The following is a 54,564-nucleotide window of genomic DNA, read 5'->3' on the forward strand; positions in this document are numbered from 1 at the left end:
ATCGCCACCGTCAACAACCTCGCCTCCCCGCTGCAGTCCCGCGATGTGCTCGATCAGATGCCCACCGACACCGCCGAGGACTGGCAGGTGATCGCCCAGCGTCTAGACGCGATGCCCCGATCCCTGTCCAGCTGGGCGCAGTCGCTCCGAGAGGCGGCGGACCACGGCGTGGTCTCGGCTCGCCGCCAGCTCCTGCTCGGCGCGGAGCAGGCCCGCGGCTTCGCCGCGAAGGACGGCTTCTTCGCCGAGTTCGCCGCGCAGGCCCAGGGGGACGACGCCCAGCGCACCCGGGTAGCCGAGGCTGCGCGCACCGCGGCCGACGGCTATCTCGCGCTCGCCGAGGAGCTGACCGCCCTGGTCCCGCACGCCCCGGAGGCCGACGCGGTGGGCCGCGACGCCTACCTGCTGTCCTCGCGCACCTTCCTGGGCACCGAGATCGATCTCGACGAGACCTACGCCTGGGGCATCGAGGGGCTCCGCTCGGTGGTCGCCGAGCAGGAGGAGGTCGCCCGCCGGATCAACGACCGCCACGGCAACGGCGGCGGGAGCTCGGTCGAGGCGGCGAAGGCGAGCCTGAACAGCGATCCGGCCCGGATCCTGCACGGCACCGAGGCGCTTCGCAGCTGGATGCAGGACCTCAGCGATCGCGCCATCGAGGAGCTCGCCGGCACCCACTTCGACATCCCCGATCCGCTGCGGCGCCTGGAGTGCCGCATCGCCCGGACCGGGTCCGGCGGCATCTACTACACCGGCCCCAGCGAGGACCTCACCCGGCCCGGCCGCATGTGGTGGGACGTCCCGGCGTCCACCACCGAGTTCCACACCTGGCTGGAGACCACCACGGTCTACCACGAGGGCGTCCCCGGCCATCATCTGCAGGTCGGCACCCAGACCATGCAGGCCTCCACCCTGAACCGCTGGCGCGCGATGATGTGCTGGGTCTCGGGGCACGGCGAGGGCTGGGCCCTGTACGCCGAGCGCCTGATGGACCAGCTCGGATACCTCTCCGACGACGGGGACCGGCTCGGCATGCTCGACGCGCAGCGCCTGCGAGCCGGTCGCGTCGTGCTCGACATCGGTCTCCACGTCGGCCTGTCGATGCCGGAGGATCTCGCCGGATCCGCCGGCGGCGACTGGACCTACGACACGGCCTGGGACTTCATGAGCGCCCATTGGGGAGTCACCGAGGCGGAGCAGCGTTTCGAGCTGAACCGCTACCTGGGCTGGCCCGGACAGGCGCCGTCCTACAAGATCGGCCAGCGGGTCTGGGAGCAGCTGCGCGCGCAGTCCGCCCTGCCCGCCCGCGATTTCCACCGTCAGGCCCTCGAGCTGGGGAGCCTGCCGCTGTCCGTCCTCGAAGGAGCCCTGTCATGACGACCCCGGATCAGACCACCCCAGAGCAGGCGTCCCCGGAGCAGTTGACCCCCGACCATGATCCGTTGCTCCTGCTCGCCTCCGCCTCGGCCGGGCGCCGCGCCACGCTGCGCGCCGCCCGGATCGAGCACGGCACCCTGCCTGTGGACCTCGACGAGGAGGCGATCCTCGAGGCCGCGCGTGAGCGGGCCGCCGCGACCGGGGAGCCGGAGGACGCGCTGACCCCGGCGGACGAGGTGCTGCTGCTGGCCCGTGAGAAGGCCGTGGCGGCGACCTCCCGCAGCGATGGCGGCTATGTGGTGCTCGGCTGCGACTCGATGCTCGAGCTCGACGGCGAGGTCATCGGCAAGCCGCGCACGGCCGAGCGGGCCACCGCCCGCTGGCAGGCGATGCGCGGGCGCACCGGCATCCTGCACTCCGGTCACTGGCTGGTCGACGACCGCGATGAGGAGGACGGCGGCACCGGGGCCACCTTCGGCGCCACGGCGAGCTGCGAGGTCACCTTCGCCCAGCTGTCCGACGAGGAGATCGAGGCGTACGTCGCCACCGGCGAACCGCTCGGCGTGGCCGGCGGATTCACGATCGACGGCCTGGGCGGCCCCTTCCTCGAGGGCGTCTCCGGGGACCCCCATGCGGTGGTCGGGCTGTCCCTGCCGCTGCTGCGCCGTCTGCTCGCGGAGATCGGGATCGGCATCCACGAGCTGTGGGACTCCGCACTGCCCGCACCGGCGACGGCCGATTCACCAGGCACCACGCCCCGCCCTGCGTCCGCCTGAGCGCTCTCGGTACTAGACTCGGCCACTGCTGACTCCCGGAAGGAACCCTCCCCCATGCCCGCACGCTCTTCCAAGCCCCGCCCGCTGTCCACGGTGCTGATCGCCAACCGTGGAGAGATCGCGGTGCGGATCGCGCGGGCCTGCCGGGACGCCGGGCTGCGCACCGTCGCCGTGTACGCCGACCCCGATCGCGACGCCCTGCACACGCAGATCGCCGATGAGGCCTACGCCCTCGGCGGCACCACCGCCGCGAGCTCCTACCTGGTCGTCGACAAGATCCTGGACATCGCGAAGCGCTCCGGCGCCGACGCCATCCACCCCGGCTACGGCTTCCTCTCCGAGCGCTCCGACTTCGCCCAGGCCGTCACCGACGCCGGGCTCACCTGGATCGGGCCGCCGCCGTCGGCCATCGAGAAGCTCGGCGACAAGGTCTCGGCACGTCACATCGCCCAGAAGGCCGGCGCTCCGCTGGTGGCCGGCACCAAGGACCCCGTCCAGAACTCCGACGAGGTCGTCGACTTCGCGCGGGAGCACGGCCTGCCGATCGCCATCAAGGCGGCCTTCGGCGGCGGCGGCCGCGGCCTGAAGGTCGCCCGCGAGGAGTCCGAGGTGCGCGAGCTGTTCGACTCCGCGGTGCGCGAGGCGGTCTCCGCCTTCGGTCGCGGCGAGTGCTTCGTGGAGCGCTACCTCGACTCGCCCCGGCACGTCGAGACCCAGTGCCTGGCCGACATGCACGGCAACGTCCAGGTGGTCTCCACCCGTGACTGCTCGCTCCAGCGCCGCCACCAGAAGCTCGTCGAGGAGGCGCCCGCCCCCTTCCTCACCGCCCAGCAGAACGCGCAGCTGGTGTCATCCTCCAAGGCGATCCTGCGCGAGGCCGGATATGTCGGCGCCGGCACCTGCGAGTTCCTGGTGGGGATCGACGGCACCATCTCGTTCCTCGAGGTCAACACCCGTCTCCAGGTCGAGCACACGGTCACCGAGGAGGTCGCCGGCGTGGACCTGGTGCGCGAGCAGCTGCGCATCGCCGCCGGCGGCACCATCAGCTCCGAGGATCCGACGTCGCGCGGACACTCCTTCGAGTTCCGCATCAACGGCGAGGACCCGGGCCGCGGCTTCATGCCCGCACCAGGGCGCATCCACCGGTACGAGATGCCCTCCGGCCCTGGCGTGCGCGTCGACACCGGCGTGCGCGCGGGTGACGAGATCTCCGGCGCCTTCGACTCGATGCTCGCCAAGCTCATCGTCACCGGCGCCACGCGCCAGGAGGCGCTCGAGCGCTCCCGTCGGGCCCTCGCCGAGTTCCACGTCGAGGGGATCCCCACGGTGATGCCCTTCCACCGCGCGGTCGTCGAGGATCCTGCCTTCGCGCCGCAGGACCCGGAGGAGCCGTTCACGGTCCACACCCGCTGGATCGAGACCGAGTTCCACAACGAGCTGCCCGCGGCCCCGCTGCCGTCGCAGCCCGAGGAGGCGGAGGACCGCGAGGCCGTCGTGGTCGAGGTCGACGGTCGCCGGGTCGAGATCAGCCTCCCCGCCTCGCTGCGTGCGCCGCAGGCCGCCGTGCGCTCGCGCCGCAAGCGCCAGCACAAGTCCGTCGGCGAGTCCGCGGCCAACGGCAACTCGGTCACAGCCCCCATGCAGGGGACCATCGTGAAGGTGGTCGCCGAAGAGGGCCAGAGCGTCTCTGACGGGGACCTCCTCGTCGTGCTCGAGGCCATGAAGATGGAGCAGCCCATCACCGCGCACCGCTCCGGGGTCATCAAAAGCCTCGGCGCCGAGATCGGGGCGACCGTCTCCGCGGGCGCCGTGCTCTGCTCCATCGAGGACTGACGGGCGACGCCTCAGTCGGTGCCGGCCTGGCTCGCCCGTCGCGCCACCTCGGCCAGGGACCCCGTGAGCGAGGGGTACACCGTGAACGTCCCGGAGACCTGCTCCGCGGTGAGCCGGTGGGCGACCGCGAGCGTGTACGGCAGGATCAGCTCGCTCGCCCGTGGGGCCACCACCACGGCCCCCATCACGGTGTGCGACCCGGAGCGCACGATCAGCTTCACGAAGCCCTCGCTCAGTCCCTGCATCTTGGCGCGCGGGTTCGTGTCCAGGCCCAGCACGAGCACCTCGCCGGCGAGGACCCCGTCGGCGACGTCCTGCTCGCTCACGCCCACCACCGCGATCTCCGGGCTGGTGAAGATCGCTGAGGACACCTGCGTGGAGATCAGCGGGGAGACCGCATCGCCCAGGGCGTGATGCATGGCGATGCGTCCCTGCATCGCGGCCACCGAGGCGAGCGGGTACACCCCGGTGCAGTCGCCGGCGGCGTAGATGCCCCGCACGCTGGTGCGGGAGACGCGGTCGGTGTCGATATGGCCGCTGTCCTTCACGCGCACCCCGGCCTGCTCGAGGCCGAGCTCGCCCGTCCAGGGGATTCCGCCGAGTGCCATCAGCACGTGGCTGCCGGCGATCTCCTCCCCCGAGGTGAGCGTGACCACCACCCCGTTCTCGGTGCGGTGCGCGGACGCGGCACGGGTTCGTGAGCGCACGGTGACACCGCGGCGGGCGAAGGCGTCCTCGAGCACGTCGGCGGCGTCCCCGTCGGTGCCGGGCAGCACCTTCTCCCGGGAGGAGACCAGGGTGACCTCGCTGCCGAGGGCGCGATAGGCGCTCGCGAACTCGGCGCCGGTGACCCCGGAGCCGACGACGATCAGGTGCTCGGGCAGCTCCTCGAGGGTGTACAGCTGGGTCCAGTTCAGGATCCGCTCGCCGTCGCAGGGGGCGGAGTCCAGCTCGCGGGGACGGGCACCGACGGCGAGCAGGATCACGTCCGCCTCGCAGGCGGGCTCGAGCACCGCGGCGTCCTCCCCCGCGCCGTCCCGGATCTCGACGGTGGCCGGTCCCAGCAGCCGGCCGCGGCCCTCGATCACGCGGACCCCGGCCTCGCGCAGGGAGATGCGGACGTCCTCGGACTGCGCGGTCGCGAGCCGCTGGACGCGAGCGTTCACCGCCGCGAGGTCCACGGTCAGGGCCCCGGTCCCCGGGGCGGAGCCGTCGTCGGCCTGGCGGATGCCGAGCTCCTGGGAGGTGGCCACCTGGTCGAGCACGTCGGCGGTGGCGATGAGGGTCTTGGAGGGGACCACATCGGTGATCACTGCGGCCCCGCCGAGCCCACGGTCCTCGATGAGCACCGTATCGGCGCCGTGCCGGGCGGCGGTGAGCGCGGCCTCGTAGCCGCCCGGTCCGCCGCCGATGATCACGACCCGCGTGCGGTCACCGGAACGGGTCACTCGATGGGGGTCGGACGGAAGGGCAGTGCTGGGATCGCTCACGTCTCCATTGTGTCTCAGAAGGCTCGACAGGGGCCCGGTTCCGGTGTTGTGCGGGGCGTGGCTGCGTTACCTTCGATCCATGACTGAAACCGCCTCTGACCCGTACCTGCTCGCCCGCGACGCCGCTGCCGCGATCGCCGAGGCCAGCGGGGTGGCCTCCCATGATCTCGCCCTGGTCCTGGGGTCCGGCTGGGCCGGTGCCGCGGACCTGCTCGGGGAGACCGTGTGGCAGGCCGACGCCACCACCATCCCGGGCTTCCGCCCGCCGGCCGTCGCCGGCCACATCGGGACACTCCGCTCGATCCGTGTCGAGGGCAGCGATGCCCGTGCACTGGTGCTCGGTGCCCGCACCCACTTCTACGAAGGGGCCGGGGTCGGCGCCGTGGTGCACGGCGTGCGCACCGCCGCGGCCACGGGGGCCCGCACGATGGTGCTGACCAACGGCTGCGGCGGCATCGACCCGTCCTGGACCCCGGGCACTCCGGTGCTGATCAGCGACCAGATCAACTTCACGGGTGCCACTCCCCTGTCCGGGGCGAACTTCGTGGACCTCACTGATCTGTACACCCCGGCGCTGCGCGACATCGCCCGGGAGGTCGATTCCTCGCTCGACGAGGGCGTCTACATGCAGTTCCAGGGGCCGACGTACGAGACCCCCGCCGAGGTGCAGATGGCCCGGACCATCGGAGCGCACCTGGTGGGCATGTCCACCGCGCTCGAGGCGATCGCCGCCCGCGAGGCCGGGATGGACGTGCTCGGGATCTCCCTGGTCACGAACCTCGCCGCGGGCATCAGCGCCCAGGCGCTCAGCCACGAGGAGGTGCTCGAGGCGGGGCGGGACGCCGGTCCGCGGATCTCGGCGCTGCTCGCCGAGACGGTCCGTCGCATCACCGGGGGCGCACCGTCCTCGGCCGCTTCCACCTCCACCTCCACCTCCGGGGAGCAGTCGTGATGACCGCGCTGGACCAGGCCCTGCGCAGGCGCTCCGAGGCCTGGCTCGCGGACGATCCCGATCCGGCCACGCGCTCCGCTCTCAGCTCGCTGCTCGAGCAGGCCGTCTCCGGCGGAGAGGCCGCGATCGACGAGATCGCCGATGCCTTCTCCGGTGACCTCGAGTTCGGCACGGCCGGTCTGCGGGGCCGGATGGGTCCCGGCCCGAACCGGATGAACCTCGCGGTGGTCTCCCGCGCCGCCCGTGGTCTCGCCGACCATCTGCTGGGCGATCTCGAGCTCGCGGCGCCCCTGGTGGTGATCGGGTACGACGCCCGCTACAACTCGCAGGACTTCGCGCTGCGCTCCGCCGCGATCATGACGGCGGCCGGCTGCCGCGTGCAGCTGCTGGAGCGCTTCGGCCCCACACCGCTGGTCGCCTTCGGCGTGCGCCAGCTGGGCGCCGACGCGGGCATCGTGGTCACGGCGAGCCACAACCCGCCGGCCGACAACGGCTACAAGGTGTATCTCGGAGGCCGGGCCCAGGAGTCCGACGGACAGGGCGTCCAGATCGTGCCACCCTCGGACGGGCAGATCGCCGCTCGCATCGCCGCCGTCGGCCCCGTGCTGGACATCCCGGTGGCCGACGCCGGCTGGGAGCTGCTGGGGGAGCAGCTGCGCGAGGACTATCTCGCGGCTATCTGCGCCCTTCCCGATCTCCAGGGGCCCCGCGACGTGCGGATCGTGCACACGGCGATGCATGGCGTGGGCACCGAGACGGCGCTCGCGGCGCTGCACCGCAGCGGCTTCGCCGAGGTGCACACGGTCGCCAAGCAGGCCGACCCTGATCCGGACTTCCCCACGGTCGCCTTCCCCAACCCCGAGGAGCCCGGAGCGATCGATCTGGCGCTCGAGCTGGCCCGCACGGTCGAGGCCGACGTCGTGATCGCGAACGACCCCGACGCCGATCGCTGTGCCGCAGCCGTGCTCGACCCGCATCTGGGCGACTGGCGGATGCTCACCGGTGACGAGCTGGGAGTTCTGCTCGGCGACCATCTGATCCGTCGGCACGGCTATCGCGGGGCCTTCGCCCGCTCGATCGTCTCCAGCCGCTGGCTGGGAAAGATCGCCGAGGCCGTCGGGGTGGACTCCCCCACCACGCTGACGGGCTTCAAGTGGATCGCCCGTGCCCCCGGCATCGTCTTCGGCTACGAGGAGGCGATCGGCTACTGCGTGCTGCCCGAGGTGGTGCGGGACAAGGACGGCCTCTCCGCAGGGCTGATGGTCGCGGAGATGGCGGCTCTCGCGAAGGCGGAGGGCACCACGCTGATCGGCCGGCTCGATGAGCTCGCCGCGGCGCACGGTCTGTTCGCCACCTCGCAGCTGTCCATCCGGGTGGAGGACCTCGCGCAGATCCCCGCCATGATGCAGCAGCTGCGCTCCGCCCCGCCCACCGCGCTGCTGGGCTCCGAGGTGGTCACCACCCAGGACCTGTCCCAGGGCTCGGTCGAGTCGACGGGCCTGCCGCCCACCGAGGGGATGCTGCTGCTCAGCGCCGAGGACACCCGCGTGGTGGTGCGCCCCTCGGGCACCGAGCCGAAGCTCAAGTGCTATCTGGAGGTCGTCCAGGACGTTCCCGCGGGAACGTCCGCGCCGGAGATGGCAACGATCCGCCAGCATGCCGGCGAGCGCCTGGCGCAGCTGAAGGACGAGCTGCGCGGGGTGCTCGGTCAGGCCTGAGGGCGCTCGCGCAGGTCTGAGGGCACAGACTCGGCACCGAGGTCGCCTCCGGAGCGCTCCTGACGCTGAGCGCTCCGGGGACGAGACCTGACGGGGAGCCTGTCCGCACTGCGCTGACGGGCTCCCCGGGGCACTCGGGCTCCCGGAGATCAGTACCCGGTGCCGGTGCCGCCGTCGAGGATGGCCTTCGAGGAGGACAGGCCCAGGCGGCTCGCACCGGCGGCGACCATCGCCTCGGCTGCCTCGCGGGTTCGGATACCGCCGGAGGCCTTCACGCCGAGTCGGTCGCCCACGGTGGCGCGCATCAGCTGCACGGCGTGCTCGCTCGCGCCCCCGGCGGGGTGGAAGCCCGTGGAGGTCTTCACGAAGTCGGCGCCGGCGCGCTCCGCGGCCTCGCACACGCCGACGATCTGCTCGTCCTCCAGCGCGGCGGATTCGATGATCACCTTCAGCACGACGGGCGTCGGAGCGGCGTCGCGCACGGCGCGGATCTCGGCCTCGACGGCGGCGAAGTCCCCGGAGCGGGCGAGGCCCACGTTGAGGACCATGTCGACCTCGTCGGCGCCCTTGGCCACGGAGTCCGCGGCCTCGGCGGCCTTGATCGCCGGGGCGTGCTGGCCGGACGGGAAGCCACACACGGTGGCGACCTTGACCGTGGTCTCCACGGGCAGCATCGACGGGGAGACGCAGATCGAGTAGGTGCCGAGCTGCTCGGCCTCGCGGGCGAGCGCGTCGACATCCGCGCGGGTCGCCTCGGGCTTCAGGAGGGTGTGATCGATGAGGGGTGCGAGCTGTGCGCGATCGAGAGTGGTCATAGGGAGATCTTCCCATGAGCGACGCTCTGAGGAGGCCATCACAGGTGCGCCCCGATGCCCGTGAGGCCGCCCTCCGCGCTCCCCCGAGCGCCTAGAATCGGCGGTCGTGACCACTGCTCCCGCCCCCTCCCGCGCGCCCCGCCGCATCGTCCTGCTCGCCGGCCCGTCAGGGAGCGGCAAGGGTGTCATGTCACGACGATCCGGGCTTCCGGTCCTGGGGCTCGACGACTTCTATCGCGAGCACGACGATCCCGGCCTCCCCCGCCGCTTCGGCATCGTCGACTGGGACGATCCCGCCTCATGGAACGCCGGCGCCGCTCTCGAGGCGCTGACGGCTCTCGCCCATGACGGCGCCGCCGAAGTCCCGGAGTACTCGATCTCCGCCTCGCGCCGCACCGGGACCACGCAGGTCGTGGCCGGGGACGCGCCGCTGATCATCGCCGAGGGAATCTTCGCCGCCGAGCTGATCGCCCCGCTCGCGGCGGCCGGCCTCCTGGCCGACGCCATCGTGCTGCACCGCCCCACCCCCGTCGTGTTCGCTCTGCGGCTCGTGAGGGATCTGCGCCAGAACCGCAAGCCTCCCCTGACCCTGCTGCGCCGGGGATGGGGCCTGGCTCGGGACCAGCGCGCCGATCTCGAGGGCTGGAGCCGAGCCGGGATGCGTCCCGAAGGACTGCACGCCGGGACCCGCTGGCTGCATCGGCTCACCGGCGTCGCGGACTGCGAGCAGCGGCACGCGCACGCCGCACGCGCCGGGGACGTCCTGCGGATCACGGCGGTGTGCTTCCTGCGCGAGGGGACGCACGGCACCGAGGTGCTGGCGGTGCGCAAGCGCGGCACCGGCTCCTATATGCAGGTCGGCGGCAAGCTCGAGGCCGACGAGAGCGCTCAGGAGGCGGCGATCCGCGAGGTCGCCGAGGAGATCGGCGTGACGCTGGCTCCCGAGGACCTCGCGCCGCTGGGCGACTTCGAGGCGGTCGCCGCGAACGAGCCGAACACGATGGTGTGCTCGACGGTGTTCATCTGTCGCACGCCGCTGCCGGAGCCGATCATCGTGCAGGCCGAGCTCGCCGATCACCGCTGGGTGCAGATCGGCGAGCCCGGCACCGGCGCCCGGCTGGCGCCGCTCATGGTCGAGCACATCCTGCCGGCGCTGCGGGCGCTGTAGGCCCCGGGACCCAGGGCTCAGGATCCAGGACCCGGGCCCAGTTCCCGGCGCTCAGCACTCAGCACTCAGCACTCAGGCAATGCGGTCAGACGGATGCGGTCAGGCGATGCGGTCCATCACGATCTTCCGCGCGCGGACCGTGGTGCCGGGGGCGGCGAGGGTCCAGGACCCGTCGATCGACTCGAGCGCCCGGGGCATCCGCTCCGGGGTGTCGGTGTGCAGGCGGGCCAGGACGTCGCCGGCCTTCACCTCGTCGCCGATGTGCGCTTCGATCTCCACGCCGGCGGCGGCCTGCACGGCCTCCCCCGGGCGGGAGCGGCCGGCCCCCAGACGCCAGGCGGCCACGCCCACGCCCATCGCGTCGAGACCGGTGACGACACCGTCCTCGGTGGCCCGGAGATCCTCGACGTGCTTCGCGACCGGCAGCGGGGCGTCGACGTCCCCGCCCTGGGCGGAGATCATCGCGCGCCAGGAGTCCATCGCCCGACCGTCGGCCAGTGCGGCCTCCACGTCGGCATCGTGCACCCCGGCCGCATCCAGCATCTCGCGGGCCAGTGCGCAGGTGAGCTCCACGATGTCCGCCGGGCCGCCGCCGGCGAGCACCTCGAGGGATTCGCGCACCTCGAGGCCGTTGCCCGCGGTGCGTCCCAGCGGTGCGGACATGTCGGTCAGCAGCGCGACGGTGTGCACCCCGGCGTCGGTGCCGAGCTCCACCATGGTGCGGGCGAGCTCGCGCGCATCCGCCTCGTCCTTCATGAAGGCACCGGCTCCGGTCTTCACGTCCAGAGTCAGCGCGGCTGTGCCCTCGGCGATCTTCTTGGACATGATGGAGCTGGCGATCAGCGGGATCGCCTCGACGGTCCCGGTGATGTCGCGCAGGGCGTAGAGCTTCTTGTCGGCCGGGGCGAGGCCCGAGCCGGCGGCGCAGATCACGGCGCCGGCGCTCTCGAGCTGAGCCATCATCTCGGCGTTGCTGAGGTCCGCGCGCCACCCGGGGATCGCCTCGAGCTTGTCGAGCGTGCCGCCGGTGTGGCCCAGCCCGCGCCCGGACAGCTGCGGCACGGCCACCCCGAAGCTCGCCACCAGGGGCGCCAGCGGCAGGGTGATCTTGTCGCCCACGCCGCCGGTGGAGTGCTTGTCCGTCGTCGGCTTCGAGAGCGCCTGGAAGTCCATCCGCTCGCCGCTGGCGATCATCGCGTTAGTCCAGCGGGCGATCTCCGACCGCTCCATCCCGCGCAGGAAGATCGCCATCGCGAGCGCCGCCATCTGCTGCTCGGCGACCACGCCGCGGGTGTAGGCGTCGATCACCCAGTCGATCTGGCCGTCGGCGAGCGCCTGGCCGTCGCGCTTGGTGCGGATGACGTCGACGACGTCGAAGGGCTCGACGGCGGGAGAGGTTCCGGTCGAGCCGGCAGATGCAGTGGTCATGGAAGGTCTCCTGGAATCGCGGGGAGGTCGGATCGTCGTGTCGTAGTGGTCTGTGAGGTCAGGTCCCGGCGGGGTTCTGCTGGGTCTCGCTGGGACCTGCTGGGTCTCGCCGGGTTCTGCTGGGTGCTGGGCTGGAATCGGTTCTGGCCGGCGCTGCCTCCTGCTGACGCGTGCTGCCGCCGGCTCACACCTGGAGGTCGGAGGGGCCGAAGGCCTGGGGCAGCACCTGCGCCATGGTCCGCGGACCCTCGGGGGTGAGGACCACGAGATCCTCGGCGGCGTGCTCGGACAGCAGCTGGCGACAGCGCCCGCAGGGCATCACCACGGCGCGCTCCTCGCGGGAGAGGTGCTCGTCCCCGCCCACGCAGACGAAGCGCGAGAGCCGCCCGCCGCCCCCGGCGACGAGATCGCTGATCATGCCGCACTCGGCGCAGAGGGTGACGCCGTAGCCGGCGTTCTCCACGTTGCAGCCCCGCACCAGGCGACCATCGGTCGTCAGGCCCGCCGCGCCCACCCGGAAGCGGGAGTACGGCGCGTAGGCGTTCTCAGCGACCTCTCGGGCCGCGGCGAGCAGCTCCGTGAAGTCGACGTCACCGTCCACCTCGACGTCGTGTTCGGTCCCGGCGGGATCGGTGCCTGCGGTCTGTGAGGTGCTCATAGGTCGATGGTCCCACTGCTCGCCGAAGTTCTCATGGCGCGACGTCCTCACTGCGTGACGTCCTCACTGAAGCTCCCACTGAAGTTCCCACTGTGCGACGACCTCACTGCTTGACGTACGGGACGCCGTTGGCCGCCGGGACCCGCACCCGGCCCACGACGCCGGCGACGGCGAACAGCGCCACGACGTACGGGAGCATGAGGAGGAAGTCGCCCGGGATGGAGACGCCCCCTTCCGCGGCGGACATCGTCCCCAGACGCAGCTGCAGGGAATCCGCGAAGGCGAAGGTGAGCGCGGCCAGCAGAGCGCCCACGGGGTGGTATCGGCCCAGGATCATCGCGGCGAGGGCGATGTACCCCTTGCCGGCGGACATCTCCTCGCCGAAGGCGACCCCGGTGCCGATGGTGAGCGTGGCGCCGCCGAGTCCGGCGACGGCGGAGCCGAGCATCACGTTGATCCACCGGGTGCGGTTCACGGGGATGCCGACGGTGTCCGCGGCGCGCGGGTGCTCGCCCACGGCGCGCACGCGCAGGCCCCAGCGGGTGCGGAACAGAGCGATCGTGAGGCCGGCGACGATGATCCACATCAGGTACACGAGGATGTTCTGCTCGAACAGCACGCGGCCGATCACGGGGATGTCCGCCAGGACCGGGATGCGCAGGGTCGGCAGGCGCAGGGGCGAGTTGAACTGACCCGGGTTCTGCCGCATCACGGTGCCGAAGAAGAACGAGGTGACGCCGATGGCGAGCACGTTCAGCACCACGCCCACGATGATCTGCTGCACCCGGTAGCCGACGGCGAACATGGCCAGCAGGGCACCCATCACGAGGGCCATGATCGGTGCGGCGATCAGACCCACCCAGGCGCTTCCGGCGAGGGAGCCCACGAGCGCCGCGCCGAACGCCCCGAAGAGCAGCTGCCCCTCGATCGCGATGTTGATGACTCCCGCACGCTCGGAGAGCACACCGGACAGGGCGCCGAAGGCAAGGGGGACCGCAAGGGCGAGCGTGCCCTGGAGGAGAGTGGCCACGTCCAGTGCGCGCTCGGAGATCACCCAGGTCATGAAGGCGAGGATCCAGCTCACGGCGAAGACGGCGATGAGGCCGAGGCGTGCGGCGGGCCGGGGACGGGCCGCGCGGGCGTGGAGCACCCACAGCGCCGCCGATGCCGCCAGCGCGATCACGGCCAGGGCCACGGCCCCGCCGATCGAGGGCACGGTGATCCGCTCCGGGATCAGACCGAGGGGGTTGAGGTCGCCCTCACGGGCCAGGGCGAAGGACGACTCCGCGCCGGGGACCCCGCGCAGGCCGAAGAACACCAGCGCGATGAGGCCGAGCACGGTGGTGGTGAGCGGGAGGTGCCACCAGCTGTCGGGGCGCTCGTCGGTGACCTTCTTCTGGACCTCGGAGTCGTCCGGGGCCACGGTGGGCGTGGCGGTCATCGCTGATCTCCCGTCGCGTCGGTGGGATCTTCGACGTCACCGGCGGGAGGTGCTGTCCGCGGCGAGGAGTCGGAGGAGGGGGCATCGGGAGATGGGGCACTGGGGTCTCGGTGAGCTCCTTCGTGACGTCCCGCCGGGTCCGGTGAGCGACCGGGCGATCCCTCCGGTGTGCTGCCCGGCGGGAGATCACCGGCCGCACTCGTGCCGGGATCCGCCGACGACGCCGAGGGCGGGGACGTCGTCGAGGTCGACATCGAGTCCGAGATCGACGTCGAGTCTGAGTTCGACGCCGAGGTCGACGTGCTGCCGGCCATCGTCCGTCGGGCGGTGCGCCCCCGGGCTCCGGTGGAGGGGTGGTCGACACGGCGCAGGCCGATGAGGGTGCGCACGAGGGGCGGTGCCGCGATGAACAGCACCACGAGGACCTGGATGACCTGCACGAGGTCCAGCGGGACGCCCTGGCTGCTCTCCATGAAGCGGCCACCGGTGGACAGACCGGCGAACAGCAGCCCGGCCAGGACCACACCGACCGGGCCGGAGCGCCCGAGCAGAGCGACCGTGATGGCATCGAAGCCGATGCTGCCGGCGACGCCCTCGGTGAGTCGCTTCTCGGTGCCCAGCACGTGCACGGCGCCGGCGAGGCCGACGAGGCCACCGGCCACGGTCAGCACCAGGAAGGCGGTGCGGGACGGGGAGATGCCGGCGACCCGCGACGCGCGAGGGTTCGAGCCGACGGCCCGGAACTGGAAGCCGAGCGTGGAGCGGCTCATCAGCCACCACAGCAGCACGGCGGCGCCGGCGGCGAGGAACAGTCCGGCGTGCAGCCGGAAGCCGGAGCCGAGCAGCTGCGGGAGGACGGCAGAGTCGGAGATCGAGGGTGAGGTCGGCTGGGACTGGTTGGCCCCGGTGAAGGCCGCGGTCTTCAGTGCGAAGAACAGCAGATAGGTGGCGATCCAGTTCAGCATGATCGTGCTGATGACCTCGTTGGCGCCGAAGCGCGCCTTGAGGAAGCCGGCGATGCCGCCCCAGACCGCGCCGGCGAGCAGGCCGCCGAGCAGGGCGATCAGCAGGTGCACGACGATGGGCAGATCCCAGGTGAAGCCGATGTATCCGGCGGCCATCGCGCCCACGATGAGCTGGCCGGTGCCGCCGATGTTGAACAGCCCGGCGCGGAAGCTGACCGCCATGCCGGCGGCCGCGATGATCAGCGGCGTGGCGACGGTCAGGGTCTCGGTGAGCGGCCGCAGGCCGGCGGCGAGCGCGGGGAGGAGGACGTAGGTTCCGCTCCCGCCCGCTGCGCGGAGGTCATCGGCGACCCGGGAGTATCCGACGCCGTCGAACACCGCCCCGCGGAACATGGCCCCGTACGCCTGGGTCACCGACTGCCAGATCGCGGTGAAGGCGTCGGACGGGCGATCCAGGAAGTAGCTGAACGTCTCCCGCACCTCCGTGTCGGCGATGACGATGAGCACGGATCCGATGAGGAAGGCGAAGATGAAGCTCATGACCACCACGAGCAGGTCCCCGCGGGCGATCTTCTGCAGGGTCCCGCGGAGGCGGTCCTCGGCCTGCTGCTCGGGGGGCGGCGGCGCGTCGTTGCTCCCGGCCCCTACCCCCGGGGCGGAGCTGGTGTTCTCGGGGTCGACGACGGCGGTCATACGATCTCTCCTTCGTCGGCGAGCTGCGAGTCGGTGGTGCGCGCACCGGCGGCGACGGCCTCACGGGCGGCGTCGACCGTGTAGCCGGCCATCATCAGGCCGAGCACGTCGCGGTCCTCGTCCCCGGGGACGATCCCGAGGATCTGGCCGCGGTACATCACGGCGATGCGGTCCGCCAGCTGGGTGACCTCGTCCAGCTCGGTGGAGACGATGATGACGGGGGTGCCCTTGTCACGCTCGTCGAGGATCCGGCGGTGGAGGAACTCGATCGAGCCGACGTCGACGCCGCGCGTGGGCTGGGAGGCGATCAGCAGGGCGAGCTCGCGGTGCAGGGCGCGGGCCATCACGACCTTCTGCTGGTTGCCTCCGGACAGCGCGGAGACGGCGGAGTCGGCGGACTGGGTGCGCACGTCGAACTCGGGGATCAGGCGCTCCGCGTTCTCCCGCACGGCCCGCAGGGACATGGCGACTGCGCTGCCGAAGGGCCGGCGGTCGTGCTGGTCCAGCACGAGGTTCTCGGCGACCGAGAAGTCCGGGATCAGGGCGTCATGGGTGCGGTCCTCGGGGACGAAGCCGACCCCGGCATCGAGCACCTGCTTGGTGCTGCGGCCCACGAGCTCGCGGCCCTCCAGGGTCGCCGAGCCGTGCACGGTGTCCTCGAGCCCCAGGAGTGCCTCGGCGAGCTCCGTCTGCCCATTGCCCTGGACACCGGCGATGGCGAGCACCTCGCCATGGCGGACGTCGAAGGTGACGCCGTCCAGGGTGCGCACGCCGGCGCTGTCCGTCACCCGCAGATCGGTGACCTGCAGGGCGATCTCGCCCGGGGTCGCCTCGATCTTGTCCTGGGCGAGGGAGACCTGACGGCCGACCATGAGGGAGGCGAGCTCCGCCTGGTCCGCGGAGGGGTCCGCCTCGCCGACGACCTTGCCGCGGCGGATCACGGTGATGCGGTCGGAGACCGCCTTGACCTCACGAAGCTTGTGGGTGATGAAGACGATCGAGGTGCCCTCGTCCCGCAGCTGGCGCATGATCGCCATCAGCTCGTCCGTCTCCTGCGGGGTCAGCACGGCGGTGGGCTCGTCCAGCACGAGCACCTCGGCCCGACGGCTGAGAGCCTTGATGATCTCGACGCGCTGCTGTGCGCCGACGGGGAGGTTCTCGACGAGGGCGTCGGGATCGATCTCGAAGCCGAACCGCGCGGAGATCTCACGCACGAGCGTGCGGGCCGCACCCAGGTCGAGCAGGCCGCCCTTGGTCGGCTCGTGGCCGAGCACCATGTTCTCGGCCACCGTGAAGACGGGGACCAGCATGAAGTGCTGGTGGACCATCCCGATGCCGGCCGCCATGGCGTCACCGGGATCGGAGAAGGAGACGGGCTTCCCGTCGATGACGATCTGGCCGCCGTCGGGTCGGTACAGCCCGTACAGCACGTTCATCAGGGTGGACTTCCCGGCGCCGTTCTCCCCCAGCAGGGAGTGGATCTCCCCGGGTTCGACGACCAGGTCGATCGCGTCATTGGCCACGAAGGACCCGAAGGTCTTCGTGATCCCGCGCAGTTCGAGCTTCACATCTCTCGCTTCCGTCGGCGACGGCCGAGATCATCGGCCGAGCGATCAGGAGGAGGCGGTCCCGGCCCGGGTGGGGCCGGGACCGCCGTTCTCCGGAGGGGTCAGGCAGCCTTGGGCGAGGCCTCGGACTCGACAGTCACCGTGCCGTCGATGATGTCCTGCTTGAGGGTCTCGAGCTCGGCGGAGAGCTCCTCGGGGACGTCGTCCTCGAACTCATGGAACGGGGCCAGGCCCACGCCGCCGTTCTCGAGGGTGCCCACGTACGAGGTCGCGTCGAACTTGCCGTCGGCAGAGGTGGTGATGACGTCCTCGACCGCGGTGTCCATCTCCTTCATCACGGAGGTGAGGATGACGTCCTGGGCGTCCTTGTCGCTCGCGTTCGTCTCGAAGCCGTCGGAGTCGACCCAGATCACGGTGCGATCCTCGCCCTCCTTGGCGGAGGCGAGGGTGCCTGCACCGACCGGTCCGGCGACCGGCATGATGATGTCCGCGCCGGCGTTGTAGAACTCGTCGGAGACGGCCTTGCCCTTGGACTGGTCGTCGAAGGAGCCCACGATGGAGCCCTTCTGGGTCTCCTTGTTCCAGCCGAGGACCTCGACGTCGGTGCCCTTGGACTCGTTGTGGTAGGCGACGCCATCGGCGTAGCCGTCCATGAAGATCGTGACGGTCGGAAGATCCATGCCGCCGTAGGTGGCGACCTTCCCGGTCTCGGTCATGCCCGCGGCGAGGTAGCCGGCCAGGAACGCGGCCTCAGCCGTGTTGAACTCGAGCGGCTTGACGTTGTCGAGCTCGACCGGGTTGCCGTCGGCGTCCTGTGCGGTGGAGTCGACGATCGCGAAGTCGGTGTCCGCGTTGGCCTCGGCGGCGGCGCCGGTGGCCGGGGCCAGCAGGAAGCCGACCGTGACGATCAGGTCGCAGCCCTGCGTGACCATGTTGTTGATGTTCGGGGCGAAATCGGAGTCAGTGGTGGATTCCGCCTCAGCCTGGTCGATGCCGAGGTTCTCGACAGCGGCCTTGAGACCGTTGTGGCTCGACTCGTTGAAGGACTTGTCGTCCCAGCCGCCCGAGTCCGAGACCATGCAGGCCTTGTAGTCGCTCGAGGCGCCGCCGGCATCGCTGCCGCCGCTGCCGCCGCCCTCCTCGGGCGCTGTGCCGCACGATGCGAGGGTGAGGACGCCGGCCCCGGTGAGGGCGAGCGCACGCGTAATGCTCTTCATGGGGGTTCCTCCGCTGGAGAGTCGGGGCCGATCGGGCCCCGGTAGGTCTCGGGCGACAGCATTGTCGCGTTCCGCCTCGGACCATAGCCGTGCGCGGAGGCTCCAGGAGGCCCTCATCGACGCTGAGTATGAACCGTTATGAAATCGACGCGGATGCCACGCCCTGCTGAACGAACGGTGACATCGCGGAGAGTCCGTCGACCGGAAGAGCACGCGACCGGACGATCAGCGGGTCGGGACCCCAACGGGCTGGCAGGTCAGCGGTCCGACCCTCGATGGGGCCGCACCGATGACGGGTCGACAGATCAGCTGACGGCGAGGTCCCGCTGCACGCACGCGCTCGCGAGCACCGAGGCACCGATGCCGATGGCGCGCTCGTCGATCATCAGGTCCCCCATGTGGAGGTCGTACGTGCGCCCGCCCGGGGTCCTGGTCCCCAGACGCGCCAGAGCACCGGGAACCTTCTCGAGATACCAGGCGAAATCCTCCCCGCCCAGGGACTGCGCGGTGGGATCGAGGTTCTCGTGGCCCAGCACGCTGGTGACGGCGGCCGTGAGCACATCGACGCTGGTGGTCGAGTTGGAGACCGGCGGCACTCCACGAGCATGGTCCACCCGGGCCTCGACGCCCCAGGGACGCACGAGGTCCGCGAGGACCGACTCCAGCAGCTCCTCGGCCCTGTCCCAGGCGTCGTGGTCCAGGCACCGCAGAGTTCCTTCGAGGGTGCCGTTGCTGGGGATCGCGTTGAACGCGGACCCTGCATGGATGCTCCCCCAGGTGAGGTTCACCCCGGAGCGAGGATCCATCCGGCGGGTCAGTGCCGCGGGGAGCTGGGTCGCGATCGAGCCGAGCGCGTACACGAGGTCCTGGGTCAGGTGCGGACGCGAGGTGTGGCCGCCCGCTCCGCGCACGTGGATCGACACCGGGTCGGTGGCCGAGGTGATCGGCCCGGACTTGAGCCCGATGTGGCCGACGTCCACGCCCGGGTCGCAGTGCAGCGCGAGGATCGAGTCGACACCGTCCACGACGCCCTGGCCGATGAGGTCCAGCGCCCCGCAGGGATGCATCTCCTCCGACGGCTGGAACACCAGGCGCACCCCGCGCCGCAGCGCACCGGCGTCGGCGACGCGCACGAGGGCCGTCGCCGCGCCGAGCACGGCACTCATGTGCACGTCATGGCCACAGGCGTGGGAGACGCCCTCGACCGTGGAGCGGTAGGACACGGTGGACAGCTCCGGGATGCCGAGGGCGTCCATGTCCGCGCGCAGGGCGATCGGCGCGAGATCCGGTTCGCTGCCGGGGATGTCGCAGATCGCCCCGGTGCTCGCGAGCCGCTGCGGGGACAGCCCGAGCGCGGAGAGCCGGTCCACGACGTAGTCGGTCGTGGCGTGCTCCTCGTGAGAGAGCTCGGGATGACGGTGGAGGTGACGGCGCACGTCGCGCAGCTCGTCGGCCTTCTCGGCGATCGTGCGCGCGATGAGACCCTCGGGTCCCAGCATCGACCGCTGCTCCGCGGTTCCCAGCAGGACCTGCTGCGGCTGCTCCACCTGTCCACTCCCTCGTGCCACTGATCCTCGATGCCTTCTCTGCCGTGTCCAGCTGTGCGATGTCCCGCCGCGATCAGCGCAGGCGTCCACGACCATGCTCGTCGAGCAGGTCGACGAGCCGGGTGAGGTCCTGTGCATGATCGTCGGCGAGCACCAGCAGGGCGTCCTCGGTGTCCACGATGCTGATGCCCTGCAGCCCGACCAGGGCGATGTGACGATCGGTGGAACCGTACACCGTGGCCGCAGAGCCGATGGCATCGACCGTCGAGGTGCCCAGCACCCGGACATCCGAGCCGTCTGCGTCGGGCCCCCACTCGCGCAGCTGGCGGGCGAGCGCGGCGAAATCGCCGACGTCGTCCCAGCCGAAGGAGGCCGGCACCACGGCGACCCGTCCCGCCGCTGCGAGAGGCTCGGCGAGGGCATGGTCGATCGCGATCGAGGTCAGGGTGGGCCAGTTCCGTGCCAGCACCTCGTCATACTTCTCGGTGCCGGAGGCCGCGGCGATCTCCCGCACGCCCCGGGCGAGGCCGGGGATCTGCACAGCGAGCTCGTCGAGCAGCACCCGGGCACGCACGACGAACATCCCGGCGTTCCAGAAGAAGGTCCCGGCCGCGACGAACCGCTCGGCCGTGTCCAGATCCGGCTTCTCCACGAACCGCGAGACGGGGAGGGCGCCGAGCGCACGACATGCCGCAGGATCCGTGCCGGGTCCTGCCGGATGCTGTTCTGCCGGGGCCTGCTCGATATAGCCGAAGCCGGTCGCCGGTGACGTCGGCCGGATCCCGAGGGTGACGAGGTAGCCGAGCTCCGCGACCTGGCGCGCGGCCGCGACGTCTCGGGCGAAGTCCTCCGGCGCGGAGATCAGATGGTCCGCAGCGAAGGAGCCGATCACCGCGTCGGGCTCCTCGTGCTCCACGAGCGCGGCCGCGAGCGCGATCGCCGGCATCGAGCTGCGCGGGGAGGGCTCGGTGATGATTCGGGCCCGCACGCCGGACCCCGGGGAGCCCATCTCGTCCAGCTGCACCCGCACCGCCCCGGCTTGCGCGCCCCCTGTGACGATGATCGGTGGGCTGTCGGCCAACGGCGCCAGGCGCTGCACCGTCTGCTGCAGGAGCGAGGTGCCGCTCCCGGTGAGATCCAGGAGGAACTTCGGTCGGGCACGGCGTGAGAGCGGCCACAATCGGGTGCCGGCACCGCCGGCCGGGATCACGGGGATGAACGGAGCCTCAGGCATCTGCCCAGGGTATCCGGGCCCGGAACCCGCCAGCGGCAGGGGCATCGGGACGTGTCGTCGGGCCCCGCAGGGTGCCCCCGACCTGCACATCACGGTGCTACGCTGGCTCTGCCCCTGTCGGGGGCGATGATGATGTCGCCGTGTCGTGAACCAGGTGCCCACGGGGTGCCTCGAGCGCCGCGAAGGCCGTCCGGGCACGCCCCGGGGGTCCGCGCGCCCCACCACTTCGGTGATGCATCCCGTTCCCGGCGTTCACCCGTCGCTTCTGGAGGAACTCCGTGGCATCAGCCAAATCCGGGACGCTGTATCGCGGTCGCGAAGGCATGTGGTCCTGGGTCGCTCACCGCATCTCGGGAATGCTCATCTTCCTGTTCCTGCTCGTGCATGTCCTCGATACCGCATTGGTGCGGGTCTCCCCTGAGGCATACAACGAGGTGATCGGCCACTACAAGACCATCGTGTTCGGTCTCGGCGAGATCGGACTCGTCGCCGCGATCGTGTTCCACGCCCTCAACGGCCTGCGCATCATCCTCGTGGACTTCTGGTCCAAGGGCACCACGCATCAGCGGGCCCTGTTCTGGGGCGTCGTGATCGTCTGGGCCGTCCTGATGGTCGGCTTCGTCCCCCGTCAGCTCATGCACATGTTCGGAGCCTGATGATGAGTGCACAGTCTGCAACCTCGATTCCTGATCCCACCACGCGCTACCGCCGCACCGGCCAGCGCGGTCTCAACACCGAGATGATGTCGTGGCTGTTCATGCGCATCTCCGGTGTCCTGCTCGTGATCCTCGTCTTCGGCCACCTCTTCGTGAACCTGTGGCTCGGCGAGGGCGTCAAGGGCATCGACTTCGCCTTCGTCGGCGGCAAATGGGCCAACCCGTTCTGGCAGGTCTGGGACCTCCTGATGCTCTGGCTCGGCCTCATCCACGGCGGCAACGGCGTGCGCACGATCATCAACGACTACGCGCGCAGCTCCACGCTGCGGCTGACCCTCAAGGGCCTGCTGTACTTCGCGGTCGTCGTGACGGTCGTCCTGGGCACCCTGGTGATCTTCACCTTCAACCCGTGCCCCGTCGGCGCCGAGCCGAGCCTGCTGCCCTCCTTCTGCGAAGGCTGACGGCCTCCCCCCGGGAGCCGGCAGGTCCGGCTCCCGACCCAGTTCTCACCGGTCGACCCCGAAACGGAGCAGTCACCAGACATGCAGACCCATAACTACGACGTGGTCATCGTCGGTGCCGGCGGCGCCGGCATGCGCGCCGCCCTGGAATCCTCCAAGGACTCCCGCACCGCGGTCGTCACCAAGCTCTACCCCACGCGCTCCCACACGGGTGCGGCGCAGGGCGGCATGTGCGCCGCCCTCGCCAACGTCGAGGAGGACAACTGGGAGTGGCACACCTACGACACCGTCAAGGGCGGTGACTACCTGGTCGACCAGGACGCCGCCGAGGTGATGGCCAAGGAGGCCATCGACGCGGTGCTCGACCTCGAGAAGATGGGGCTGCCGTTCAACCGCACCCCCGAGGGACGCATCGACCAGCGGCGCTTCGGCGGCCACACCCGCGAGCACGGCGAGGCGCCCGTGCGCCGCTCCTGCTACGCCGCGGACCGCACCGGTCACATGATCCTGCAGACCCTCTATCAGAACTGCGTGAAGCAGCAGGTGGAGTTCTTCAACGAGTACTACGTGCTTGACATCCTCATGACCGGCGATCCCCGCTCCGACGAGGGCGTGCGCGCCTCCGGCGTGGTCACCTACGAGCTGGCCACCGGCGAGATCCACATCTTCCGGGCGAAGTCGGTCGTGTTCGCCTCCGGCGGCTTCGGCAAGATCTTCAAGACCACCTCGAACGCCCACACCCTGACCGGTGACGGCCCCGCCATGGCGTTCCGTCGCGGCATCCCGCTGGAGGACATGGAGTTCTTCCAGTTCCACCCGACGGGCCTCGCCGGCCTCGGCATCCTGCTGTCGGAGGCGGCCCGCGGAGAGGGCGCGATCCTGCGCAACTCGAACATGGAGCGCTTCATGGAGCGCTACGCCCCGACGCTGAAGGACCTCGCCCCGCGCGACGTGGTCGCCCGCGCCATGGCCAACGAGGTGCGCGAGGGTCGAGGCTGCGGACCGAAGAAGGACTACGTCTACCTCGACCTCACCCACCTCGAGCCCGCGCACATCGATGCGAAGCTCCCGGACATCACCGAGTTCGCCCGCACCTACCTGGGCGTGGAGCCGTACACGGACCCCGTGCCCGTCTTCCCGACGGCGCACTACGGCATGGGCGGCATCCCCACCAACATCCGTGGTGAGGTGCTCCGCAACGCCACAGACGTGATCCCGGGGATGTACGCCGCCGGCGAGACCGCCTGCGTCTCGGTCCATGGCGGAAACCGTCTGGGCACCAACTCGCTGCTGGACATCAACGTCTTCGGTCGCCGCGCCGGGATCGCCGCCGCGGAGCACGCCAAGACCGTGGAGCTCGCCGAGCTGCCCGAGAACCTCGAAGCCCCCACGGTGGAGCTGCTCGAGCGTCTCCGCGATCGTCCCGCCACGGAGGACCGCGTGGCGAACATCCGTCTCGAGCTGCAGGAGGTCATGGACGCCAACGTCCAGGTGTTCCGCACCGATGAGACCTGCCGTATCGCGCTCGCCAAGATCGTGGAGCTCAAGAAACGCTACGAGACGGTCGCCATCCAGGACAAGGGGCGTCGTTACAACCTCGACCTCATGGAGGCCGTCGAGCTCGGCTTCCTGCTCGATCTCGCAGAGATCGTGGCCATCGGGGCGCTGCACCGCAAGGAATCCCGCGGCGGCCACTTCCGGGAGGACTTCGACAAGCGTGACGACGTCAACTTCCTCAAGCACACCATGGCCTACCGCACCCTGGAAGGCGAACAGGGCGAAGAAGGCACTTCGATCCGTCTGGGCACCAAGCCCGTCGTGATCACCCGCTACGAGCCGAAGGAGCGCACGTTCTGATGACTGCCGTCGCAGAGAAGTCCCAGGCCGAGTCCCCGCAGCCCGAGGTCGAGGAGATCCCCTCCTTCGACGTCACGCTGCGCATCAATCGGTTCAACCCCGAGGACGAGAAGGGCTCCTACTGGGAGGACTTCACCGTCACGATGCACGGCACCGACCGTGTGCTCGATGCCATGCACGAGATCAAGTGGCATCTGGACGGGTCCCTGACCTTCCGCCGCTCCTGCGCACACGGCGTGTGCGGGTCCGACGCGATGCGGATCAACGGTCGCAACCGCCTGGCCTGCAAGACGCTCCTGAAGGACCTCGACGTCGACAAGCCGATCACCGTCGAGCCCATCAAGGGCCTGCCGGTCGAGAAGGACCTGATCGTCGACATGGAGCCGTTCTTCGACTCCTACCGCGAGGTCATGCCGTTCCTCGTGGCCAAGGGTCAGGAGCCCAGCAAGGAGCGCCTGCAGTCCGCCGAGGAGCGCGAGCGCTTCGACGACACCACCAAGTGCATCCTCTGCGCCGCGTGCACGTCCTCGTGCCCCGTGTTCTGGACCGACGGGCAGTACTTCGGCCCCGCCGCGATCGTCAGCGCGCACCGCTTCATCTTCGACTCGCGCGATGATGCCGGTGAGCAGCGCCTGGAGATCCTGAACTCGAAGGAGGGCGTGTGGCGCTGCCGCACGACCTTCAACTGCACCGAGGCGTGCCCCCGCGGCATCCAGGTGACCAAGGCGATCGCCGAGGTCAAGCAGGCTGTGATCCGCGGCCGCGTCTGAGCCGCCCTGGGAATGCCGGCGCCTGAGGAGCCGCTCGGGAGCAATGCCCCCTGAGGACCGATTCGTCGTCGAACATCGGTCCGCAGGGGGCATTTCTGGTGCCGTCCTCAGGAGTAGGAGATCACCAGGGGTGCGTGGTCGGACCAGCGGGTGTCGTAGCTGGGGGCGCTGTCGACCTGTGCCGTCGACGCCCGGGCCGCGAGATCCGTCGTCGCGAGCTGGTAGTCGATCCTCCAGCCCGAATCGTTGTCGAAGGCCTTGCCGCGCTGGGACCACCAGGTGTAAGGGCCGGGGCCGTCCCCGTGCAGCGTGCGGTGCACGTCCACGTATCCGGCGTCCGACGTGAGGCGATCCAGGTAGGCGCGCTCCTCGGGCAGGAACCCGGCGGACTTCCGGTTGCCCTTCCAGTTCTTGATGTCCCATTCGGTGTGGGCGATGTTGATGTCGCCGGTGAGCACCACGTGGCGCCCGTCGGCCCGCAGCTGCTCGAGACGTTCCATCATGATGTCGAGGAAGGCGTACTTGTCGGTCATGGTCTGCGGCTTCTCGGTGTTGCCGGAGTGCATGTAGCACGAGATGACGGTGAGGGTGCGGCCATCGCCGAAGGGGTCAACGACGTCGGTCTCCAACCAGCGACCGGTGTGCGCCGGCTCGGTGAGACCCGGCAGACCGCCCCGTGCTCCGTCGAGGTCGACATCCTCGCGCGAGGAGCGGACGGCGATCGCGACGCCGGCACGGCCCTTGAGCTCCGACGCCTCCCCGACGATGGTCCAGTCGTCCCCGACCAGCCCGGCGAGCAGCTCCCCCGGGGCGCGCACCTCCTGGAGAGTGACGACATCCGCGGACGTGGAGGCGAGCCAGTCGCCCATTCCCTTCCGGGCGGCGGCGCGCAGGCCGTTGACGTTGACGGTGGCAAGAGTGAAAGTCATGCCCGCCAGTATTCCAGGCCGAGCTGACGTTCTCCGCGCTCCACGCGCACCCGACGCTCCGGACGCTCCGGACGGTCCCGACGCTCCCGACGGTGCGAATGCTCCTGATGATGGGGATGCTGCGACTCCGGTGCGGCGGGCCGGTTCACGGCAGGTACGGGCTCGGCGTCGCCGCGGAGAGGAGGATCTGGTCGATCGGCCCGCCGTGCTCCCCCAGGTGCCCTCCGAGCAGGAGACCGACGGCGGAGATCGGTGACGGCACAGCTCCGTCACCGATCCCCTGGCTGACCGCGATACCTGTGGCGCCGCCCACCCTGTCGGCATGCTGCTCGGCCTGCTCGACGCTCATCCCCCAGAATCCGGACCCCATCGCTCCCCGTCTCCACCCGCTCAGAACCGTCTGCGGACGCTGCTGCCCCGCGACTGCGTTCACCGTATCCAGGGGCTGGACGGGCCACCATGGGGAGGGGTCCCCATGACGGCCTTCCGAGCGGAGGTGGCCGGCGAGGCCGCCCGATCAGTCCGCAGAGACCGCAGCCGCGCGCTCGGCGGACTCGACGACGTTCTTCATCAGCAGCGCGCGGGTCATGGGGCCGACGCCACCGGGGTTGGGGCTGATCCAGGCGGCGACCTCGGCCACCGCGGGGTCCACGTCGCCCACGAGCTTCGCCTTCCCGCCCTCGGGGTCCTCCTGACGGGAGACGCCGACGTCCAGCACGATCGCGCCCGGCTTGACGTCCTCGGGGCGCACCAGGTGGGCGGCACCGGCTGCGGCGACGATCACGTCAGCGCGGCGCAGGTGGGCCGGGAGGTCAGTGGTGCCGGTGTGGCAGAGCGTGACGGTCGCGTTGTACTCGCGGCGGGTCAGCAGCGCGCCGATCGAGCGGCCGACGGTGATGCCACGGCCGACGACCACGACGTCCTTGCCGCGCAGATCGAGCCCGTGACGCTCCATGAGCTCGATGACTGCGCGCGGCGTGCAGGGCAGCGGGGTCGTGATCTCGGTGTAGGCGTTCAGCACCAGGCGGCCGAGGTTCATGGGGTGCAGGCCGTCGGCGTCCTTGGCGGGATCGATGCGCTCGAGGATCGCATCGGTGTCGATCTGCTTCGGCAGCGGGAGCTGCACGATGTATCCGGTGCAGGTCGGGTCGGCGTTCAGCTCGTCGACGACGGCCTCGACATCGGCCTGGGTGGCGTCGGCCGGGAGGTGCTTCTGGATGGAGTGGAGCCCGATCTGCTCGCTGTCGCGGTGCTTGCCGCGCACGTAGGCGGCGCTGCCCGGGTCCTCCCCCACCAGCACCGTGGCCAGGCCGGGGCGCTCATGCCCGCCCTCGACGAGGCGGGTGACGCGCTCGGCGAGCTCCTCCTTGATCGTCTTCGCTGTGGCCTTGCCGTCGAGGATCTGAGCCGTCATGGCGCTCCTTGGGGTGTCTGTGCTGATGTCGGTGGGAGGGGCGTGCCGAAGGGATGTGCGGAGGGTGTGCCGAGGGGACGCGGCCGGTGACCGGAGCGCTGGAGGGCTCCCCGGTGCGCGCGAGCGCCGGGAACAGCCGTGGGACCCGGCATGGAGATGCCGGGTCCCACCTGTCGATCAGTACTGCTCGAGGTCGGCGTACAGCGGCTTCGCGTCGGCGAGGGCCGCGGTGCGCCGGCGGAGGGACTCCAGGTCCTCGCCGCCGGTCAGGGCCAGCGCGATGACGTCGGCGACCTCGGTGAACTCCGCGGCGCCGAAGCCACGGGTGGCCAGGGCCGGGGTGCCGATGCGCAGGCCCGAGGTGACGCGCGGCGGCCGCGGGTCGTTGGGGACGGCATTGCGGTTCACGGTGATGCCGGCCTCGTGGAGGCGATCCTCGGCCTGCTGGCCGTCGAGCTCGCTGTCAACCAGGTCCACCAGCACCAGGTGCACGTCGGTGCCGCCGGAGATCACCTTCACGCCGGCAGCCTTGGCGTCCTCCTCCTGGAGGCGATCCGCGAGGAGCTTCGCGCCCTCGAGCGTGCGGGCCTGGCGGTCCTTGAAGTCCTCGGTGGCGGCCACCTTGAGGGCCACGGCCTTCGCCGCGATGACGTGCATGAGCGGGCCGCCCTGCTGACCGGGGAACACGGCGGAGTCGATCTTCTTGGCCCACTTCTCGGTGCACAGGATCATGCCGGAGCGGGGGCCGCCGATGGTCTTGTGGATCGTGGTGGAGACGACGTCCGCATAGGGGACGGGGCTGGGGTGCAGGCCGGCCGCGACGAGTCCCGCGAAGTGCGCCATGTCGACCCACAGAGCCGCGCCGACCTCGTCGGCGATCTCCCGGAACGTCGGGAAGTCGAGCTGCCGGGTATAGGCGGACCAGCCGGCGACGATGACCTTGGGCTGCTCGGCCACGGCCAGCTCGCGCACCTTGTCCATATCGATCAGGCCCGTCTCGGGCTCGGTCTCGTAGGCGACGATGTCGTAGAGGCGGCCGGAGAAGTTGATCTTCATGCCGTGGGTGAGGTGGCCGCCATGGGCGAGGGACAGGCCCATGAGCTTGTCGCCGGGGCGGGCGAGGGCGTGCATCACGGCGGCGTTCGCGGACGCACCCGAGTGCGGCTGCACGTTGGCGTGCTCGGCCCCGAACAGCTCCTTCGCCCGGTCGATCGCGATCTGCTCGGCGACGTCGACCTCTTCGCAGCCGCCGTAGTAGCGACGACCCGGGTATCCCTCGGCGTACTTGTTGGTCAGGACGGAGCCCTGGGCCTGGAGCACGGCGCGCGGCACGAAGTTCTCGCTGGCGATCATCTCGAGGGTGCGCTGCTGGCGGGCGAGCTCACGGTCGAGGACTGCGGCGATATCCGGGTCGAGATCGGCGATGGACTGATCGAGGACGTTCACGGGGCCTCCTGCGGTGACGGTCGGGGCGGCGACGGGCGCCGTGGCTACATCCTAGGCCGCGCTCAGAGATCGAGGCCGAGGCGTACAGGTTCCGGGACCAGCTGGATGCCGAAGGTCTCCTGGACCCGTCCCTGCACGTCGCGCGCGAGGGCCACCAGGTCGTCGCTGGTGGCGCCGCCGCGGTTGGTCAGGGCCAGGGAATGCTTGGACGAGACCGCCGCCCGCTCCCCCACGGCGTGGCCCCGCTCCACCCCGGCGTGGCTGATCAGCCACGCCGCGCTGGTCTTGATCCTGCCGTCCCCGGCGTCGAACTGCGGGGCGCCCTCGGGCAGCTCCGCCGCCTGGGATGCCTCGAGGATCGGGTTCGTGAAGAAGGAGCCCGCGCTCCAGGTGTCGTGGTCGGCGGGATCCAGCACCATGCCCTTGGACGCGCGCACGGCCAGCACGGCCTCCCGCACCTCCTGCATCGGCGCCCGGCCCCCTGCCTGGACGCCGAGGGTATCGGCGAGCTGCCCGTAGCGGATCGGGGCGGAGAGGCTGCCGATCGTGTGCTGGAAGGTCACCGAGAGCACCACATAGCGCCCGGTGGGCGAGGCGACGGGCCCGGAGTACCGGGTGCGCTTGAAGATGCTGTCGCGGTAGGCGAACTCGCAGTCCGCGGCGAAGAAGGTGCGCACCGCGTTCTTCTCGCGATCCCAGGTGCGCACCCGGGAGATCGTCGAGGCCACTTCCTGTCCGTAGGCGCCGACGTTCTGGATCGGGGTGGCGCCCACGGTCCCGGGGATCCCGGAGAGCGCTTCGATGCCCACCATCTCCCGGGCGATCGCATAGCGCACCGCCCGATCCCAGGTGACTCCCGCGAAGTATTCGACGATCGCGCCCCCGCAGGTGGGATCCAGCGGCGTGAGGTCCGCCGGGTCGACGGGGATGCCGTCTGGTTCACCGGAGGCGCCGACCTCGCAGGTCGCGTCGAGCAGGGGCGGCTCCTCCGGATCCCGCAGCAGCACGACGGTCCCCGGGAAGGGCTCGTCCGAGGCGACCAGGTTCGAGCCGCCGCCGAGGACCAGCAGCGGCTCGCCGGCCGCGTCCGCGGCGCGGACCGCCTCGATGACCTCGTCGGCGGTTCTCGCCTCGATCAGGTTCGAGATCTCGCCGCCGATGCGCAGCGTGGTGAGGTCGGAGAGCCTCATGCCGTGGCGACCTGGTCCGAGTCAGCGGTCGCGGTCGGCAGCGCGAACGTGGCGCGGGCACGGCCGAGGACCTTGGTGCCGTCGACCTCTGCCGCGATGTCCACCCGTGCGGTCCCGGCACCTTCGTCGATGGCTCCGACCACCGCGACGACCTCGAGGGTGACCGATCCGGTGGCCGGCACGGGAACCGGATTGGTGAAGCGCACCGAGTAGGCCCGCACGGTGGTGGGGTCTCCGAGGGCGTCCAGCAGCCCGGTGACCGCGACGCCCATGGTCAGCATGCCGTGGGCGATCACGCCGGGCAGCCCCGCGTCGGTGGCGACGGTGTCGTTGTAGTGGATGGGGTTGAAGTCCCCCGAGGCCCCGGCGTAGCGCACGAGCGTGTCACGGGTGATCTCATGCGTCGTGCGGGCGATCTCCTGGCCGACGCTCAGGTCGGAGAGGTCGCGAGGGGTGGCGGGTGCGGCGGTCATGTCTGCTCCTGGGATCTCTGCGCGGGTCGGGACGAGGCGACCGCTGCAGGTGGGGGTGGTCTGTCGTCGATGCCGGATCGTCGGCGCTGAATCGTCGGCGCCGGACCATCGATGCCGGATCGTCGGCGCCGGATCATCGACGGTGCGTGACGGGTCAGTCCCCGCGGACGACGATCATGCTGCGCACTGCGGCGACATCGGCCCCGGAGGCGTCGACCAGGTCGACGCGGGTCGCGATCATCGAGTGGCCGCCGGCAGCACGCACGGACTCGACGGTGAGCGTGGGGACCAGGGAATCGCCGGCGACGACCGGTCGATGCAGGGTGAAGGACTCCTCGCCGTGGACGACGCGCGTGAAGTCGATGCCGGAGGCCGGGTCCTCGATGTACTGGGCCTCGGTGGCCTGGGCGAGGGAGACCAGGAACGTGGGCGGGGCGATCACGTCGGCGTGGCCGGCCGCACGCGCGGCCGCCGGGTCGGTGTGCAGCGGCGAGCTCGCCCCGGTCGCCCGGGCGAACTCGGCGATCTTCGCGGCCGAGACGGTGTGCGCAGGACCGGCCGGGTACGTGCGGCCCGCGAAGGCGGGGTCTGGGGTGGTCGTCATGTCATCTCCCGAGGGGACACGGCCGGTGGGGCCGACGGATGCTGTCGAACCGATGATCTCAGGAGGGCCCGGGCCCCGCAGGACGGCGCTCGGAGGAGCCGACCGCTGTGATGCTGGGCTCACCGGTTCCGGATGCACGAAAGGCCACCCGGGACATGCCCGTGTGGCCTTTGGTGACGTGTGCTCGACCTGGTCAGCGGGTCTCGCGGTGTGCCGTCTGCTTGCCGCAGGTCGGGCAGAACTTCGAGAGCTCGAGCCGATCCGGGGTGTTGCGACGGTTCTTCTTGGTGATGTAGTTGCGCGCCTTGCAATCAACACATGCCATGGTGATCTTGGGACGCACGTCAGAGCTCTTGCTCGCCACGGTTCGCCTCTTTCGTCCGGGTGGTGCGCCTGACGGCGCGCCTCGTGGGTCCCCGTACTCGGGGGATGTGGATCGTGCACTCCGGCGGTAGCCGACGTGGTACCGAGGGCGGGGATCGAACCCGCGACCTCACGATTATGAGTCGTGCGCTCTAACCGTCTGAGCTACCCCGGCTTGACCGATGAAACGGCCCGATCTCGAATGAGACCGGGCCGCCGCATCCATCAGAGCCCTGAAAGGGAATCGAACCCTTGACCTTCTCCTTACCATGGAGACGCTCTGCCGACTGAGCTATCAGGGCAACCCGGTGAACCTTACCCTCGTCCTTGCCGCGAGGCAATTCGAGGTCAGGCCCCCGTGCTTCGGGTCACAAGGACCCTCCGCTGCATCAGATCACGAGGATCGTCCGCGGTGGCAGGTGAGGGATTCGAACCCACGAAGGCGATGCCAGCTGATTTACAGTCAGCTCCCTTTGGCCACTCGGGTAACCTGCCAGGCGTTCACTTCCGATGCCTGCCCGATCAGATCGGGTGCCAGCGGAAGCGGACTCGAAACAGCATACCGGCGCTCCGTCGGCGGCGCTAACCCAGAAGCCGTCTATGGTGCATGAAGAAGGTCACAAGGGCTCCTGAGCAGGCCGAACCGTCGCAGCGGGCAAGCTCGTCAGGAGGGCCCCGGACCGCTTCCGGGCCGGACAGACACCACAGTGCCGCCATCGGGCGGCCGCAGGAGGGAAGGACGCACCGTGGCAGATTCATCGTTCGACATCGTCAGCAAGCTCGACCGGCAGGAGGTCGACAACGCCGTCAACCAGGCCGTCAAGGAGGTGGGGCAGCGCTACGACTTCCGCAACACCGGTGCGTCGATCACCCTCAGCGGCGACGAGATCGTGATGACGGCCAATGCGGAGGAGCGCGTGCTCGCCATCCTGGACGTCGTGCAGTCCAAGCTGATCCGTCGCAACCTCTCGTTGAAGGCCCTGGACGTCGGCGAGCCCAAGCAGTCCGGCAAGGAGGTCCGCCTGGTCGCCGGCCTCAAGGAGGGCATCAGCACCGACGACGCCAAGAAGATCTCCAAGCTGATCCGGGAAGAGGGCCCCAAGGGGGTCAAGGCGCGGATCGAGGGCGATGAGCTGCGGGTGTCCTCGAAGAGCCGCGACGACCTCCAGGGCGTGATCACGCTCCTCAAGGGCAAGGATCTCGACGTCGCGCTCCAGTTCGTGAACTACCGCTGAGGCTGCTCCGCAGCTGAGCATGCAGAAGGTCCCGTCCCCCTGGTGGGGACGGGACCTTCTGCATGCCCGTTCGCACACCCCGGCGGGCCGTGCGATCAGCGCGTCACTGCATGTCCGACGTGGTGTCCTGCTGATCGGCGTGCGTGCTCAGAGCGTCCGACCGACGCTGGAACCCCTCGACCAGCGCGTTCACCGCTCCCGAGCAGAACGCGCTCCAATCCTCCCGGAAGCCGTCATAGTCGGGACCGAGCCAGTCGACCGAGGTCACCGTGGTGGTCACCGTCTCGACCTGCTCGAGGATCTGGCGACCCGCCTCGTTCACCGCGGTCGCCACATCGCGCCCCTCATCCGGATTCATACCCTTGAAAGTCATCATCTGCCCCTTGCTGGAAAGTCTGGATACTGCGCCGACGGAAACGGGTGATCCCTGACGGATCAGGCCGACGCCTCCCGCTGTGCACCCGCATTGCGCGCGGCGCGCTCGGCCAGATCGGCGGTCTTCGTGACCACGTGCTGGACCTGCGTGCCGAGGTCCCCATCGAACTCGGTCAGGTACCGGTCCCTGTCCTCACCCGTCCAATCGAGCTCCGCGACGCGGGCCTGGATCTGGGTGTAGATCTGCTGGATCTGCTCACCGGCCTCGGTGATCTGGCTGCCCATCTGCTCGACGGACTCCGGGGTCATGCCCTTCTTCATGGTGTCCTCCATGTGGTAGTTGCCAAGGTCCCCACCTACTCGACACGCAGCGCTGACCCACGGCCACCGGCCGCTTGCTCAACCCGGCTCTCCAGGTGGTGGCGCAACCCTAGACCGGGCTCTCGGCCGGGCACCATGGGGGCGTTCGCGCATGGTCCTCCACATCCCGAAAACACGCTGCAGCCCCAGGTCATCGGGATTTTCCACCGTATCGACCGATTGTGGACAACGCGGTCCCGGACGCAGAGAACCCCGGTACCGCGCCAGCGATACCGGGGTTGCCAGAGTGACCAGGAGTACCGGGTTGTGGGATCAGACCCGGTCCAGCGGCCCGAGACTCCTCAGCTCAGGTCGAGGACCACCGAGTCCTGGATGGAGCGCACGGTCTCGATCTCGTCGTCGGCCATCTCCGCCCCGCAGCTGCCCACGAGCTCCACCACGTCCTTGGCCACCCCTCCGCGGTCGACGACCGCATAGCGGGCCGCCTGCACCACGGTGGGCCGATCCTCCTGGGTGTACCCGTACTCGCTGGCGATCCAGGTGATCCCGTCGACCTCGACCTCGCCCGTGCCGATCTCCTCGAGCCCGGGGAGCGCCGCCTTGCGCTGCTCGAGGCCGGCTCTGGCCGCGTCCCGGGTGAACTCGGGGCCGAAGCGCTGCACGGTGACGACGACGTTCGCGCGGAACTGACCGTCCACCCGCGGCTGGGCCACGGCGAGCTGGACTCCGGGCACCGTCAGGGTCTCCCAGTCATCGGGGACCTCGACCGTGATCCGGGGAGGACCAGGGAAATCCGGGCTCGGGTACGAAATGCTCCTGGGCATTCACAACTCCATTCTTCCCGTCGGCAACGGCGCCAAACATATCAGCAAGCCAGATGCGGGATTCCCGAGCAGAACGACTGCCCGGGTTGCTCCGGCTCCTGCACGGGACCGACGACGGCGATCAGGTCGAGGAGGCCCCGTCCTGCTCGGCGGCGTTGCGATCGGCCGTATCCCCCAACTCGTGGACCGAGGTCATGATCCGCTGCATCGCCGGGACCATCTCGCTCGACCACTGGCCCCGGAAGCGATCCGCATCCGGTCCGGTCCAGTCCACACCCTCGAGACCGGAGGTGAGCTCCTGTTCGATCTTGGTGATCTCCGCAGCCGCCTCGCGCAGCTGGCCGGACATCCGGCGGACCTCGTCGACGTCCATCCCCTTCGTGGCATTCACGATGTGGTTCCCCTTCCTGGTGACTCGCGCTCCCGCCGCGTCGGGATGTGGCCCGCCGCGGGTGGACAGGCACACTCTAGAGCGATGCGGCAGCCCGGACCATGGGGAGGCATCCCCTGGGGATAACTCCGTACGCCGCGGATCGTGCCCCAGGAAGAGATCAGCCGGTCACCTGTGCGACCTGCAGTTTCATCGCCCGACCGCCGTGGATCAGGAATCCTCGCCCGGCGGGGAAGTCCGTTCGACGGATCCTCCCCAGTCCCGTGCCGAGCAGGGATTCGCCGTCCATGTCACCCGGCTGGAGCAGCAGCCCTCGCCGTCCGGCCTTGAACGGCTGGGCCAGGACGTACGCCTGCGACCAGGATGTCGACTCGTTCTCGCCCACGACGAACTGGCCCTCGCGGAGACAGGCGCGGAGGAGCGTGTCGAGCTCCGACTCGATACCGGTTCCGGTGAAGTCGGCGACACCGTCCACGAACAGCGCGAGCCGCCCCTCCCCCACGGCACCGGAGTCGACGGTCCGTCGCAGCTGCGCCGCGAGCTCCCGGACCGACTCCGGGTCCGAGCCCTCCACGTCCCAGATCGGCAGCCCGGTCAGCGGGGTGCGGCGCGCGGAGAAGCGCACCAGACGCATCGGGTTCTCCAGCGCCCCGAGCCCGCTGGCGATCGTGCGCATCGCGGTGGTGCGACCGGAGCCCATCGGTCCGGAGACCATGAAGGCTCCCCGAGGCTCGACGGTGATCTCTGCGAGCGTCTCGTCGGCCAGACCGAGCACGGGCCGTCCCGCGACCACCGGTCGCAGATCCGCCAGCTCCACCCGCTCGGGCAGACGGTCGATGGAGGGCACCTCGGGAACCCCGGCCCGACGCATGGCCTCGGCCAGCTTGGCGACCTCCCGTGACTGGATGGCGACGTTGGAGTCGCCGCCGTGGACGGCGACCTGGACCTCATGCCCGTCCAGAATCCCGCGGCCGGCCGGTGAGCTGGCATCCAGCACGTCCTTGGCCACGCCGAAGCCCGCATAGTCGTCAGGGCCGGACATGCGGTGGATGAGTCGACGCTGGATCGAGGATCCCAAGGAGGTCGGGATCGCGCTGGGACGGTCCCCGGTGACGACGACATGCACGCCCACCTGCCGGCCGTCGGTCGCGATCTGCACGAAGGCGGTGAACCACGCGGACAGGCTCGAGTAGTCGTACGCCTCGCGGAAGGCCGCCATCCCATCCACGAGCAGCAGGATGCGCGGGGTCCCGGGCGCGCTGGCCAGCTCGCGGTACTGCGTCACCGATCCCGCCCGGGTCCGAGCGAACTCCTTGGCACGCTGGTCGATGAGTTCTCGCAGCGTGCGCAGCAGCCTGATCACCCGCTCCTCGTCCTCCCCCGGGACGATGGACCCCACGTGCGGGAGGTCCTCGAGCATGGTCAGCCCCGAGGTGCCGAAGTCGAGCCCGTAGACGTGGACGGGGCCGCCGCGCACGGTCGAGGCGGCGGAGATCGCGATCGTGCGCAGCGTCGTCGACTTGCCGGACCCGCCGGTCCCGTAGACGGCCATGTTGCCGTCCCGGTCCGGGTAGTACGCCACCGTCGGCTGCGCCTGGTCCTCGGGCTTGTCCATGACGCCCAGGAGCAGCTCGTCGTCGATCCGACGGGAGGGCAGGCGGGACAGGTCGTAGGCATCGGCGAGCTCGGACAGCCACGGCTTGCGCGGAGCCGGCACCCCGGCCTTCGCCGAAGCGGCACGCACCGTGGCGACGATCCGCGTGATGTCCTGGGCGCCGGGGTCCGCGACCTCCGTGGCGGGCGGTGCCGGGATGTCCCACTGCACGCCGGTGCCGAAGTCCTTCTCGACGATGTCGATCCGAGTGGGCTCGGGCTCGTCGCTCGTCCAGCCGCCCGCGTAGCCGGTCTGGAAGGTCGCGAGCCGGCCGGGACCGGTCTTCGCCGCCGCCCGCCCCGGGATGCCCGGATCGAAATGCGCCGCCGACGGATCGCCGAGGATGTCCTGGGAATCGGCCTCGTCCGCCATCCGCAGCGCGATGCGGAGGTTGGTGTTCGCACGCAGGTTGTCCTTGATGACACCGGCGGGACGCTGCGTCGCGAGGATCAGGTGCAGGCCCAGCGATCGCCCTCGTGCGGCGATGTCCACGACGCCGTCCACGAACTCCGGGATCTCCTGGGCCAGGGCCGCGAACTCGTCCACGATGATGATCAGGCTGGGCGGGGTCTCGGGATCACCAGTGCGCTCGAGGGACACCAGGTCCTTGGCCTTCTTGCGGTTCAGCAGGTGCTCGCGATGGTGGAGCTCCGCGCGCAGGGAGGTGAGCGCTCGGCGCACCAGGTGCTGGGAGAGGTCGGTGACCAGACCGACCGCATGGGGCAGCTCGATGGCGTCGGCGAAGGCGGCGCCGCCCTTGTAGTCGACGAACAGGAACGTCACCCGATCCGGGCTGTGGGCCGTAGCCATGCCCATCACCCAGGTCTGCAGGAACTCCGACTTGCCGGCGCCGGTGGTGCCGCCCACGAGGGCGTGGGGGCCGTCCGCGCGAAGGTCCAGGTGGAAGGCATCCTGCCCGTTGTGCCCGATCAGTCCGCGCAGATCCGCATCCTGCCGGCGGCGCTGGGGCTCGGACCCGTCCCGCGGGGTCAGCGAGCTGTTCTCCTTCCACCGCTCGATGATGGCGCTCGGATCCTCCGCCAGCTCCACGCCGCCGAGCGTGAGGTAGGAGATCGCGCGCGGGAGATCGGAGTCGTCGTCGATCGGGACCCCGGCGTCGACGACCGGGGAGAGATGGCGCGCCACCCCGGCTGCCACCTCCCCGGAGACCGTCTCGACCGCCACCGGGTAGAACCTCTCGCCCATCCGCACATGGCCGGCGCTCGCCCCGTCCACCGCTTCCTCGACCGAGACGTAGGTCCGGCAGGCAGCCGGCAGGGCCGCGATGTTCGAGGCATTCCAGATCACGTGCACTCCGGCATCGGGCCCACGTTCGGCGATGCGCACCAGTCGTGCCCGATCCACCGGGGCGTCATCCTCGATGATCACCACCAGGTTCGGGGTGATCGGCTCCGGCGGGACCTCGGGCGGCTCCGAGATGTCGCGGGTCGACGGGGTGCGCAGCGACGGCGCCTCCCCGCCCGTGCGCTGCTCGATGAGCTCCTCGATCCGTGCCAGCAGCGCTGTCCCGCGTCCCGGCGTCTCGGCGAGATGGTCGCCGGGCAGCGGGGAGTGCGGGCTCGAGGTGTGCGGGAGCCACTTCAGCCATTCCCACGTGTCGCGGCTGGACCGCGACGTGATCGCGGCGATCGCCATCTCCGCCGGGGAATGCAGCGCGATAAGCTGGGTGACGATCCCCCGGGCGACGCCGTCGGCCTCTCCCCCGCCGCCGGTGATGCCGACGTTCCCGGCGTCACGCAGCTGCGCGACGATCGGCACCCCCGCGATCAACCGGTACTCCTCGTGCATGTCGTCGAGCAGGTCGTAGTACCGCAGGATCGCGTCGTTCTCCCCCGGCATCTCGATCCCGACCCGGGACTCCGCGACCCCCAGTCCGAGGCGCAGCGTCGCGAAGGCGCTGTGCTCAGGACGATGGGTCCACAGCAGTCGTCCTAGGCGGAAGGCGGCGTCGACGGTGTCCGCCGCGGACGGGGTCTCGACGAGGCGCACGGCGCGCTCGAGCTCCTGGGCGGCGCTGACCCGGCGCTTGAGCGACGCCAGGCCGTCCTCGAAGTTCGTGATCTGTCGCTCGAGCTGCTTCTTGCCCTGGAGCTTCCGATTCAGATATCCGGCCGTCGCCATCATCGGCATCATGGCCACGAAGAGGAGCGAGTACGGGCTGTGCGTCATGGCGAACATGAGCCCACCCAGGATCAGCGGGGCGAACATCATGAACACGGGGAAGAACGGTGGAGTCGGCTCCTTGGGCGGGGTCGGTGCCTTGAGGGGTCGGTACGGGAACCGGGGCACGACGCGCGGGGAGCGGTTGAACTCGACCACCGGGGAGCTGGGGGCGGTCCCTCCGAGCCGGTGCAGGGCGGTGACCGAGAACGTGGTCTGACCGATCAGCACCGTGTCCGCCGGGCCGATCACCGCTCGCCGCACCTGCTCGCCCCCGAGGATGACCCCGTTGGACGAGTGCAGGTCGACGATCTCGACGGAGTCCCCGACGTTGATCCGGGCATGGCGCTTCGAGAGCATCGGATCGGCGATGCGGATGTCGAGATCTCCCTCGCGGCCGACGATGCTCGATCCGCTGGGCAGCGGGTGCTCGCGCCCGGCTTCCGGACCCGAGAGGATCCGCATCAGGGCGACCGCCGCGCCGCGCGACTCCGATCGGGTCCGATACGTGGCCGAGGAGCGCGCGATCGAGACGACGCTGCCGGAGCGAAGCCCGGCCTGGATCAGATCGATCTCGCGGTCCAGGCTGCGCACGCCGTCGGCGCCCTCGCCGGCGCCCGGATCCTGCACCTGGAGGGTGAGCATCTCCGGGGGTTCGGCGCCATCGCGCAAGGGGTCGGCGCGGTACAGCGCCGTGGCCACATCGGCCACCGTCGCGGTCGCATCGGCTGTGACCTCGAGGTCCGTCATCCGGTCCTCGGGCCTGCGCAGCGTGAGCTTGATGCGCATCGGTCATCCTCCCCCTGGTGGGCACCGTCCTCGCCCGTGGTCCGGTTCCCGCGGAGCCGATCCGACTCGGTCAGTTCCGGTTCAGCTCGATCCGGCGGAACGTGGTCAGTCCTCGTCGGCCTCCTGCGACCGGTCCAGCAGCGGGAGGTCCTCCCGGACGACGAGCCTGGAGAGCACGGCGTGCTCGACCAGTCTCGCGCGACGGTTGCTGGCGAGCTTCCCCGGGCCACCTCGCAAGCCCCGCACCCCGAGCCTGTCGAGCTTGTCGCAGACGTTGTCCAGCTTGCGGTTGAACTTCGTCATCTGCCAGCCGAGCCGCTGCGCCGCCTGCGCCGACGTCGGCACCGAGCTCATGCCGGAGCCCTCCCGGGCGAGCATCGGTTCGGACAGGGCAAGGATCAGGAGCTTCTGGCTCTCGGTGAGCTGCACCGACCCCATGGTCGTCTCGCCCGCCGGGTCGTCCTGACCGGCGATGCGCGCGAACTTCGGGGAGTCGGCGTGGACGGAGAGGTCATACGTGGTGGGGCCGGCGGTGAACACGACCTTCGTCTCGTCGAAGACGAGCGGGATCCTGGCGCCCGGCGCGAGCCAGGCCTGCATGGAGCCCGTGCCGTCGGTGATCGTGGCCGACAGCCGGGACCCGACGTTCACCAGCCACCACATGGAGTCGACCTGCACGATCGTGAGGAACCGTCGATGCAGGAAGGGGTTGTCGTCGTCGACGTCGAGATCAGCCTCCCGGCCGATCGTCAGCTCCTCACCCTCGTCGATGCGGTACCACTCCCCGCAGAACTCGACCGAAATCGTCGACGCCATCGTCAGGCTTCCCCTCTGTCGTCCCTGCTGTGCTCGGTCGCGCCGTCGGATCGACGCGTCCGGTCTCTCACCGTCCCTGAACCGTACCGGTCAGTCGCCCTCGAGGCAGGCCTCGACCCATTCGCTCGCGTCGCCGCCGGCGGCGACGGTGCGCACCTCCGCGCAGCGTCCGGTCAGTCCCGGCGGGACGGAGCGCACGGTCGAGCTCCTCCCGGTGACGGATTCCGGGGCGCCGTACTCCTCGTACCCCTCGGGCATGTCCTTCCACCGCACCTGGAAGGAATCTCCCTCCGAGAACCCCTGCGGGTTCTCCCAGGCGATCTGCGCACGAGCCCGGACCCCTCCCGCGGCTTCGGGCGACACGATCTGGACGGACACCGCCGTCGGTTCGCCCGGCGGCTCGACGGGCGCCTGGGCGACGTTGATGTCCGTGGTCTCGAGCTCGGGCTGCTCCTCGACGAAGACGTGCCGCACCCCCAGGGTCGTGCCCACCCCGAGGGCGATCAGCAGCACCGCGGCGAGCACCACGTAGGGCCACATCGCCGTCGGGCGCTGCTCCTCGTCCTTCTCCGCTCCGGCCACCCCGGGCGGGACCGCTGGGTTCCCGCTCGCCTGCGCCAATGCTCCTGCCGGTCGCAGCACGGTCGCACCCTGCGAGAGTGGCGGTGCGGGATGACGAGTCGCCGGACCGGGACCGGGGCTCGAGGCGGGGCCGGGGCTGGAGCTGGAGCTGGGGCTGGAAGCAGCATGCGGTTCGAGCGCTGGAGCGATCCCGGCGTAGCGGTCCGGTGGACGTCGCCCACCCTCCGCGCCGTGTCTCGCATCCGGTTCGACGGTCACGACCTTCCGGATCCGCGTATGCATCTCCAGCTCGTCGTCGTCACCGTGCGCGGTGTGTGGGCCCCGCTCATCGAGGACGTCCATCTGGGTGACGGGCAGCGACAGCGCACGCTCGACCCGCTGCAGGCCGCGGCCCAGGGCGAGCGCGGTGTCGTACCGGCTCGACGGATCCTTCGCCATAGCGATCGACAGCACCCGGTTCAGCTCGAGCGGCACATCCGGTCGGATCAGCGGTCGCAGGGGCTCGGAGTCGATGCGGTGGAGGAGATCGGCGGCCGTGTTCCGCTGCCCCCGCAGCTCGAACGGCGTCTGCCCGGCCACCAGCGAGTAGACGGTCGCGGCGAGGGAGAACACGTCGCTGCGCACGTCGGCGCGCGGTGGATCCGCGAAGAACTCCGGGGGCGACCACGGGATCGACATGACCTGGGAGGTGTCGACCTCGTGGCCCTGCCCGGTGGCGATCGAGATGCCGAAGTCCGTCAGCGCTGGCCGGTTGTACTCCGTGACCAGGATGTTCGCCGGCTTGAGGTCGCGGTGGAGGATCCCGGCACGATGCGCGGTCTCCACGGCGCCGGCGATCTGGACGCCCACTCGCAGCGCTTCGGCGACGGTGATGCGCTGCCTGCGGAAGCGAACCCCGTAGTTCGGGCGTGGGCAGTACTCCATCACGAGGTAGGGCCGGTGGTCGCCGGACACCTCCGCCTGGTGGATCGTGACGATCGACGGATGCGTGGACAGCTGGGCCATGACGTCCGCCTCGACGTCGAACTGACGCCTCACGGACTCGTCCAGCACAGTCGCGAGCAGGACCTTGATCGCGACCTGGCGACGGGGGCGGAACTGCCGGCAGAGGAAGACATCGGCGAATCCTCCGGAGCCCAGCAGCTGCTCGTGCTCGTAGCCCGGCAGCTGTGGCGGCGCCGACGGTGGACGAGAGCTCACATGCGCTCCCTCATCCGGAGCAGGACCCCGTCGCCGAGATCGATGGTGTCCCCGTCGCGGAGCATGACACCCTCGCGCGAGCGCAGACGCACCGGTTCCGTGTTCGCCCGATACAGCGTGGTGCCGTTCGTCGTTCCGAGATCGAAGGCGACCACGTGCCAGCCCTCGAGGCGCAGCTCGAGATGGGACCGGGAGATGTCCTGCTGCGGACTGGGAACGGTGATCAGCTGGGGGACGTCGCGCGCACTCACCCGGGAGGCGCGCGGCCGACGCCCGAGGATCGCCGAGCGGTCGAGCACGATCTGCTCTCCGGTCGACAGCTCGATGACGCCCAGAGGTGGGCGCGAGACCGTGCGCGGGGTGCCGGTCAGCGCCGTGCCGCAGGCGCCGCACGCCATGCGCTCGGGCGAGTTGGCATGTCCGTTCGAGCAGACCAGGCCGGACAGCAGCACGGCAGTGAGGCTCGTGGACCCCGCGTTCCGGTGTCCGTGCGGGGGTGGCACGGAACCGGTGGGGGGCGTCGTGGTCTCGGGACGGCCCACCGGGCGCGGCGGAGTGGAACCGGGCGGCACCGGCCCGGGCTGGACCGGAAGGGACTGATGCGGGGGCGGCTGCTGCGAGTGCGGGTGAGGCGGGAGCGCCTGCCCCGGAGGTGGCTGCTGCGGGAGAGACTGTCCCGACGGTGACTGCTGCGGGCCGCCGGGCTCCTGCTGCGGCGGTGCCGCGGTGCGGCGGGCGGCTGCGGGGGTGATCTCCGGCGCCGCGCGACCGACGCCGGGCACCCAGTCGATGAGGTCGCTTTCGGGGCGCGTCTCCGCGCCCGGTGCCGCAGGCCTCGGACTCTGGCCACCGTCGGCACTCCTCAGCTGGGGGTTCGACATGGCCTCCGCGGAGGTCTCGGGGGATGCGTCCGACGCGGGGAGCGAGGTCATCGGCGCTCCGGGGTGTGCCGACGCGGCTGGTATCGCGGTCTCCTCGCCGTCCGTCCGGCGCACCGCCGCATCCTCGACCCGGCGGTGCAGGGTCTCACCGAACAGGTCGTCGTACGCCCCGATGGCGGCGGAGGTCCGGCCGGGGTCCGCCGCCTGCTGGTCGCTGAGGGACGGGGAGGCGCTGAGAGATCGGGAGTCGTTGCGAGCTCGGGAGTCGCTGCGGGATCGGGATCGATGGCGCGGCGCGGAGTTCTCGACCTCCTCCGTCCGCTCCCCCTCGTCGATCGGGGCGATCAAGGTATCTGCCGATCGGGTGGTGTCGTCCTCGGGCGCCTCCGAGGTCAGGAAGGCGGCCGACGTCGACGGCGCGGCTTCCCGACCGTTCTCGATGTCAGCCGTGCTCCCGGGCCTGTCGGGAGTGCGTCGCGGTCGATCGAACAACGAGGTGCTCACCAGCGGGCGTCGCGGAGCCTGATCCTGCTGAGAAGGGAATACCTGCGGGCCGGGTTGCTGCTGTTGCTGCTGCGACGGCTCGGACCCGAGCGCTCCGGGTGCCGGCTGCTCCCTCCCCGTCGCTGCGGTCGGCGACGAGGGGCCGGCGAGGAGGCTGTCGAACACATTGGGGGCTTCCGGGACCGCTGTCGGGGCGGTCGACGACGCGGAGGAGATGCCTCGCTCGGACACGGCGTGCATCGACACCTGCTCCCGCTCAGCGAGGGCCGGTGCAGGGGTCCTCACCGCCGCAGGCTGTTCCCCGAGGGTCGGGGGTGCGGTACGGGCCGGACGCTCGGCGCGAGAGCGTGCCTCCTCAGGGTCCTCGATCGACCGGCCATCGGCCTCGACCTGCCCGGCGAGCGCAGTGCGACCCTCGTCGCCCAGGGAGGCGGGGTCCACTATGGCGTGCACGAAACCGCGCACGCGAGCGACTCCTGCCACGACACGAGGCGCGCCGAGGGACGTCTCCGGCGGGAGGTCGCCGAAGGCGATGCGGCGCACGTGCTGGAAAGACTGCACGACGACAGGGCCTGTCTCGGTTCCCGCGATCCGCTGCGATCCGGCGGCGGTGTAGACCGCGAGCGGGGTGCTGCCCTTCACGCCGAGGACCGCTGAGGTGCCGTCGACGATCGCGAACAGGATCGCGGCGAGATCATCGGTGCTGGCCAGACCGGCGGCGGCGACCAGCTCGTCGAGGAAGCTCTCGGGAGTCGGGGCCTCCCCGAGAAGATTCCAGGCTGCTTCGACGAGCTCCGAGCGGGCGCCGGGCACCAGCACCACCCATCCCGTCTCCCGCGCCACCAGGGTCGCGGGGCCCTGCCGGGTCCAGAGACCGGGCCCGAGCAGATCAGCAGAATCTGCAGGATCAGCAGGATCAGCAGGATCAGCAGGATCAGCAGGATCAGCAGGATCAGCAGGATCAGCAGGATCAGCAGGATCAGCAGGATCAGCGTCGCTCTCCGGGGTCATCATGCACCGATCGTGCCGTCGGCGCCCGCCCTCGGGAGCGTGTCCTCGTCCACCTCGACCTCCGGATCGGGGGATGTCGCGGTCGCGGTGGTGCCCTCGAGGGCCGGCGCGAGACCTACGACCTCGACGGCCTCGACGAGGACCACGCTGACGTTGTCCCGTCCGCCGCCGTCGAGGGCCTGATGCACAAGATCGTCGCTGAGGGTGCGCAGGTCCGAGGAGCTGCGCAGCACGCGTTCGATGGCGGCGTCGCTGATCTCCCCGGTCAGCCCGTCGGAGCAGACCAGCATCCGGTCACCCACCTCGACGGGGATCAGCCAGTAGTCCGGATCGGAATCCGGGCCGGCGCCGAGTGCCCGGGTCACCATGTGCCGGTAGGGATGGACACGAGCCTCCTCCGGAGTGATGTCGCCTCGGTCCATCAGTTCCTGGACCACGGAGTGATCCACGCTGACCTGCTCGAAGATGTCCCCGGAGAGGCGGTAGACGCGGGAGTCCCCGAGGTTCATGACGACCCAGTACGCCACTCCGTCGAGCACCATGGTGGCGACCAGGGCGACCGTGGTCCCGGCGCCCTGGGTGCCCTCGCCACCGAGCTCTGCGATCCGCTCGGCGGCGGAGCCGAGCGACTCGCCCAGCTGCTCGACGGTCACGTTCTCCTGCAGGGTGAGCTTCTCGAACTCCTCCACGGCGATCGCGCTGGCCACCTCGCCGGCGTTGTGCCCGCCCATGCCGTCGGCGACCAGGTAGACCGGGGTGGCGTTGAGGATGCTGTCCTCATTGGTGGCGCGGACGTGGCCCACATGGGTGGCAGCTGCCGAGACGACACGGACCGTGCCGTGGACGTCCGGGTCCGACAGGGAACGGTCGATCACAGCTCGCGCTCCACAGACAGGGTCCGGTCGCCCAACGTGAGCTGAGCGCCGAGCGGCAGGATCGTGGCCGCGTCCGGGAGGAGGGCCACCCGGGAGCCGTCCTCGTGGACGATGGTCGAGCCGTTGGTCGAGCCGAGGTCGGTGACGGTGATGTCCTCCCCCGAGTCGTCGATGCGCAGGTGCGTCTTGGAGACCGACCTGGTGCCGTCCTTCAGCACGAGCTGCTCAGCGCCGTCCGCGGCCGACGGGTTACGACCGATCACGGCCGCCTTCTCGACGAGAAGCTCGGTGCCGTCGTCCACGGTCAGGCGGAGCTTCTTGACGGCCGGCGGCGGGACGGCAGTGATCCTCGTCTGCTCGAGGTCCTCGGGGGACTCCTCGCTCGGGATCAGGCGGGGCTGCTCGTCGACGTCGTGGTCCTGCGGGCCCCCTGCGGCGCCGCTGGGCCCGTTCGGAGCCTCAGACGGGTCCTCCCGGGGAGCGTCCCAGAACGGCGCTGCCAGCGACTGCTGCGCCGGGGATGCCGTGTGCTGCGGCTGATCCCACTGCGGGGACGCCAGCTGACTCTCGGCGTGATCCTGGTCCAGCTCCGGGGCTCCGCCCTCAGCCTGGGTCTGGGTCTGAGTCTGGGTCTGGGTCTGCGGCGTGGGCGGTCCCCACGGCTGCTCCGGCTGAGAGGCAGGCGGCGCCGGCAGGCCCCACTGCTGCTCCGGCTGGGGTGCAGGAGGGGCTGGCGGTCCCCACTGCTGCTCCTGCTGAGGGGCAGGCGGTCCCCACTGCTGCTGGTCGGCGGACTCATCGCGGGGAGGTGCCCACGTGTTCTCCGGTGTCGCGGCGGCTTGGCCTTGGTCCGGCCCCCGCCCGACCTGGGCGGCGTCGGCGTCGGCGGCGCCCGCCGACGGTTGCCCGACGGGCACGTTCGTCATCGGCGCGGCAGCGGGGCTCGGAGCCGGGCCGGCGGAGGCCGCGAATGGGCTGCCGCCGCTCGACGGAACCGGGCTCGAGCTGCTCGATGGAGCCGCGCTGGAGCTGCTGGATGGAACCGGGCTGGCACCGCTCGATGGAGGGCCGCCCCAGCCACCGCTGGGCTGAACGTCAAAGTGCTGAACGTCAGAGTGCTGAGCGTCGGCGGCAACGTCATGATGCCCACCGGTCCAGGCCTCTCCGGGCTCGGCGAGCAGGTTCTCGTGGGCGCTCACCGCCACGGACGGATCACCGAGGTAGTGGTCCGCGTCGGCGCGCTCGTAGTCGTCGGCCCGTTTCACGAACGGATTCCGCCCGCTCTTGACGTCGACGACCACGGAATCCACCGCGCGGTCGTGGAAGCCGCGCAGGAGGGATCGCGGATCCAGGAAGATCGACAGGCCCATCAGCCACGGGATGATGCTGTAGAGCACCCAGCGGCCAGCGGCTCGGAGGAAGCCGATCCCCTTGCCGTCGTGGGTCCGGGCGATGCGCAGGCCCATGATCAGCTTGCCGAAGGAGAACCCCTTGGCGCCGGTCAGCCAGATCACCAGGAGTGTGTAGGCGACGGGGATCACCACGCTGATGCCGGACAGGATCTGGGTGAACAGGGTGATCGGGTCCTGGACGGCGAGCAGCACGATGGCGACGATCATCGGGATCAGCAGGACCATCACGATGACGCCGTCGATCAGCGCTGCCACGAGCCGCTTGACCGGCGAGGAGGGGACGCAGCCGTCCAATGGCGGCTCCATCTCGGCGCCGGTGACGGTGCCCGGGGTCGTGGGATCCGGCGCTGCGCCCGGCGAGCCGGGGCCGCTGGACTGCCCGAAGGGAGCTCCGGGGCCGTTCTGGGTGAGCGGTGGCTGAGTGACCATCATCCGATCGTACTGTTCTACGGGGCGTGGTGCCGGAGTCTGCTGCTCGCGCCGGTCCAGGGAATCCATAGAGTCCAGGGAGTCCTGGGAGATCAGCTCGATCGCCGCGACTGTCTCCACCGGCCGAGCCTCGGTGCCCCGGCCCCGGGACCGTGGTCGGGGCGCCTGCGACCAGGCTCCGGGAGCGTCGGTGGCGCGCCGCGCATAGGGCGAGGGCTGATAGCGCGCACCGCACTCCCCGCACAGCGCGGCCTCCTCGGACAGCAGGGACCCACAGGTGCTGCAGTATCGGGTCTGGTTCATCAGGATCGGCCCTTCGTCGGTGGTCTCTTCGATGCCCTGCTGGCGGGTGCTCTGGTGGTCGGCGGCCTGCTGGTGGAGTCGCGTATCGACGAGTGGCGACGGCGCAGCGCTTCGGAGCCTCGCGCGGCCCGCTCCGGGTCAGGCGCCGTCGTGCGGGCCCGTCGCCCCTCCTGCGTCCGGCGCCGGGACCGGATGCAGAGCGATCTCGGGGAGATGGCCGCTCGTAGCCGCCTGTGCCACGGGACAGAATCGGTCAGGATGCGGCGGGAGCCCCTCACGCGCCACCAATACTCCTCCGCGGTCGAGTCGGGCTGGTCGTCGGGTCCGAAGACGGCGCGATCCGCTTCCCGGGCGAGCGCCAGGGCACCCATCGCCGGGAGGTGCCTCTCCAGGAGTTCCGCGGTCTCCGCACGGGTCCGCATCGGATCCGGCGGGTGCCCGAGGTCCGTGAGGAGGTCGAGGATCTCCTGCCATCCGCCGTCGATGCGAGCTGCGAGCGAGCCACGGGTCCGGCGCCGGCCACGACGCACAGACTTGGCCACAAGGACCACGACCACGAGCGCGAGCACCGGCGTCGCCGGGATCAGCGGGTAGGCGACGTACCCGGTCCAGGGCACGGACTCATCCGTCGCCAGCTCGTCCCCCTCGGAGTCGCCACTCGTCGCACCCGGAGTCGGGTCGGCCGGAGATGGACGCGGGTGCGCGACCTGGGGCAGAGGGCCGTCGACCTTCCCGGGCGTGCGGCCCGTCGGGGTCTCGTCCTCCTCAGGGGCGGAGGCGAAGCGCACCCAGCCGAGATCCTCGAACTTCACCTCGACCCACGCGGTGACGTCCTCGCCGGTGATCGACGCCGTCTCCCCGGCACCTGGCGGGACCTCGAATCCCATCACGACGCGCGCCGGCATCCCGATCGACCTCGCCATCACCGCGGTGAGTGCAGCGAACTGCTCCTGGTCGCCGATGCGGCCGACGGGCTGTGCGGCGGGGGCTTCGTCGAACCCGACGGGCTCGAGCATCGCCAGCAGCCTGCTCGCGCCATGGCCGGAGAAGGAGGCTGCTTCGCCGTCATCGATGCCGTGGGAGAAGGTGGCATCTGCTGTGATCGAGCGGGAGAGGTCCAGGAACCTCTCGTAGTCCGACTCCGAGTCACCGGCCCACTCCGCGGCGAGCGACGTCATCACGTCGATGTCCGCGTTCTGAGGCAGGCGCACCTCGGCGAACGTCGCGGTGTTCTGCTGCTGGATGGTCGGTTCCCGATACGGCTCGTACCGGAGCGTGTAGACGTCCCCCGTCCGGACCCCGCTGGCGTTCACCGCGGTCTGGGACCGGTCGTTGAGGAAGAGGCTCTCGGCCGTGGCTCCGGCTCTCGACGACGACAGGCCGTCGAGTTCGATCCGGTCTGTCCGGTCGCCGACGGTCGGCAACCACACTCCCGTGTAGTCGCTGATCCGCACGGTGGAGGTGCGCTGCTCATCGGTCGGCCGATGCAGATCCACGCCGTCTGCGACCCGCAGAAACGCTCCGGAGGCACTGTCCTTCTCGACGTTCCCGGCGACGTTGTACGCCTGGAGGTCATACAGGTCCATCGCGGCCAATCGCACGTACTCCCCCGGCGCGACGCCGGTGATGGAGAACAGCTCAGCCTCACGCTGATCTTTGAGATAGCCCCGAAACTCGGAGAGCGGCGAGACATACTCCCGCGGGTCGAACGGCGGCGTGATCCGATCGCGCACCGCGAAGCGTCCGGTCCCCTCCGGCGGATCGAGCAGCGAGTGCGCACCGACGGCGACGCTCCCCGCGAGCAGCATGACCAGCGCGCCACCGATCATCCGACGCCGAGGTACGGGGTTGCTCCTGAACCCGGGGAGCGCCACGTCGGAGGTGATCGCTGATCGGGCGCCGTCCAGCCTCTCGCTCTCGTAACGCCAGGTCAGCCACCCGACGGACAGCACGGCGAAGAGCACTCCCCGGACCACCGGGAGAAAGGTCTCCGTGGTACCGAAAGCGATGGACAGCAGCAGCAGCGCGAGAGGAAAGAACCAGGCGATCAGATAGCGACGGCTGCGCAGCGCCACGCTCGTCCCGAGCACCGTCAGCAGCAGCACGCTGATCCAGACCACGCCGAGAACTCCCTGGGCCGTCCCCACCGGCGGCACCACCGTGAGAGCGGATTTCCAGGTGACCACCGGCGCGGCGAGCAGCTCCAGGAGCGACCCCCGGGTGGGCAGCACCCCCCACAGGGCCCGGACGGGGGCTGCGAGCAGAGAGCCGAACAGGGCGTAGACGAGGACCAGGAGCGCCGCGATGCGCAGGGGGCCCCAGCGGAAGCGGGCACCGATCAGAGCGATCATCGTGCCCAGGACGGTCGCCATGGTGCCGGTGAAGAGATAGTCGACGCCGCCGTAGGCCGGCTGAAATCCGGCCAGGGCCAGGAGGAACAGGGTCCCGAGCAGGGCGATGTCGATCGCCCTGCGGCTGTTCCGGACGCTCGCGAAGTAGGTGCGGGGAGGAGACGGTGCAGGCTCGGACGGTGCTGCAGGCCCCAATGGCGCTGCAGGCTCCGACGGTGCTGCGAACCTCGACGTCGCCGTGGTCATCGTCCCACCGCCCGAAGCGCCCGCGGCAGGGTGTCGAGGGAGCCCACCGTGACCACGTCGAGCCCGCCGATGGCGGAGCGCCGCATCTCGGCGCCCTCCGCGCAACGGATCGCCACGGCCCTGACCCCGACCGGGAGCTTATGGGCGGCGGTGTTCAGCTCGCTCGCCGTGGTCAGAGGACCGATGACCATCATGACGACCGAGGCCCCGGGCGCCAGTTCGGCGGCCTTCTGCCCGAGCGCATGGAACGGGACGCGGTTCTCGAGCTGACCGACCAGTGTGAAGTCGTCCATCAAGTGTCGGTGGGTCCGGGTGCGCTGGCGGGCATCGACAGTGAAGGAGGTCAGCTCCTTCTCCTCGCGATGGGTCTGCGCCGCGATCGAGGCGGCGACCGAGACGGCCAGCTCGAACTCCTCGGCCCTTTCGTAATGCGCTGCGAGGTTGCCCAGCGCCACCACCACATGGGACCGGCGGGTCTCCTCGAACTGACGGACCATGAGCGTTCCCGTGCGTGCCGTGGTGCGCCAGTGCACGTGTCGTCGGTCGTCCCCGGGGGTGTACTCCCGCAGGGCGTGGAAGGCGATGTCGGAACTGTACAGCTCCGCCGACGGCGTGCCTTCGAGGTCACGGAGGAGCCCGCTGGATGCACCGTCCAGACGCACGGTTCGTGGGTGGACGAACAGATCCTGCTCCCTCACCCAGGTCACCTGCCGGCGCACCAAGGAGAGCGGATCATCACGTATCGATCGCACCGGGCCGATGACCAGCAACGCTCGTCGCGTGGTCGGGACGGCGAACAGCTCCTCATGGGTGCCGGCCGGGGCGAGTCGCGGCACCGGGAAGTGGGTGGCCGCGGAGCCGACGGCGAGCTCGATCCGTGTGGGCAGGATCGAACGCCCGGAAGGATTGGCCACCTCGATTCGGCCGACGGCCCTGGTGCCGGCCACGACGCGATCCGTCTGCAGATCGAGGGTGACCGCAGAGGTGGCCCGGCCCAGCACGAACAGCACCGCGACGACGAGCATCACCGTCAGTGCCAGAGCGATGACGTTCAGCTCGGTGACGTGGAGCAGCATCCCGAGTGACCAGCAGCCAACGGCACCGGCGAGAACCGCCCACCCGATCGGTGACACGAGGTCGAGCACGGGCCCGACGCGACGACTCCACCGGCAGGAACGCCTTGAAGGGCCCCCTGACGTGTCCGAGCTGCGCACGGTCCTCGATCTCATGCTGTGTGCTGCCGTTCCTGGGGAGGTGCCACCTCGGTGAGTATCTTCGCCATCACCGAAGCCGCGGTGGACCCGGCGAACTCTGCCTCGGGATCCAGCACGACGCGGTGGAGCCAGACCGGCTCGACGAGATGCTTGACGTCATCGGGGACTACGTAGTGGCGACCACTGACCGCCGCCCAGACCTTCGCCGCACGCATCAGCGCGATCCCGCCGCGGATGGAGACGCCGACCCGGACCTCCGATGCCAGTCTCGTCTCTTCCATGAGGCGGGAGACGTACTCCAGCACCGCCGCGTCCACATGCACCGTGGAGGCGAGCTGGGTCATGTCGTCGACTGCCTGCAGGGAGATCCGCGGGGAGAGCTGACTGCTGCGGTCCAGGACGGATGCGCCCTGCAGGATCTGCACGCTCGAAGCGTGATCCGGGTAGCCGATCGACGTCTTCAGCAGGAAGCGGTCAAGCTGCGCCTCGGGCAGGCGATAGGTTCCCGCCTGCTCGATCGGGTTCTGGGTCGCGATCACGATGAACGGGGCCCCGACCTCGTGGGTGATGCCGTCGACCGTGACCCGTCCCTCCTCCATCACCTCGAGCAGCGCCGACTGGGTCTTCGGTGAGGCGCGGTTGATCTCGTCGGCGAGCACGATGTCGGCGAACACCGGTCCCTGGTGGAACTCGAAGGACTTCGAACTCTGGTCGTAGATCGTCACACCCGTCACGTCGGAGGGCAGGAGGTCCGGGGTGAACTGGATCCGGCTGCTGGAGCCCTGCACCGTGGCGGCGATCGACCGGGCCAAGGACGTCTTCCCGGTACCCGGGGCATCCTCGAGCAGCACATGCCCGGGCGCCATCATCGCGGTCAGCACGAGCCGGATCACCTCGTGCTTGCCGAGGACCGCCGTGCTGATGTTCTGGACGAGCTTGTCGAAGGTCTCGGCAAACCAGCGGGCCTGCTCAGAGGTCATGGTCACGGGATACGCCTGCCTTCGTGGCCGCTGGGCAACGATGCGTGGAGATGCGCCTCGACCGGAGGCTTCCAACCCCCGCCGACCTGCACCGTGGTGACCGCGTCAGCGGCAGCCTGGGGCCCGGGCGTCTCTCCCTCCTGGCGCATGTCGAGCGTCACCGTGCCCGTGCCCGTGCCCTTGTCCTCTCGACCCTCGTCGACCAACTCCATGTCCTCGGCGATCTTCCAGGACAGACCGGATCCCTGATCGTTCAGGACCACCAGGCCCCGGTTGACCCGAAGGGCGAGATCTGCCGAGGAGTCTGCGTCGGGCACGGACGCCACCATCGCCTCGGCGCCGTCGCACGCTCGCACGTAGAGGTTCGACTGCGTCCACGCGCCGTAGGCGCAGCTGCCGACCTGCGCCGGCGGCACTGGGGTGCCCGGCGCTCCCGCAGCGGATTCGCGTGCCTCGCCTCCGGCCAGGGGCACTCGGACGAGGGCGGACTCCGTCGCGAGGACCACGTCGTCGGCCGCGGGTCCGGCTTGTTGGAGCTCAGCGTCGTCCAGGGAGCCGATTCCGTCTGCTGCGAGGTCGTGCTCCATGCCTGAGACTCCGAGCCGGAGCATGCTGTTCTCTGCGTCGAGGAGAACCGGCACATTGCCCACTGCGCTCAGCTGCACCTGGTCGGCGGCGGTGGACAGGGCGTCGAGCTCGGCGGGCTCCGCCGCTGTGGTCCGGCCGGGGTCATCGGCGTGCGGGAAGGTCATCAAGGTGGTCCCGTCGAGCACGAAGACCGTGCCGTCCGAGCCCACGACGATCTCGGCCGCGCTGCCACCGGTCGTATAGGCGGGCTCGACCTCCGCAGGACTGAACCCGGGCACCTGCCCCGGGGACAGGATCCAGACCTTGCCCTCCGGCGATGCGATGGCGACCCGGTCATGGCCCAGACGAACTGTCGAGCCGGGGGTGAGATCGACGAGCGGATCACGTTGCACGCTCGCCGTGTTGACGGGCGTGATCCACCGGGCGTCGATCAGCAGAACCGTGTAGCCGTCCTGGATGATCTCGAGATCTTCTCCGGCCACGGTCAACCGGGCATCGAGCTCCCCAGCATCGACGTTCACCCGGGCCACGAGCCCGGCAGCCTCGTCCCTCACCCAGACTCCGCCGTTGGAGACGTCGACCTCAGAGGGCGACAGCCCTGGATACTTGACGGCGAACCCAGTGATCACCAGGGCGATCACTGCCAGCACCGCGAAGGAGACGGCCGTGGTGCGCCGTCGGCGTCGCGTCTGCGCAGCAATGTCAAGCATGGCCGGATCCCCCAGTGGTGGCATCGAAGTGCGCGTCACGAATGACGGACCACCCCCGGATCCTCAGCCAGGGCACACCATCGATCCCAGCCGCACGCGCGACCGCCTCAGCGTAATCGCGGCCCCGCAGCGAGCCCTCGGTTCATCCACAACGCGCAGGTGCGGCCACACTTTCGACCACGCTGCCGCCCCTTTGCCGGTTACCGCCGGCGCTGCACGAGCGACCGGGTGAATTCCGTCAGCGCGTCACGGACGGCCCCTGCCGGGAGCTCACCGAGGATCTCCACTGCCTCATCCGCTGTGCGGGCGGCAAGCTCACGCGTCTCTTCGAGAGCGGGATCCTCGCGAAGCATCGTGACGAGTTCGTCGAGCACCTTGTCCTCGGTGAGGTCACCATCCAGCCGGGCCACGATCTCCACGCTCTGCGCGTCGCCGGTCTGCGCGGCTCGTCGGCGTACGAGCAGGGTCGGCATGGTGGGCACGCCTTCGCGAAGGTCGATGCCGGGCGTCTTCCCACTCGTCGCGGCGTCGCTTCCCAGGTCGAGCACGTCGTCGGCGAGCTGAAACGCCACACCGACCTTCTCCCCATAGCGGCGCATCACGTCGTCCGTCCCGGCAGGCGCCCCGGAGAGCAGCGCACCGAGCTCCCCAGCGAGAGCGAGCAGGGAGGCAGTCTTGTCCGCGAGTACAGAGATGTAGTGCTCGAACGGATCTTCATCGTCCGAGGGGCCGACGGTCTCGTGCAGCTGACCCAGGCACAGACGCTCGAACGTCTCCGAATGCAGGTGCACTGCCTCGACGCCGATCTTCGCGCTCAGCCCACTGGCTCGCGCGAACAGGAAATCCCCGGTGAGGATCGCGACGTTGTTCCCCCACAGCGAATGGGCGCTGTCTGCGCCGCGCCGAGTGGGCGCGGAGTCCATCACGTCATCGTGATAGAGGCTCGCAAGATGCGTCAGTTCCACCAGCACCGCCGCGTCCAGCACGCTCTCCCGGTCGATCTCGCCCAGCGAAGCAGCAAGCAGCACGAGCATCGGACGCACTCGCTTGCCGCCGGCGTCCATCAGATGCCGGGCAGTCCAGCGCGCCATATCATCCGAGGTCGCGACAGACTCCCGCAGACGACTCTCGATGATCGCGAGATGCTCTGCGACGCGCGAGGCAAGCTGCTCATCGATCTCGGGGACGACCGGCAGCGAGGACGGCATGGCTCTCCTGGAAGTCGGCGGGGATGCTCTTGGAGTGGCTCCCCGGCGCAGATGGCGGGTGGCCGGTGGCGAACTGATCGACACCGACATCAGATTCTCGTGTGCGGAACAACCGTCCACACGACCACCCAGTCTACCCATCCGTCACGCAACCGGACCGGTCCGGTGGTCCCTTCGTGACGCGTAGAACCCGGGCAGCACGCGGCCGATTGAGGACCTCGAGCACGCATCACCTCTGCGGGGCGACTCCACGGAGACCCACCACGCGCCTGACACCGCCGGCCAGCCAACGAACACGCCCACCGGGGCGAGCCTCGAGACGCGGAACCCACTATCGGTGAGCTGCCTTTTTTGGGCATAAAAAAAGGGAGTGGGAGGAGCGAAACCCTCACGGGTCTCAAGCTCACTCCCACTCCCACAAAGATGTCCGGCGGCGACCTACTC

The 54,564-nt window shown here is 70.2% G+C and carries 44 protein-coding genes and 3 tRNA genes (1 of these 47 only partly in view); 11 read left to right on the forward strand and 36 right to left on the reverse strand.

Features of this window, described 5'->3' with window-relative positions; translation table 11 throughout:
* The 3 genes in view from INT49_RS09200 to INT49_RS09210 are tightly spaced (at most 54 nt apart) and all read left to right on the forward strand, a layout consistent with a single transcriptional unit that may run on beyond the window.
* Window positions 1-1,374 carry the 3' portion of a DUF885 domain-containing protein gene (locus INT49_RS09200; RefSeq protein ID WP_193117434.1) on the forward strand. The gene continues 306 nt to the left of window position 1, outside the view, so the window shows 1,374 of its 1,680 coding nt (coding positions 307-1,680); its start codon lies beyond the left edge, outside the window; the stop codon is at window positions 1,372-1,374.
* On the forward strand, window positions 1,371-2,150 hold the full coding sequence (locus INT49_RS09205) for a Maf family protein (RefSeq protein WP_193117435.1): 780 nt from the start codon (window positions 1,371-1,373) through the stop codon (window positions 2,148-2,150). The genes INT49_RS09200 and INT49_RS09205 overlap by 4 nt, the downstream gene beginning before the upstream one ends.
* Before the next feature lie 54 nt (window positions 2,151-2,204).
* A complete protein-coding gene (locus tag INT49_RS09210) occupies window positions 2,205-3,983 on the forward strand; it encodes an acetyl/propionyl/methylcrotonyl-CoA carboxylase subunit alpha (protein ID WP_226850026.1) in 1,779 nt (592 codons plus the stop codon).
* A gap of 11 nt (window positions 3,984-3,994) precedes the next feature.
* Here the strand turns inward: INT49_RS09210 and INT49_RS09215 are convergent, their stop codons facing one another.
* On the reverse strand, window positions 3,995-5,473 hold the full coding sequence (locus INT49_RS09215; protein WP_193117436.1) for an NAD(P)H-quinone dehydrogenase: 1,479 nt from the start codon (window positions 5,471-5,473) through the stop codon (window positions 3,995-3,997).
* 79 nt (window positions 5,474-5,552) lie between these two features.
* Here INT49_RS09215 and INT49_RS09220 point away from each other — a divergent pair, with 79 nt between their 5' ends.
* Both INT49_RS09220 and INT49_RS09225 read left to right on the forward strand, forming a co-directional pair.
* Window positions 5,553-6,425 carry a purine-nucleoside phosphorylase gene (locus INT49_RS09220; RefSeq protein WP_193117437.1) on the forward strand — a complete coding sequence of 291 codons (873 nt, stop codon included), beginning with the start codon at window positions 5,553-5,555 and terminating at the stop codon, window positions 6,423-6,425.
* Window positions 6,425-8,143, forward strand: coding sequence for a phospho-sugar mutase (locus INT49_RS09225; RefSeq protein ID WP_193117438.1), 1,719 nt, complete (start codon window positions 6,425-6,427; stop codon window positions 8,141-8,143). The genes INT49_RS09220 and INT49_RS09225 overlap by 1 nt, the downstream gene beginning before the upstream one ends.
* A gap of 149 nt (window positions 8,144-8,292) precedes the next feature.
* On the opposite strand, the gene deoC is transcribed toward INT49_RS09225, so the two are convergent.
* Complete coding sequence (gene deoC / locus INT49_RS09230) at window positions 8,293-8,958, reverse strand: deoxyribose-phosphate aldolase (RefSeq protein WP_193117439.1); 666 nt, start codon at window positions 8,956-8,958, stop codon at window positions 8,293-8,295.
* A 106-nt stretch (window positions 8,959-9,064) separates the two neighbouring features.
* Here deoC and INT49_RS09235 point away from each other — a divergent pair, with 106 nt between their 5' ends.
* Entirely contained in the window at window positions 9,065-10,126 is a 1,062-nt protein-coding gene (locus INT49_RS09235) for an NUDIX domain-containing protein (RefSeq protein ID WP_319021566.1), read from the forward strand.
* 99 nt (window positions 10,127-10,225) lie between these two features.
* Here INT49_RS09235 and INT49_RS09240 read toward each other — a convergent pair whose 3' ends face one another.
* The 8 genes from INT49_RS09240 to INT49_RS09275 form a co-directional block, all read right to left on the reverse strand.
* Window positions 10,226-11,554 (reverse strand): thymidine phosphorylase, encoded by a 1,329-nt coding sequence (locus tag INT49_RS09240; protein ID WP_193117440.1) that lies wholly within the window; start codon window positions 11,552-11,554, stop codon window positions 10,226-10,228.
* A gap of 184 nt (window positions 11,555-11,738) precedes the next feature.
* A complete protein-coding gene (locus tag INT49_RS09245) occupies window positions 11,739-12,212 on the reverse strand; it encodes a cytidine deaminase (RefSeq protein WP_193117441.1) in 474 nt (157 codons plus the stop codon).
* Between the two features lie 103 nt (window positions 12,213-12,315).
* The gene (locus INT49_RS09250; RefSeq protein ID WP_193117442.1) at window positions 12,316-13,653 is read right to left on the reverse strand and encodes an ABC transporter permease; all 1,338 of its coding nucleotides are present in this window, start codon (window positions 13,651-13,653) and stop codon (window positions 12,316-12,318) included.
* On the reverse strand, window positions 13,650-15,311 hold the full coding sequence (locus INT49_RS09255; RefSeq protein ID WP_193117443.1) for an ABC transporter permease: 1,662 nt from the start codon (window positions 15,309-15,311) through the stop codon (window positions 13,650-13,652). Before INT49_RS09255 ends, INT49_RS09250 begins: the two co-directional genes overlap by 4 nt.
* Entirely contained in the window at window positions 15,308-16,879 is a 1,572-nt protein-coding gene (locus tag INT49_RS09260) for an ABC transporter ATP-binding protein (protein ID WP_193117444.1), read from the reverse strand. The genes INT49_RS09255 and INT49_RS09260 overlap by 4 nt, the downstream gene beginning before the upstream one ends.
* A 101-nt stretch (window positions 16,880-16,980) precedes the next feature.
* On the reverse strand, window positions 16,981-18,096 hold the full coding sequence (locus INT49_RS09265) for a BMP family lipoprotein (RefSeq protein ID WP_193117445.1): 1,116 nt from the start codon (window positions 18,094-18,096) through the stop codon (window positions 16,981-16,983).
* Window positions 18,097-18,401: 305 nt separating this feature from the next.
* Window positions 18,402-19,643 carry an amidohydrolase gene (locus tag INT49_RS09270; protein ID WP_193117446.1) on the reverse strand — a complete coding sequence of 414 codons (1,242 nt, stop codon included), beginning with the start codon at window positions 19,641-19,643 and terminating at the stop codon, window positions 18,402-18,404.
* A 73-nt stretch (window positions 19,644-19,716) separates the two neighbouring features.
* Entirely contained in the window at window positions 19,717-20,877 is a 1,161-nt protein-coding gene (locus INT49_RS09275; protein WP_193117447.1) for a mannose-1-phosphate guanylyltransferase, read from the reverse strand.
* A 278-nt stretch (window positions 20,878-21,155) separates the two neighbouring features.
* Between INT49_RS09275 and sdhC the strand changes: the two genes are divergently transcribed.
* The 4 genes from sdhC (at window position 21,156) to INT49_RS09295 (ending at window position 24,621) form a co-directional block, all read left to right on the forward strand.
* A complete protein-coding gene (gene sdhC / locus INT49_RS09280) occupies window positions 21,156-21,533 on the forward strand; it encodes a succinate dehydrogenase, cytochrome b556 subunit (protein WP_193117448.1) in 378 nt (125 codons plus the stop codon).
* 2 nt (window positions 21,534-21,535) lie between these two features.
* Window positions 21,536-21,994 carry a succinate dehydrogenase, hydrophobic membrane anchor protein gene (gene sdhD / locus INT49_RS09285; RefSeq protein WP_193117449.1) on the forward strand — a complete coding sequence of 153 codons (459 nt, stop codon included), beginning with the start codon at window positions 21,536-21,538 and terminating at the stop codon, window positions 21,992-21,994.
* An 81-nt stretch (window positions 21,995-22,075) separates the two neighbouring features.
* Window positions 22,076-23,851 carry a succinate dehydrogenase flavoprotein subunit gene (gene sdhA, locus INT49_RS09290; RefSeq protein WP_193117450.1) on the forward strand — a complete coding sequence of 592 codons (1,776 nt, stop codon included), beginning with the start codon at window positions 22,076-22,078 and terminating at the stop codon, window positions 23,849-23,851.
* Window positions 23,851-24,621 (forward strand): succinate dehydrogenase iron-sulfur subunit, encoded by a 771-nt coding sequence (locus INT49_RS09295; protein WP_193117451.1) that lies wholly within the window; start codon window positions 23,851-23,853, stop codon window positions 24,619-24,621. Before sdhA ends, INT49_RS09295 begins: the two co-directional genes overlap by 1 nt.
* A 107-nt stretch (window positions 24,622-24,728) precedes the next feature.
* Here the strand turns inward: INT49_RS09295 and INT49_RS09300 are convergent, their stop codons facing one another.
* The 11 genes from INT49_RS09300 to INT49_RS09350 all read right to left on the reverse strand — a co-directional run bounded on the left by INT49_RS09300 (window position 24,729) and on the right by INT49_RS09350 (window position 31,535).
* A complete protein-coding gene (locus tag INT49_RS09300) occupies window positions 24,729-25,550 on the reverse strand; it encodes an exodeoxyribonuclease III (RefSeq protein ID WP_193117452.1) in 822 nt (273 codons plus the stop codon).
* Window positions 25,551-25,695: 145 nt separating this feature from the next.
* Complete coding sequence (locus INT49_RS09305; protein WP_193117453.1) at window positions 25,696-25,899, reverse strand: hypothetical protein; 204 nt, start codon at window positions 25,897-25,899, stop codon at window positions 25,696-25,698.
* A gap of 168 nt (window positions 25,900-26,067) precedes the next feature.
* Window positions 26,068-26,964 (reverse strand): bifunctional methylenetetrahydrofolate dehydrogenase/methenyltetrahydrofolate cyclohydrolase, encoded by an 897-nt coding sequence (locus INT49_RS09310; protein WP_193117454.1) that lies wholly within the window; start codon window positions 26,962-26,964, stop codon window positions 26,068-26,070.
* 177 nt (window positions 26,965-27,141) lie between these two features.
* On the reverse strand, window positions 27,142-28,410 hold the full coding sequence (gene glyA / locus INT49_RS09315) for a serine hydroxymethyltransferase (RefSeq protein ID WP_319021567.1): 1,269 nt from the start codon (window positions 28,408-28,410) through the stop codon (window positions 27,142-27,144).
* Between the two features lie 62 nt (window positions 28,411-28,472).
* Window positions 28,473-29,600, reverse strand: coding sequence for a UDP-N-acetylmuramate dehydrogenase (locus tag INT49_RS09320; protein WP_193117455.1), 1,128 nt, complete (start codon window positions 29,598-29,600; stop codon window positions 28,473-28,475).
* Entirely contained in the window at window positions 29,597-30,073 is a 477-nt protein-coding gene (locus INT49_RS09325; RefSeq protein WP_193117456.1) for a MaoC/PaaZ C-terminal domain-containing protein, read from the reverse strand. Before INT49_RS09325 ends, INT49_RS09320 begins: the two co-directional genes overlap by 4 nt.
* A 154-nt stretch (window positions 30,074-30,227) precedes the next feature.
* Entirely contained in the window at window positions 30,228-30,677 is a 450-nt protein-coding gene (locus tag INT49_RS09330) for an FAS1-like dehydratase domain-containing protein (protein ID WP_193117457.1), read from the reverse strand.
* 193 nt (window positions 30,678-30,870) lie between these two features.
* Window positions 30,871-31,041, reverse strand: coding sequence for a 50S ribosomal protein L33 (gene rpmG / locus INT49_RS09335; protein ID WP_029360274.1), 171 nt, complete (start codon window positions 31,039-31,041; stop codon window positions 30,871-30,873).
* 97 nt (window positions 31,042-31,138) lie between these two features.
* Window positions 31,139-31,215, reverse strand: a tRNA-Met gene (locus INT49_RS09340).
* A 54-nt stretch (window positions 31,216-31,269) separates the two neighbouring features.
* Window positions 31,270-31,342: transfer RNA gene (locus tag INT49_RS09345), tRNA-Thr, on the reverse strand.
* A gap of 111 nt (window positions 31,343-31,453) precedes the next feature.
* Window positions 31,454-31,535 (reverse strand) — tRNA-Tyr (locus INT49_RS09350).
* Window positions 31,536-31,786: 251 nt separating this feature from the next.
* On the opposite strand from INT49_RS09350, the gene INT49_RS09355 reads away from it, so the two are divergent.
* On the forward strand, window positions 31,787-32,275 hold the full coding sequence (locus INT49_RS09355; protein ID WP_193117458.1) for a YajQ family cyclic di-GMP-binding protein: 489 nt from the start codon (window positions 31,787-31,789) through the stop codon (window positions 32,273-32,275).
* A 103-nt stretch (window positions 32,276-32,378) separates the two neighbouring features.
* Here INT49_RS09355 and INT49_RS09360 read toward each other — a convergent pair whose 3' ends face one another.
* The 15 genes from INT49_RS09360 to INT49_RS09430 form a co-directional block, all read right to left on the reverse strand.
* Window positions 32,379-32,651 carry a hypothetical protein gene (locus tag INT49_RS09360; protein ID WP_226850029.1) on the reverse strand — a complete coding sequence of 91 codons (273 nt, stop codon included), beginning with the start codon at window positions 32,649-32,651 and terminating at the stop codon, window positions 32,379-32,381.
* Window positions 32,652-32,710: 59 nt separating this feature from the next.
* Window positions 32,711-32,971 (reverse strand): hypothetical protein, encoded by a 261-nt coding sequence (locus tag INT49_RS09365; protein ID WP_193117459.1) that lies wholly within the window; start codon window positions 32,969-32,971, stop codon window positions 32,711-32,713.
* 341 nt (window positions 32,972-33,312) lie between these two features.
* On the reverse strand, window positions 33,313-33,795 hold the full coding sequence (locus INT49_RS09370) for a hypothetical protein (protein ID WP_193117460.1): 483 nt from the start codon (window positions 33,793-33,795) through the stop codon (window positions 33,313-33,315).
* A gap of 121 nt (window positions 33,796-33,916) precedes the next feature.
* Window positions 33,917-34,186: a WXG100 family type VII secretion target gene (locus INT49_RS09375; protein ID WP_319021568.1), complete on the reverse strand. Its 270-nt coding sequence runs from the start codon at window positions 34,184-34,186 to the stop codon at window positions 33,917-33,919.
* Between the two features lie 160 nt (window positions 34,187-34,346).
* Entirely contained in the window at window positions 34,347-38,810 is a 4,464-nt protein-coding gene (locus INT49_RS09380) for an FtsK/SpoIIIE domain-containing protein (protein ID WP_193117461.1), read from the reverse strand.
* Window positions 38,811-38,915: 105 nt separating this feature from the next.
* Window positions 38,916-39,626, reverse strand: coding sequence for an FHA domain-containing protein (locus INT49_RS09385; RefSeq protein ID WP_193117462.1), 711 nt, complete (start codon window positions 39,624-39,626; stop codon window positions 38,916-38,918).
* A gap of 90 nt (window positions 39,627-39,716) precedes the next feature.
* On the reverse strand, window positions 39,717-41,408 hold the full coding sequence (locus INT49_RS09390) for a serine/threonine-protein kinase (RefSeq protein WP_193117463.1): 1,692 nt from the start codon (window positions 41,406-41,408) through the stop codon (window positions 39,717-39,719).
* Window positions 41,405-43,807, reverse strand: coding sequence for an FHA domain-containing protein (locus tag INT49_RS09395; protein ID WP_193117464.1), 2,403 nt, complete (start codon window positions 43,805-43,807; stop codon window positions 41,405-41,407). The genes INT49_RS09390 and INT49_RS09395 overlap by 4 nt, the downstream gene beginning before the upstream one ends.
* Entirely contained in the window at window positions 43,804-44,679 is an 876-nt protein-coding gene (locus INT49_RS09400) for a PP2C family protein-serine/threonine phosphatase (RefSeq protein WP_193117465.1), read from the reverse strand. Before INT49_RS09400 ends, INT49_RS09395 begins: the two co-directional genes overlap by 4 nt.
* Window positions 44,676-46,823 (reverse strand): RDD family protein, encoded by a 2,148-nt coding sequence (locus INT49_RS09405; protein ID WP_193117466.1) that lies wholly within the window; start codon window positions 46,821-46,823, stop codon window positions 44,676-44,678. The genes INT49_RS09400 and INT49_RS09405 overlap by 4 nt, the downstream gene beginning before the upstream one ends.
* The gene (locus tag INT49_RS09410) at window positions 46,823-49,420 is read right to left on the reverse strand and encodes a transglutaminase domain-containing protein (RefSeq protein WP_193117467.1); all 2,598 of its coding nucleotides are present in this window, start codon (window positions 49,418-49,420) and stop codon (window positions 46,823-46,825) included. Before INT49_RS09410 ends, INT49_RS09405 begins: the two co-directional genes overlap by 1 nt.
* Window positions 49,417-50,496 (reverse strand): DUF58 domain-containing protein, encoded by a 1,080-nt coding sequence (locus INT49_RS09415; RefSeq protein WP_226850032.1) that lies wholly within the window; start codon window positions 50,494-50,496, stop codon window positions 49,417-49,419. Before INT49_RS09415 ends, INT49_RS09410 begins: the two co-directional genes overlap by 4 nt.
* Before the next feature lie 149 nt (window positions 50,497-50,645).
* Window positions 50,646-51,620 (reverse strand): AAA family ATPase, encoded by a 975-nt coding sequence (locus INT49_RS09420; RefSeq protein ID WP_193117469.1) that lies wholly within the window; start codon window positions 51,618-51,620, stop codon window positions 50,646-50,648.
* Window positions 51,617-52,912, reverse strand: coding sequence for an NHL repeat-containing protein (locus tag INT49_RS09425; protein ID WP_193117470.1), 1,296 nt, complete (start codon window positions 52,910-52,912; stop codon window positions 51,617-51,619). The genes INT49_RS09420 and INT49_RS09425 overlap by 4 nt, the downstream gene beginning before the upstream one ends.
* A 200-nt stretch (window positions 52,913-53,112) precedes the next feature.
* Complete coding sequence (locus INT49_RS09430) at window positions 53,113-54,120, reverse strand: polyprenyl synthetase family protein (RefSeq protein WP_193117471.1); 1,008 nt, start codon at window positions 54,118-54,120, stop codon at window positions 53,113-53,115.
* Between the last annotated feature and the right edge of the window lie 444 nt (window positions 54,121-54,564).

The sequence above is a fragment of the Brachybacterium tyrofermentans genome (assembly GCF_014897585.1).
GTDB lineage: Bacteria > Actinomycetota > Actinomycetes > Actinomycetales > Dermabacteraceae > Brachybacterium > Brachybacterium tyrofermentans.

Excerpts from the sequence above, each read along its gene's own strand:
- INT49_RS09395 (WP_193117464.1), bottom strand. The coding sequence starts at position 43,807 with ATGATGACCCCGGAGAGCGACGCTGATCCTGCTGATCCTGCTGATCCT.
- INT49_RS09275 (WP_193117447.1), bottom strand. The coding sequence starts at position 20,877 with ATGCCTGAGGCTCCGTTCATCCCCGTGATCCCGGCCGGCGGTGCCGGC.
- INT49_RS09360 (WP_226850029.1), bottom strand. The coding sequence starts at position 32,651 with ATGATGACTTTCAAGGGTATGAATCCGGATGAGGGGCGCGATGTGGCG.
- INT49_RS09305 (WP_193117453.1), bottom strand. The coding sequence starts at position 25,899 with ATGAGCGTCGAGCAGGCCGAGCAGCATGCCGACAGGGTGGGCGGCGCC.
- INT49_RS09225 (WP_193117438.1), top strand. The coding sequence starts at position 6,425 with ATGACCGCGCTGGACCAGGCCCTGCGCAGGCGCTCCGAGGCCTGGCTC.
- INT49_RS09325 (WP_193117456.1), bottom strand. The coding sequence starts at position 30,073 with ATGACCGCCGCACCCGCCACCCCTCGCGACCTCTCCGACCTGAGCGTC.
- INT49_RS09410 (WP_193117467.1), bottom strand. The coding sequence starts at position 49,420 with ATGACCACGGCGACGTCGAGGTTCGCAGCACCGTCGGAGCCTGCAGCG.
- INT49_RS09310 (WP_193117454.1), bottom strand. The coding sequence starts at position 26,964 with ATGACGGCTCAGATCCTCGACGGCAAGGCCACAGCGAAGACGATCAAG.
- INT49_RS09210 (WP_226850026.1), top strand. The coding sequence starts at position 2,205 with ATGCCCGCACGCTCTTCCAAGCCCCGCCCGCTGTCCACGGTGCTGATC.
- INT49_RS09405 (WP_193117466.1), bottom strand. The coding sequence starts at position 46,823 with ATGAACCAGACCCGATACTGCAGCACCTGTGGGTCCCTGCTGTCCGAG.
- INT49_RS09370 (WP_193117460.1), bottom strand. The coding sequence starts at position 33,795 with ATGCCCAGGAGCATTTCGTACCCGAGCCCGGATTTCCCTGGTCCTCCC.
- INT49_RS09425 (WP_193117470.1), bottom strand. The coding sequence starts at position 52,912 with ATGCTTGACATTGCTGCGCAGACGCGACGCCGACGGCGCACCACGGCC.
- INT49_RS09295 (WP_193117451.1), top strand. The coding sequence starts at position 23,851 with ATGACTGCCGTCGCAGAGAAGTCCCAGGCCGAGTCCCCGCAGCCCGAG.
- INT49_RS09255 (WP_193117443.1), bottom strand. The coding sequence starts at position 15,311 with ATGACCGCCGTCGTCGACCCCGAGAACACCAGCTCCGCCCCGGGGGTA.
- INT49_RS09240 (WP_193117440.1), bottom strand. The coding sequence starts at position 11,554 with ATGACCACTGCATCTGCCGGCTCGACCGGAACCTCTCCCGCCGTCGAG.
- INT49_RS09415 (WP_226850032.1), bottom strand. The coding sequence starts at position 50,496 with ATGCTGCTCCACGTCACCGAGCTGAACGTCATCGCTCTGGCACTGACG.
- INT49_RS09365 (WP_193117459.1), bottom strand. The coding sequence starts at position 32,971 with ATGAAGAAGGGCATGACCCCGGAGTCCGTCGAGCAGATGGGCAGCCAG.
- INT49_RS09220 (WP_193117437.1), top strand. The coding sequence starts at position 5,553 with ATGACTGAAACCGCCTCTGACCCGTACCTGCTCGCCCGCGACGCCGCT.
- INT49_RS09320 (WP_193117455.1), bottom strand. The coding sequence starts at position 29,600 with ATGAGGCTCTCCGACCTCACCACGCTGCGCATCGGCGGCGAGATCTCG.
- INT49_RS09430 (WP_193117471.1), bottom strand. The coding sequence starts at position 54,120 with ATGCCGTCCTCGCTGCCGGTCGTCCCCGAGATCGATGAGCAGCTTGCC.
- INT49_RS09330 (WP_193117457.1), bottom strand. The coding sequence starts at position 30,677 with ATGACGACCACCCCAGACCCCGCCTTCGCGGGCCGCACGTACCCGGCC.
- INT49_RS09205 (WP_193117435.1), top strand. The coding sequence starts at position 1,371 with ATGACGACCCCGGATCAGACCACCCCAGAGCAGGCGTCCCCGGAGCAG.
- INT49_RS09380 (WP_193117461.1), bottom strand. The coding sequence starts at position 38,810 with ATGCGCATCAAGCTCACGCTGCGCAGGCCCGAGGACCGGATGACGGAC.
- INT49_RS09265 (WP_193117445.1), bottom strand. The coding sequence starts at position 18,096 with ATGAAGAGCATTACGCGTGCGCTCGCCCTCACCGGGGCCGGCGTCCTC.
- INT49_RS09245 (WP_193117441.1), bottom strand. The coding sequence starts at position 12,212 with ATGAGCACCTCACAGACCGCAGGCACCGATCCCGCCGGGACCGAACAC.
- deoC (WP_193117439.1), bottom strand. The coding sequence starts at position 8,958 with ATGACCACTCTCGATCGCGCACAGCTCGCACCCCTCATCGATCACACC.
- INT49_RS09385 (WP_193117462.1), bottom strand. The coding sequence starts at position 39,626 with ATGGCGTCGACGATTTCGGTCGAGTTCTGCGGGGAGTGGTACCGCATC.
- INT49_RS09250 (WP_193117442.1), bottom strand. The coding sequence starts at position 13,653 with ATGACCGCCACGCCCACCGTGGCCCCGGACGACTCCGAGGTCCAGAAG.
- INT49_RS09300 (WP_193117452.1), bottom strand. The coding sequence starts at position 25,550 with ATGACTTTCACTCTTGCCACCGTCAACGTCAACGGCCTGCGCGCCGCC.
- sdhD (WP_193117449.1), top strand. The coding sequence starts at position 21,536 with ATGAGTGCACAGTCTGCAACCTCGATTCCTGATCCCACCACGCGCTAC.
- sdhA (WP_193117450.1), top strand. The coding sequence starts at position 22,076 with ATGCAGACCCATAACTACGACGTGGTCATCGTCGGTGCCGGCGGCGCC.